The following is a 55,160-nucleotide window of genomic DNA, read 5'->3' on the forward strand; positions in this document are numbered from 1 at the left end:
TACCTGCCGGCGGTGGTCCTGGCCGAGCCGGTCGAGCGCAAGTTCCTCAAGGCGCTCAAGAGCAGCGGCATCGAGTCACTCACTTTCGCCGAGCAACTCGAGGAAGGGGTGCGCGAGGGGTGGATCACGGCCGACGAGCGCCGCCAGCTCGAAGAGCTGCGGGAGATGACGGTGGACGCGATCAGCGTCGACGATTTCGACCCGGCGGAGTTGCGTTCGGCGGGCTACCGGGAAGATGACCAACCGCAGCGCGACGTCGCCTGATCAACGGCTGGCGGGTGACGGCTCTTTGCCCTCGCCCGCCGGCCGGTCGCTGTCCTGTGCATCGGGCAATGCCCGCTGCGCACGCACCACGCTCCATGCGCCAGCCGTCATCCCCAGGGCAATGAAGAATCCGGTGGCGAACACCACGCTCGACCCGAAGATGGCCAGGCCCTTGTGCAGCCACACGAAGGTAAGGTCGCTCCCGCGGTAGATCGCGGTGTCGATCGCCGCCTTCGCCTTGTAGCGGGCTTCGCGGTCGACGCGGGTATACAAGGTTTCGCGTCCGGGCTTGGCCAGCGAGAACTCCCCTGCGCGAGTGGCCACCTGGACCATCGCCACGAGGATGGGAAGCGGCGACGCCGCGAGCATGCAGTAGCCGACCAGGATGGCCGCCGCCGGCACCAGCAGTGCCGGCGCCACGCCATGTCGCCGCAGCAGCCAGCGGGTGACGAACAGCTGCACCAGCAGGGTCAGCCCGTTCACCGCCCAGTCCACGGTGGCGTAGTAGCGCGTCCCTGCCTCCGGACCCGGATAGAACTCCCGGACGATCTGGGCCTGCTCGTTGTAGAGCAGCGTCCCGACCCCTACCCCGAAGAAGCCGGTGATCGCCAGCGCACGCAGCAGCGGCTGTTCCCATACAAGCTTCAGGCCCGCCAGCACCGAACCACCCATCGCCTCTTCGCCGCCATGCGCGCCCGCCTTGCGCTCGCGCCGCAACGCCCACGGGCGCAGTTTGACGATGCACAACAGGCACACTGCGAGGCACCCGGCGGAGACGAGCAACAGGTTGGCCAGCCCCAGCGGCCCTACCAGCACGCGGGTAATGCCCGGACCGACCAGTGCACCGATCGTGCCGCCCGCCCCGATATAGCCGTAGACCCGCTTGGCGTGCTCGTTGTCGAACACATCGGCCATGAAGCTCCAGAACACAGTCACGGCGAACAGGTTGAACACCGCGGTCCAGACGAAGAAGGCCGCGCCGCGACCGGGCATCGTCGTGTGGAACAGCCAGTAGAAGCCGGCAAGGCAGGCGATGAAGAACAGGTACACCGCCGGCAGGAACACCCGGCGCGGAAAGCGCGCGACCAGGGCGCCGTAGACGGGTTGCGCCAGCACCATGGCGACGAAGGTCATGCTGAAGAGCACCTGCAGGGTGTATTCGCCCAGGGCGAACCCCGCATCCCCGCTCCAGTCCACCAGCCAGCGCGGGAACACGGCCGCGGCGTCTCCCGACGCTCCCATCGCATCACGCACCGGGCGCAACACGTAGTAGCCGCACAGCAAACTGAAGAAATACAGCAACGCCCACCACAGTGGTGGCGAGGCCGCCAGCTCGGTACGCAGACGACGGAACCGTCCGGCAATGGCGATAGGACTCACGCGGAGGTCGGCATCGGTGGCAACGGACAATGCAACACGCCGCAGATGGTGCGCAGCAGCTCCGCCTCGGCGACATTGACCCGCCCGTCATGGCCGATCGAAGTCGTGACCGCTTCCACCAGCATCTGCTTGGCGATGGGATCCAGGCTGTCCAGCGGCATCCACGCGTCCTCCAGCGCAAGGACACCGCGCCGGGGTGGGTGGTAGCGCACGTGCTCATCGGGCAGCACGCTGCGCATTCCGGCGATGAACGCGTGTTGCGCCTGACGGGCATCGGCATGCCCGCTATGGGCGACAACGGCAAGCAGGGTCGCGATCGCGTCGCGCACCTGGGAAGGACGCTTCCGGCCGAACGACAAGTGCCGGGAAGGATCGAGCGACTCGCGCAACTGGACCGTCAACAGCCGGCCGAGGCAGTACTCGAACAGCGAAACGTCTCCATCCGCCAGCACGGCCGCGTTGACCGCATCCAGGAACGCCTCCAGTTGCGGCCGCGGGCGGCGACGCAGCACCGGGAAGCACAGGTTCGCCAGCGGAAGGCGAAGCATTGGATGGAGCGCCGCGAGGTGCTGGCGCCTGAGGTGTGCCGCTTCGAACGCGACTTCCTTCCCCAGCCGCACGCCGATGGCTGCGACCTGCTGTTCGGCGACGTCCTCGCGGTGGTCGACCAGCAATCCCAACAGCAACGGCATCACGCGTTCGCGGTCGATCGCGATTGCGCGCAACTCGGCGGGCAGCGCCGCCATGATGGTATCGGCGCTGAGGTAGTCGCCCGCGTCCGGATGGCCCACGTGCTCGGCGACCATCGGGCCGGTGAGGACGTGGTCGCCGGCAACGGCCGGCAAGGCGCCGACACTGTGCAGGCCGAGGTGCATGTCCTCTTCCAGGCCCCGGGGCGGGGCTTCCAGCCACCGCCGGGAGAGTGACTCCAGCCTGTCGCTCGAAAAGCCCGGCTCGAGCGCCTGGATGCGCTCCACCAAAGGCGGATGGGTGGCGAGCCAACGACCGAAGACCCCGTTGAAGGCGAGCCCCTCGCCGAACAGCATGTGGCTGACCTCCTCGGCGTCGGCGCGCTGGCTGAGGTGCGAACCGTCGGCGAGGCCTCCGATCTTCTTCAGCGCCCCTGCAAGACCCGCGGTCTGGCGGGTGAACTGCACGGCGCTGGCGTCGGCCAGCCGCTCCCGGCTACGGCTGACGCCTGCACGGATCATGCGTGCGAAGAACAGGCCGATGTAGCCGATCACCAGCGCGGCGATCGCCGCCACCAGGATCGGCGCGCCGGCGCCACCCCCGCGCCCCCGGCCGCGGCCACTGAACGCGCCGAACCGGAGCACCTTGCTGCCGATGAGCGAGATCATCGCGATCCCGAACAGCACCCCCACCAGCCGCAGGTTCAGTCGCATGTCGCCGTTGAGCACGTGGCTGAACTCGTGGGCGACGACGCCCTGGAGCTCGTCGCGGTTGAGGCGGTCCAGCGCCCCGCGCGTGACCGCGATGACAGCGTCGGAGGTGGAGTAGCCGGCGGCGAAGGCGTTGATGCCGGCATCGTGCTCGAGCACGAACAGCGCCGGCATCGGTACGCCCGACGCAATGGAGACTTCCTCCACGACGTTGCGCAGCCGCTTCAGGTCGAGGTCCTGCGGATCATCCGGTACCGGGGTACCGCCCAGTTGCAGCGCGACGGCCTCGCCTCCACCACCCAGCGTGGCCATCCGATAGAGCGAACCGAGCCCGACCACCGCTACCGTCGCCACGGCGGCGAAGATCAGCGCCTGCGGATCCGGCCCGACGACGAACCACACGGCAGCGTCCACCGCCAGCACCAGCCCAACCACGGCAAGGGCGAAGAGCAGGACCAGCCGGTTGGAAGCGCGGCGGGCGGCGGCCTGTTGTTCAAAGAAGTTCATCTACGCAGCACCTGCGGGATGCGCGAACACCGGAGCCGGCATCGACGCCGGCCCATGGGGTCGGTGGATCAGAACTGGACCTGTGGCGCCTGGCGCATCTCGGGCTGGTCGGCCGGAATCTCGAGCAGGGCCGCCGGTTCAAAGCCGAAGTTGCCCGCCACGAGGCTGGAGGGGAAGACCTCGCGCTTGTTGTTGTAGGCCATTACCGAGTCGTTGTACGCCTGCCGGGCGAACGCGACCTTGTTCTCGGTGCTAGTGAGCTCTTCGGTGAGCTGCATCATGTTCTGGTTGGCTTTCAGGTCCGGATAGGCTTCCGACACCATCAGCAACCGGCCGAGCGCCCCTTCGAGCATGCCCTCGCTCGCACCCAGCTGCTTCATCGCCGCCGGATCACCCGCGCGCCCCTTCGCCGCGGAGAGACCGGACATCGCCGCCGCGCGTGCGCTCATCACCGCCTCGAGCGTCTCCTTCTCGTGCGCCATGTAGCCCTTGGCTGTCTCCACCAGGTTGGGGATCAGCTCGAAGCGGCGCTGCAATTGCACGTCGATCTGGGCGAACGCATTCTTGTAGGCGTTTCGGGAAGTCACCAGGCCGTTGTAGATACCCACGCCCCAGAAGATGAACAGGGCCACTAAACCCAACAGAATCAGGAAGCTGAACGTCATTGTTCGCGAACCTCTGGATAACGGCGCTATGATCGGATACACGCAGCATACGCAGGGGCAGCGACCTATGAAAGACGACGTCAATCGGCGCTCGCGGGCCAAGGGGCGGCTGGCGGCACTCGCCCTCCTCCTTCCGCTCACGCTCGGATCCACCGCGCAGACGGTGCTGCACGTGGAGGAATCCGGGGTCGCTGCCGCAGGGCCGGAACAGATCGCTTCGCTGCCCGAGACCGTTGTCGACGGTGTTGCCGCGGACTTCGCACCGGCTCCCCTGCCGCCTGCCGGCCCACCGCTGCCGGCGGGCTTCGACGTTCGCATGTTCGAAGCCATGGCCCAGCAGGTGGTCGCCGACCAGCGCGTGCCTGGCCTGGCGATGGCCATCGTGCATGACGGCAAGGTGCTTAGCGCACGCGGTTATGGCATCACCGATGTAAGCGATGCCGAGCCGGTGGATTCCCATACCGTTTTCCGCCTCGCCTCCCTGTCAAAGGGCTTCGCCGGCACGATGGCCGGGCTGCTGGTCAACGAGGGGGCGCTGCGATGGGACAGCCGCCTCACCGACTACGTCCCCAACTTCCAATTGAGCCGCCCCGGCGCGGCACAGCAGGTGACCGTCGCCGACATCCTGAGCCACCGTGTCGGCCTGTCCCGGAACTACTACGACCGCGACCTCGAGCGCTACGTTGATTACCGCACGCTCAGCCGCAAGTTGGCCGATGCCCCGCTCACCTGTGATCCGGGTACCTGCTATGCCTACCAGAACGTCGCCTTCAGCCTGATCGGCGACATCGTGTTCGCGGCCACGGGCGACTTCTACAGCCAGGAAGTCCAGCGTCGCCTGCTCAAGCCGCTGGGCATGAACGACGCCAGCCTCGGGCTGGAAGGTATTGAATCCAGTGCGCGCTGGGCCAAGCCCCACGTGCGCGGTCGTGGCGGTTGGGTGTCGGTAATGCCCAAGCCCACGTATTACGAAGTAGCCCCGGCAGCAGGCGTCAACGCCAGTGCCAGCGACATGGCCCAGTGGCTGATCGCCCAGAGTGGCCATCGTCCGGACGTGATCCCGGCACCGCTGCTGGCCACCCTGCACCAGCCGCTCGTGGACACGCCCTACCAGACGCGTTCCTCGGCGTGGCGCAGGGCACGGCTGGGCTCGGCCGGCTATGGGCTCGGCTGGCGGGTGTATGACTACTCGGGGCATCGCGTGGTCTACCACGCCGGTGCGGTGCAGGGTTATCGCGGCATGATCGCCTTGCTGCCCGACAGCGACATCGGCATTGCGATGATGTGGAACGGCGAAAGCGCCCTGCCGGCCGGGCTGTTGCCGACGATGCTGGACCGCGCCCTCGACATCCCCTCGGACCTCACCGCCTGGATCGACATCGATTTCCAGCAGCCGACCTATTATGCCGAGCGTGATACACCCGCCGCCGGCAGCAACGCAGCCGCCGCGACGGCTGCGCCGCGGTAGCAACAAGTCCAGCGCACATAAAAAAGCTCCCTCCCGCCTGGGCTGCGGGAGGGAGCTGCTTGCGTGTTGCGGTATCGGGTAGCGCGGCCTAGATCATCGGCGCCGGGGTTGCCGGCATCGCAGTCGGAGCCGCCTGCTTCTTGGCCGAACGGCGCGATGCCTTCTTCGCGGCCGGCTTCTTGCTTGCGGCCTTCTTGGCTGCCGGCTTCTTCACCGCCGCCTTCTTGGCGGTCTTCTTGGCGGCAGGCTTGCGCGCCGTCGACTTCTTGGCAGCTGACTTGCGGGCGGTGGCCTTCTTGGCCGTCGCCTTCTTCGCAGTCTTCTTTGCGGCCTTCTTGGCTGCCGGCTTCTTGGCAGTTGCCTTCTTCGCGGTCTTCCGGGTCGCCGTCTTCTTGCTGGCGGACTTCTTGCTGGCGGACTTCTTGGCGGCCGACTTCTTGGCCGTCGCCTTCTTCGCGGTCTTCTTGGTCGCGGACTTCTTCACCGCCTTCTTGGCGGCCGGCTTCTTCACTGCCTTCTTGGCGGCGGGCTTCTTGGCCGCGGACTTCTTGGCGACCTTCTTGGCTGCCGGCTTCTTGGCGGCAACCTTCTTGGTCGCCTTCTTCGCGGCAGGCTTCTTTTTCGCAGCTTTCTTAGTGGCCATGTGATGGCTCCTCGTCAGTGGTCTATCGGGGTGTACAGCCCAGTACCAAGTGCGTCGCGGGGGGCGACCCCGCGACCAGCCGCCGGAGCAAGACGCTCCAGAACGGATGGGTGGAAACCCGACGCGCCGTCATGTCGAACCGCTACCGCGGACAAACAAAAACCCGATCCGCCGTTTGCGAACCGGGTTGCATGCATCGGGTTGTTCTGCGATCGCGTGGGGTACTCCGCCAGTGACGGGGAGGCCACCTCCACCTTGTCGACTGCAAGTGCGAAGGTTTGGCGTGTACGGCACGTTGTCGCGTTGGCTCTGCTCACTCGCTTCCGTTGGAAACGTCTGCTGGGCGAAACCTAATCACGGTTTTTACAGGTGTCAACAATTACCGAAGCTGCATGCGATGCCTGATCACCGGTCGTCCCGACATCGAGCAACGCATGTACTGCTGCCGATACGCGAACTCGCCTGCGATATGGACCCGATGGTTTTCTGAAGCCATCCCGCAAAGCCAAGCCGGGCGCGGGCTGCGGCATGCAGCGTCATGCCTGTGTTGGATCCAGCAACGAACGGCAGCGTTTCCGGCGACCCATACCGGATGGCTAAAATTTAGCCACGTCATCCTGGATGGCAGGTGTTTGGCCTTTGCCGCTTTTCGCGTTGCACAAACTGGTTTTGCGCCGATATGCGCAGCCCCCGAACAAAAAAAATCCGCGCCATGGGGCGCGGATTTCTTCACCGGGTTCGCGATCCGCGATACGGATGCGGCCGTGCGCGGCGCTGCGAACTCAGTGGTCGTCTTCCTCGAGCAACTCGGCATAGGCGTCGGGGTCGAGCAGGTCGTTGAGCTGCGAAGCGTCCTCGGCTTCGATCACGAAGATCCAGCCCTCGCCAAACGCATCCTCGTTGATCGTCTCCGGCTTGTCGCCGAGCGCATCGTTGATGGCGACAACGGTGCCGCTGACCGGTGCGTAGATGTCGGAAGCCGCCTTCACCGACTCGACCACCGCGCAGGCATTGCCGGCATCGACGTGGTCGCCGACGTTGGGCAGCTCGACATAGACGAGGTCGCCCAGCAGGCCCTGGGCGTGGTCGGAAATGCCGACCGTCACCTTGCCGTCGCCTTCGACGCGGGCCCACTCGTGGGACTTCATGAACTTCAGGTCGCCGGGAATCTCACTCATGGGGTGCTCCGCTGCTACGGGGTGGGTGGCTGGAAGGGGCATTAGTGTAACCACGCCGGGCCTGCCCCGGTCGAGCGTGGGGAAGGGTCATTCCAGTACGCCCGGCTGCACCTGGCCTTCGCGCACGAACGGGAACCTGACCACGCGCACCGGCACTTCCCGGCCACGGATGTCGACCCTTGCAACGCCTGCCTGCCCGAGCGCGAGCTCTCCGGCCGGAACGCGGGCCAGCGCGATCGCCTTGCCAAGGGTGGGCGAAAAGGTCCCCGAGAGGATTTCGCCCTCGCCGTGTTCGGTCAGCACCTTCTGCCCATGGCGGAGGACGCCGCGCTCATCCATCACCAGCCCGATCATCTGCCGCGGTGCGCCCGCTGCCTTCTGCTGTTCGATCACGTCCCGGCCGATGAACCCGCGCCCTTCGTCGAGAGCGACGGTCCATCCCAGCGCGGCTTCATACGGCGACACCTCCTCGTCCATGTCCTGGCCATAGAGGTTCAGTCCTGCTTCCAGGCGCAGGGTGTCGCGGGCGCCCAGGCCGGCCGGCCCAACGCCGGCTTCCAGCAGCGCATCCCAGAGCGGGACCGTGGCACCCCGGGGCACGACAATCTCGAAGCCGTCCTCGCCGGTGTAGCCGGTACGTGCGATGAAGACTTCGGTGCCGTTTGGCAAAGAGGCGGTGCGAGCCGCGAACCTGCCCAGCTTGCCGATGCGCTCGCGATCCTCCTCGCGCAGCAGGGAGACCACCTTCTCCCGCGCCGTCGGCCCTTGCACCGCGATCATCCCGAAGTCGTCGCGCTCGGTGACCTCCACCTCGAACGGCAGGGCCTGCTCGCGGATCCAGGCGAGGTCCTTCTCGCGGGTAGCGGCATTGACCACCAGCCGGAAGAAGGTCTCGTCCATGAAGTAGACGATCAGGTCATCGATCACGCCGCCACGCGGGTTGAGCATGCAGGTGTAGAGCGCCTTGCCGGGCTTGGAGAGCTTGTCGACCGAGTTGGCGACGAGCCTGCGCAGGAATTCGCGCACCCGCCCGCCGCGCAGGTCGACGACGGTCATGTGGCTGACGTCGAACATGCCGGCATCCTTCCGCACCATGTGGTGCTCGTCGATCTGCGATCCGTAGTGGATCGGCATGTCCCAGCCGCCGAAGTCGACCATCTTCGCGCCCAGGGCGCGGTGGCTTTCGTTGAGGATGGTCTTCTGCGTCATCAGGGTCGGCCCGGAAGGAGTTGGCCGGCCATTATCCCAGAGGGACGCGGCGCGTGTTGTTCGGCCCGTCGCTGGACCGCAGCCGCGGCATCATGCGCGCAACCCGGCTACTTGGTCAGGATCAGCTTGTCGTTGCGGGTGTGCCGCAGGCGGTAGGTCTCGCCTCCGTGCCGGATCAGCACCTCCCGGCACCCACGCAGCAGGGCGTCGCTGTCCAGCGGGAGGACCATGGGCGTGCGGTCCGGCGAGGTCGGGGCAGGTCGGCCGGAAAGCGGGCGGCGGAGGGTGAGCGGTGCGGACGTCATCATCTGGGCGGACATGTTCGCGAGCCTCTCTCGAAGGGAGAGTTGATGATAATGATTCTCATTACCTATGCAACCACGCTGACTTAGCCGACCGCCGCCCTCACCTGCTGCCATGCCGCATCATCCAGCCCGTCGGACAGCTCCACTGCCTTCAGGTTCTGGAGCAGTTGCTCCGGATGGCTGGCACCCAGGATGACGCTCGAGACGTGCGGGTTCCGCAGGCACCATGCGATGGCCAGTGGCGCGGGCGCAACGCCCAGGCGCCCGGCGGTGGCGGTGAAGCGCCGCACCCTCTCCAGCCGTTGTGCTTCCGCGTCCCCCAGCACCATGCGCTTCAGCCAGCCGTGGCCTTCGTGTCCCAGACGCGTCTGCTCGGGAATGCCGTCGTTGTACTTGCCCGTGAGCAACCCCGAGGACAACGGCGACCACGTGGTGGTACCCAGCCCGAACTCGGCATACAGCGGCGCGTACTCCAGCTCGACCCGCTCCCGATGCAGCAGGTTGTACTGCGGCTGCTCCATCGTCGGTGGGTGCAGGTGATGGTGGCGGGCAATCCTGTGCGCCTCCCTGATCTGCGTCGCCGACCACTCCGACGTGCCCCAGTACAGCACCTTGCCCTGTCGGACCAGGGCGTCCATCGCCCACACCGTTTCCTCGATGGGTGTATCGGGGTCGGGGCGATGACAGTAGTAGAGATCGAGATAGTCGACCCGGAGTCGCTGCAGCGCGCCATGGCAGGCATCGGTGACGTGCTTGCGCGAGAGCCCTTTCTGGGTCGGACGCGGGTCGCTGGCGGAGCCGAAGAAGACCTTGCTGGACACGCAGTAGCCATCGCGCGGCAGGCGCAGGTCGGCGATCACGTCACCCATCATGCTTTCCGCCTGGCCGTTGGCGTAGCCCTCGGCGTTGTCGAAGAAGTTGATGCCGTTGTCCCAGGCCGTGGCGATCAGATCGCGTGCGACCGACCGTCCCACCTGGCTGGCGAAAGTGACCCATGCGCCGAACGACAGCGCGGACAACTGAAGGCCGGACGAACCAAGGCGACGGTACTGCATGGATCGCTCCATTGACGGGGACGCAAGCAGTGTAAGCCGCCATGCAGTCGATGCAGGCGCGTCGGCCCCGGCCGCCGCTGCGCTACAATGGAGCGGTTCCTCCTCCGGGGAGTAGCCACCCGCGTCGCCTGGCGATGCGGGCCGTGCGTCAACATGCTTGGCCCCACCGGCCATGGCGTACGGCGGACCAGAGCGGTCCGAAGCAAGACCGAAGGCAGGCGTAGCGCGAATGACCCTGGCGCCGGGCGGCGATGCCGTGCCGGTCGCGGGGCCGGGCCGCGCGACGTCTGCTGCCTTCGCGCCTTGCCCGGCCCCGGACCGTTGATGGACGAACTTCCCCTGCAGGCCCTGTTGCTGTCGACCGGTACCGTGGCGGTCGCCGAGATCGGAGACAAGACCCAGCTGCTCGCCCTGCTCCTGGCCGCGCGGTTCCGCAAGCCCTGGCCGATCATGGCCGGCATCCTGGTGGCGACGCTGCTCAACCACGCGCTCGCCGCGTGGGTGGGCGCACTTGCGGCCCAATGGCTGCACCCGGAAACCATGCGATGGATCGTGGCGGCGAGTTTCCTGGCAGTCGCGACCTGGGCGTTGAAGCCCGACACGCTCGACGATACCGGCAGGTTGCCCGCTCGCGGCGCCTTCGTGGCCACGGCCATCGCCTTCTTCCTTGCCGAGATCGGTGACAAGACCCAGGTCGCTACGGTGCTGCTGTCCGCCAAGTACGCGCCCTTCTGGGAGGTGGTGGCGGGCACCACCGCCGGCATGATGCTGGCGAACGTCCCGGTCGTCCTTCTCGGCGCACGTTTCGCGGACCGGCTGCCATTGCACCTCGCGCGATACGTGGCCGCCGCGGTATTCGCCACGCTCGGCGCCTGGGTGGCCTGGCGCGGGCTCGCCTGACCGCGCGCGCGGCCGCGGGCGCGCCGACCTCCGGCTCCGCGCTATCCTCCGCCCCTGGGGACGGGGAGCGGGAGACCATGAGCAACCGCAGCATCGGCGAGGTCCTGGGTGCAGTGACCTCCCGGCCGGACGAGATCCTGCTGGAAATGGGCGCCGGCGGCGAGCTGCTGGTCGCTCGCCTGCGCGCGATCCTCGCCGCGCTGCTCCTGCTGCTCCCGCTGTTCAACGCCATCGGTGGCGGGTCCACCCGCGAAACCCTCAGCGGCCTGGCCGGCGCCATCCTCGTCAATGTGTTCTCGCAGGTCTGGCTGTACCTGGCGCACCGGCCCCGGCGCCATCGCTGGTTGCCGTTCGCGACCGCCGCCTTCGATGTCACCACCACCACCCTCGTCCTCGCACTGCTCGCCTCCCACCACCTGCCGGCGGGGCTCAACAGCATGGTGGTGTGGGCCTTCTACCTCGTCGCCATCGTGCTCACTTCGCTGCGCAGCGACGGCCGCACGACCCTGCTCGCCGGTGCACTCGCGTTGGTGGAGTACGGGGTATTGGTCGCCGCGGTTTTCATGACGGTGGACTCACCCGAGCAACTGATCTCCAGCGATTACGGCTCGGTAAACGTCGCGACCCAGGCCCAGCGGCTGGTGCTGCTGGCAATGGTGACGGCGGTGACCCTGATGGTGGTCTACCGCATGCAGAGGGTGGTCGAACTGTCCGGCACCGACGGACTGACCCGGCTCCCGAACCGCACCTGGTTGATGCACGGCATGCCACGCCTGCTCGAGGCGACGGGCCGCGACGGCGGCAGCGTGAGCGTGGCCCTGCTCGACGTCGACCATTTCCGCCGCATCAACGAGGACGCTGGCGAACATGCCGGCGACCGCGCATTGCTGCACGTGGTGGCGGTGCTGCGGGCCATGCTCGAGCCGGGCGAGTGGCTGGTGCGGCTGGGCGGCGAGGAATTCGCGCTGGTGATGCCGCAGCCTCTGGGCACAGCCTGGGAGCGCGTGGATGCGATGAGGCGGCTGCTCGAGCAACGCCCGTTCGATCCCGAGCGGGGGCATCCCGAACCGATGCGGCTGACCTTCAGTGCCGGCGTGGCGGCCAGCCCGCACGACGGCCACGACCTGTCGCACCTGCTCCGCCGCGCCGACCAGCGCCTGCGCACCGCCAAGCAGGAAGGTGGGAACAAGGTCATCGCCCGCGAAGGCTGACTTGGCTGAATGCGCGGGAAGTTGCCGGACGCGCCGGCCTGCCATACGCTGCGCGGTCGCACGGCTGGCGCCGAAGGGGATAGTAGATGGATGGTCTGGCACGGGTCGCCTTCGGCCTGTTTGGCTTGTCGGTGCTCATCGGCATCGCGTGGCTGTTCTCCAACCACAAGAAGGCCGTCGACTGGCGCCTCGTCATCACCGGCATCGCGCTGCAGATAGGTTTCGCCGCGGTGGTGCTGCTCGTTCCGGGCGGCCGCGACGTGTTCGACGCGCTGGGCAACGGCTTCGTGCGCCTGTTGTCGTTCGTCAATGCCGGGTCGGAGTTCATATTCGGCGGCCTGATGAACGTGGAGACCTACGGGTTCATCTTCGCGTTCCAGGTGCTGCCGACCATCATCTTCTTCGCCGCGTTGATGGGCGTGCTCTACCACCTGGGCGTCATGCAGCTGGTCGTGCGCGCCATGGCCTGGGCGATCATGAAGGTGATGCGCGTCTCCGGCGCCGAGACCACCAGCGTGTCCGCCAGCGTCTTCATCGGGCAGACCGAGGCGCCGCTGACCGTCCGCCGTATATCAGCAAGATGACCGAGTCCGAGCTGATCACGATGATGATCGGCGGCATGGCCCACATCGCCGGCGGCGTACTGGCCGCGTACGTCGGGATGCTCGGCGGCGGCGATCCGGTGCAGCAGGCGTTCTACGCCAAGCACCTGCTCGCGGCATCGATCATGGCGGCGCCTGCGACCATGGTGGTGGCCAAGCTCCTGGTTCCGGAAACCGGCACGCCGTTGACCCGCGGCACCATCAAGATGGAGGTCGAGAAGACCACCAGCAACGTCATCGATGCCGCCGCGGCGGGCGCGGGCGATGGCCTGAAGCTGGCGCTGAACATCGGCGCGATGCTGCTGGCCTTCATCGCACTGATCGCGCTGATCAACTGGCCGCTGACCTGGATCGGCGAGGTCACCGGGCTGTCGGCACTGCTGGGCAAGCCGACGGACATGGCGACGCTGCTGGGCTACGTGCTGTCGCCGGTGGCCTGGCTGATCGGCGTGCCCTGGCAGGATGCGAACACCATCGGCGGGCTGATCGGCGAGAAGATCGTGCTCAACGAGTTCGTCGCCTACCTGCACCTCGCGGAAATCGTGAACGGCAATGCCCCGGGCGTCACCCTCACCGACCAGGGCCGCCTGATCGCGACCTATGCCCTGTGCGGCTTCGCCAACTTCAGCTCGATCGCGATCCAGATCGGCGGCATCGGCGGTCTCGCGCCCGATCGCCGGCAGGACCTGGCACGTTTTGGACTTCGCGCCGTCCTCGGCGGGACCATCGCGACCCTGATGACCGCGACCATTGCCGGCGTGCTCACCTCCTTCGGCGCCTGATCGCGGAGATTGCGCATGGGCGTCGTCGTCATCGGTTCGTTCAACATCGACCATGTGTGGTCGCTGCCGGAGTTGCCGCGTCCTGGCGAGACCCGCTCCGGGACCTACCGCACCGGCCCCGGCGGCAAGGGCTTCAACCAGGCCACGGCAGCGGCACGTGCCGGCGCGGCGACCACCTTCATCTGCGCGCTGGGGAGTGATGCGGGCGGCACGCTGGCCCGCAGCCTGGCGACGGGAGATGGCATCGACCTGCGCGCCGAGACCGTCGACGCCCCGACCGGCACGGCCGGGATCTATGTGGACCATGGCGGGCTCAACAGCATCGTGATCGGCCCCGGCGCCAACGCACACTTGTCGCCACGACACATCCAGGCGCAGACGGATGCGCTCTCGACGGCCGGTGTCGTCCTGGCGCAGATGGAATCGCCGCTGGATGCGGTCGCGGCCGGTTTCACCGCGGCGAACGCTGCAGGGGCGCTGGCGATGCTCAACCCGGCGCCCGCCGATGCACTGGTGCCGGCGTCCCTGCTGGCCCGGTGCGACCTGATCACCCCCAATGAATCGGAATTCTGCGCACAGCTCGCGCGCCACTGCGGCGAACACGTAGAGGCCGACGGCCTCGCAGGCTTGGACGACGATCGCCTCCACGCACTGTGCCGCCGGCTCCTGCCGCACGGCACCGTGGTGATCACCCTGGGGGCGGCGGGCTGCTTCGCATCCCATGCCGATCCCGGCCGGCACGGCGACGACCTGCCGTTCCGCCGCGTCCCCGCATTCCCGGCACAAGCCATCGACACCACCGGCGCCGGCGATGCATTCAGCGGCGCCCTCGCCGCGTCGATTGCCGCGGGCGGAGCCCGCTTTTCCGATCATCTCGAATTCGCGTCCCGCTACGCCGGGAAGGCGACGGAAAAGCCGGGCGCCGCGGAAGCCATGCCCCGGCGCGAAGAACTCGCCGACTGAAGCCCTGCGGCGCCTCGTCTTCCGATCCTTCCGATGGGACTGGTGCAGCCGCGGCGCATGCAGCTGCGGCCTATGAAGTGAGATTGATTCGCATTAACATGCGCCGTCCCCGATCGACGGAATTCCCATGCACCGCCACGTTCCAGCCGTTGCCCTGACCGCTGTCCTCTTCAGCTCCGCCCTGCACGCACAGCAGGCCACGGACCTCGACAGGGTGGTGGTGTCCGAAAGCACCAGTCGGATCCCGAACTCCGAGGCGGCCTTGCCGAACACCATCACGGTGATCGACCAGGTGGAGCTCCAACAGCAACTGGCGGTTACCCAGGACCTGTCGCAGGTGCTTGCCAACCTGATCCCGGCGTTCTCTCCGCCCCGTCAGAAGATGACCAGTTCGGGCGAATCGGTACGCGGTCGCCAGTCGCTGTACATGGTCGACGGCGTGCCGCAGTCGACCCCGTTGCGTGACGGTGCGCGCGACGCCCACACCATCGACCCCGCGATGATCGAGCGGATCGAAGTGATCCACGGTGCGAACGCGCTGCAGGGTATCGGCGCCTCGGGCGGCATCATCAACATCATCACCAAGCGCGCCCCCCGCAAGCAGGGCGAAACCTTCCACGAGGTCATCCTCGGCGCCAGCACCGCGATGCCGGGCGAAGAAGACGGCACCGGCTACCGCGGCTCCTACCTGTTCGGGAGCAACGCCGGGGCGTGGGACTTCGTCGGCGGTCTGTCCTACGCGCAGGAAGGCCTGTACTACGACGCCGAGGGCAACTCGATCGCGCCCGAGCCGGTCCAGGGCGACCTGATGGACGCCAACAGCCGCAACATGTTCGCCAAGGCCGGCTGGGCGATCGACGACCAGCGCCGGCTCCAGCTGAGCGCCAACCACTATCGCCTCGAAGGCGAAGGCCACTACGCGGTGGTCGACGGCGACTACCGGCTGGGCATCCCGGCCAGCGCGACCCCCGGCGACCAGCCGCTGGAGCCACCGCAGAACGAGTCGAGTTCGGCAAGCCTCGATTACCGCGACAACGACCTCGCGGGCGGCCAGTTCCAGGGCCAACTGTTCTGGACCCGCTTCGAAGGCAGATACGGCAGCAACGCCTATGTCGACTTCTTCAATACCGGCAGCGACGAGATCTGGTACGACCAGTCGCAGATCAATGCCGAGAAGCTCGGCGGCAAGTTCACCTGGTCCCGTGGCTGGATCGCCGACCTTCCGCTGCGGCTGACCCTGGGCCTGGACCTGATCCGGGACACCACCGAGCAGCGCCAGCTCGCCAGCGGCCTGGGCTGGGTACCGCCGACCACCTACCAGAGCGTCTCGCCGCTGGTGCAGGCCGAGTATCGCCTCGGGCCGGTGCTGGTTACCGGTGGCGTGCGGCACGAGCGCGCCAAGCTCGACGTCGATGACTTCGTGACCCTGCCGCAGTACGGCACCCAGTTCGTCGAAGGCGGCAGCCCCGAATTCAGCGAAACCTTGCCGAACCTGGGGGTCGTCTGGGAGGCGGGGAGCGCGCTCAAGTTCTACGCCTCCTACGCAGAGGGCTACAGCGTTGCCGATATCGGCCGGGTACTGCGCGCGGTCGACGAGCCGGGACAGCGTGTCGAAACGCTGGTGTCGCTGACTCCGGTGATCGCCGACAACCGCGAGATCGGCCTCGACTACGACGACGGCCGCTGGCTGGTCCACCTGGCCGCTTACCGGTCCGATTCCGACTTCGGTTCGCGGCTGGCGTTCAACACTGCCACCGGCAGCTACGAGGTCAAGCGCGAGGCCACCGAGATCGAGGGTTTCGAGGGCAGCCTCGGCTTCCAGCTCAACGAGGCCGCGAGGCTGGGCGTCGCCTACGCCGAGGCTGACGGACGCTACGACAGCAATGCCGACGGCATCCTGGACAGCGACCTGCCCGGCGCGAACATCTCTCCCGACCGCGCGACCGCCTACTGGCAACACCAGTGGCTGCCGAACCTCTCCACCCGCGTGCAGGCCAGCCATTCGGACGACCGCGAGTTCAAAACGCGCGGCGTGGTCGACAGCCGCTTCAAGGGCTATACCACCTTCGATCTGCAGGCCACCGTCGGCCTGCCGGTGGGCACCCTGGCGCTCGGCATCGAAAACCTGTTCGACCGGCAATACATCCACTACAGCTCGCAGGTCCGACCGAGCGACGAGGATTACTTCGCCGGTCGTGGCCGGGTGTTCAGCGCGAGCTGGTCGCACCGGTTCTAGGCAAGGCCGATGGAAACGCGCGCCAGTCTCCCGGCCGGGCCTGTCACCCCCGGATTCGAAAGCCGGGTGAAGGCCACGTCGCGACGACGCGGCTTGCGCGCCGCGCTGTCCTGGCTGCACCTCTGGGTGGGGCTCGTGGCCGGGACGGTGTTCTCGCTGGTGGGCCTGTCGGGCAGCGTGCTGGTGTTCCATGACGACCTGCTGCAATGGCAGCACCCTGAACTGGGCGGCCACGAAGCCCGGGCCGATGGCGACGTGCTGGCCGGCATCCTGCGGCGCTGGACGCCCGAGGGCCTCGGCAGCCTGCACCTGCCCGAGCCAGGCGGCGTCCCTACCTGGCAGGGCTATTTCGGCGACGGGCGCCGCGGCTACTTCGATCCGGCGAGCGGCGAACTGCTCCTGATGCGCAGCGCCGACAACGACTGGCTGATGTGGCTGCACGAATTCCACGTCGAACTGCTGGGCGGTGCGCTCGGCGAGGAAGTGCTCGGAGTGGTCGGCTGGATCGCGGTCGGGCTGCTCCTGACCGGGTTGTACCTGTGGTGGCCGAAGGCCGGGCGGATGCTCACGCAACTGAAGATGCATCGCGGACCCCCGGTTCGACGCTGGCTGACGTGGCACCGCAGCAGCGGTGTCCTGTTGCTGCCGCTCCTGCTGCTGGCGACGCTGACCGGGGTCGGGATGATCTACCACGCCGGCTTCCGTGCAGCGCTCACCGGCGCCTTCGGCGGCGACGGGCCCCCGGCCGCCCCGCAGCGCATGGCCAGCGCCGATGCCCCGGTCGATTGGCCCCGGGTCCTGGATCTCGCCGGCACCGCACTGCCTGGCGGCCGCCTGACCCGCACCAGTGCACCCGCGCCAGGCAGCGACGTCGTCGCTTTCCGCGCGCGCAACGATGGCGAGTGGCATCCCAACGGCCGCAGCCTGGTCTACGTCGATCGCGCCGGCACCCGACTGCTGACGGCACACGACGCGACCGCCCAAAAGCCGGGCGCCCGGATGACCGAGGCGATCTATCCGCTGCACGTGGGATCGGTCGGCGGCGCCGCCTACAAATGGGCCACAGCCGGTGCAGGCCTGCTGCCGGCATTCCTGCTGGTGACCGGATTCCTGTTCTGGAGGCGTCGTCGCGGCAAGCGATGACCAGCCCCGGCGGGGCGCCCCCGGCTTCCGTAGAATGCCGCCATGCGCATCGGCCCCCACACCATCGAACCGCGCGTGGTGCTCGCCCCGATGGCGGGCGTCACCGACAAGCCGTTCCGGGTGCTCTGCAAGCGCCTGGGCGCCGGGCTCTGCGTATCGGAGATGACCACCTCGGATCCGCGCTTCTGGAATACCGCCAAGTCGCGCCACCGCATGGACCACGCCGGTGAGCCCGCTCCGATCAGCGTGCAGATCGCCGGCACCGTGCCATCGGTGATGGCGGAGGCGGCGCGGCACAACGTCACGCTGGGTGCCCAGATCATCGACATCAACATGGGTTGCCCGGCGAAGAAGGTCTGCAATGCGTGGGCCGGCTCGGCCCTGATGCGGGAGCCCGCGCTGGTGGCCCGGATCCTCGAGGCCGTGGTGGCCGCGGTCGACGTGCCGGTCACGCTCAAGATCCGCACCGGCTGGGCAGAGGGCCACCGCAACGCGCTGGAGATCGCCCGTATCGCCGAAGGCTGCGGGATCGCGGCATTGGCGGTGCATGGCCGCACGCGCGACCAGCAGTACAAGGGCGTGGCGGAATACGACACCATCGCCGAGGTCAAGGCGGCCCTGTCGATCCCGGTGATGGCCAATGGCGATATCGATTCCCCGCAGAAGGCGGCGGCGGTCCTGCAGTACACCGGCTGCGATGCCATCCTCGTCGGCCGCGCCGCGCAGGGCCGGCCCTGGATCTTCCGGGAGATCGCCCACTACCTCTCCACCGGGGAGCTCCTGCCCGAACCGCCGCTGGAAGAAGTGCGCGACATCCTGCTCGGGCACCTGGCGGGCCTGCACGCGTTCTACGGGGAAGAATCCGGCGTCCGCATCGCGCGCAAGCACCTGGGCTGGTACGCGAAGGACCGGCCGGAAAACGGCGCCTTCCGCGCCGTGGTGAACCGCGCGGAATCGGCCGGTGAACAGATGCTGCTGACGCGCCGCTACTTCGACGCGTTGATCGCGGGCGAACCGCCGGCGCTGTCGGCCGCTGCCTGAGCGGTCGGGCGCGCGGGCTCCGGCGTCCAGATCCGCCGCCACATCGCCGCCAACCGGTCGCTGGCCTCCCACGGCCACTCCATCTGGGTCGGGGCCACTTCCCGCCAGGCCGAGCCATCGTGCTCGGCCACCACGAAGCGGAACGAATAGTCCGGCTCCGCGCCCATCCTGAGGTCGCTCAGCACCAGCAGTCCATCGCGGCGTTCGGCTTTCATGAAGCCGCGGTTGAACCAGCGCAGGCGCCGCACCGCCGGATAGTCGAAGACCTCGCCGAGGGCCTGCACGTCGGAGGGATATTCACGGAACCGCATCGGCCCCTCGTCGGCCACCAGCGAGCGCTCGCCCTCGACGAAGCCCTCCGGCGTCATCGCCACCACCCGCCACAGCAGGATGTTGAACGGCATGGGGACGGAGAACCTCGGTGCGTCCTGCAGGTTCAACGCGGCCAGGGAGCGCTCCGCCTCCCGCTCCACCTGGAACTTCGCCAGCTGCGAAGCCCCCAGGTAGAGGGTGCTCGCCGCCAGCCCCGCCAGTAGTGCCTGCCTGCCCCAGCGCCGCTCGCGCGCCAACCAGGCGGCGACGCAACCCAGCAACAGCCAGACCGTGTAGAGCGGATCGATGATGAAGACGCTCGACCACATCACGGGCTTGGCCGAAAACGGCCACAGCAGCTGGGTGCCGTAGACGGTGAAGGCGTCCAGCAGGGGGTGTGTGAGCAGGGCGAGCTGGATCGCCCAGAACCAGCGCGCGGGGGACTCGGCGACCCGCTTGCCGCGGCTGCGGCACCACGCCCAGATCGCCCACGCAAGGAACGGCAGCACCAGCAGCGAATGGCTGACGCCCCGGTGCCAGGTCATGCGGTCGATCGGGTCGTCGGTCAACAGGCTGATGGGGATGACGTCGAGGTCGGGCAGCGTCCCCAACGCCGCCCCGGCGAGCAAGGCGGCGCGTCGATGGCCGGCGGGCGCGATGGCGGCGGCTACGGCGCCTCCAAGCAGTATCTGGGACAGGGAATCCATCGGCGCATGCTACCCGCGCCGCCACCACGTCGGCATGTGCTGCTTGTCCCGGAAAACGTCTTGACCGTGAACACACCCTGGCGGCTGCACAATCCGGCCTGCACGTTGCTGTATCATGCGTGCCCATCCTTTTATCCGAATGCAAGGATATAGCCTCGATGTCCAGCTATCTCTTCACCTCCGAATCCGTTTCCGAAGGCCACCCCGACAAGATCGCCGACCAGATCTCCGATGCCGTCCTGGACGCGATCCTGGCCCAGGACAAGCGGGCGCGGGTCGCCTGCGAGACCATGGTGAAGACCGGTGCGGCCATCGTCGCCGGTGAGATCACCACCAACGCGTGGGTCGATATCGAGGATCTCGCCCGCCGGGTGATCAACGACATCGGCTACAACCGTTCAGACGTCGGCTTCGACGGCCATACCTGCGCGATCATCAACATGATCGGCAAGCAGTCGCTCGACATCGCCGCCGGCGTCGATGGCAGCCTGAAGAAGCAGAAGAAGCCGGAGGAGCAAGGCGCCGGCGACCAGGGCCTGATGTTCGGCTACGCCTGCAACGAGGCGCCGGAGTTCATGCCTGCGCCCATCTACTACAGCCACCGGCTGGTCGAGCAGCAGGCGAAGATCCGCAAGAAGAAGAATTCGCCCCTGCCCTGGCTGCGCCCCGATGCGAAGTCGCAGGTCACCCTGCGCTACGACAGCGACAACCGCATCGTCGGCATCGACGCCGTCGTCCTGTCGACCCAGCACGATCCGGGCGTGAAGCAGAAGGACCTGGTCGAGGCGGTGCGCGAGCACATCCTGCGCCCGGTGCTGCCCAAGGGCTGGCTGGATTCGCTGCCCAAGAACAAGGTGCACATCAACCCGACCGGCATCTTCGTGGTCGGTGGACCCGTGGGCGACTGCGGCCTCACCGGTCGCAAGATCATCGTCGACACCTACGGCGGCATGGCCCGCCATGGTGGTGGTGCGTTCTCGGGCAAGGACCCGTCCAAGGTCGACCGCTCGGCCGCCTACGCCGCGCGGTACGTGGCCAAGAATGTCGTGGCCGCCGGCCTGGCCGACAAGTGCGAAGTGCAGCTCAGCTACGCCATCGGCGTGGCCGAGCCGACCTCCGTGTCCGTCACCACCTTCGGCACCGGCCGGCTGCCGGATGAAAAGATCGAGAAGCTGATCCGCAAGCACTTCGACCTGCGCCCGTACGGCATCGTCAAGATGCTCGACCTGATCCATCCGGTGTACCAGGCCACCGCGGCGTACGGGCACTTCGGGCGCAAGCCGAAGGAGATCAGCTACACCGATTCCGCCGGCGTGTCGCACCAGGCCACGGCTTTCTCCTGGGAGAAGGTCGATCGCGCGGACGAGCTGCGCAAGGCCGCCAAGCTGTAAACGGGGAACCCGGCAGCTCCGAACCTGCCCCGCTCCACCCCGAAGAAAAAGGGCCGCGATTGCGGCCCTTTTTTTGTTTGACCCCGTGCCTGCTATCGCTCCACCGGCGGCGCATTCTTCACGTGCGTGTCCAGCCAGGCATCCTCCTCGGCCAGCATGTGCAGGACCGATTCGCGGGCGCGGTAGCCATGCGACTCCCTGGGCAGCATCACCAGCCGCGCCGTCCCGCCCAGCCCCTTCATCGCCGCGTACATGCGCTCGCTCTGCATGGGATAGGTACCGGAGTTGTTGTCCTCCTCGCCGTGGATCATCAGCATCGGCTCGTTGATGCGGCCGGCATGGTTGAACGGCGACATCGCCAGGTAGGTGCCGGTGGCATCCCAGTAATTGCGCTCCTCCGCCTGGAAGCCGAACGGCGTCAGGGTGCGGTTGTAGGCACCGCTGCGCGCGATGCCCGCGCGGAACAGGTCGCTGTGGGCCAGCAGGTTGGCCGTCATGAATGCACCATACGAATGCCCGCCGATCGCGATCCGGTGCCGGTCGGCGACGCCGCGACGCACCACCTCTTCGACCGCCGCCTCGGCACTGGCAACGAGCTGCTCGATATAGGTGTCGTTGGGTTCTGCATCGCCCTCGCCGACGATGGGCATGCTCGGCCCGTCGAGTACCGCGTAGCCACGGGCGAGGAACCCGAGCGGTCCCCAATAGCTGATCGCGTTGAACCGGTGCGGCGAGCCGATGACCTGGCTGGCGGCATCGGCGGATTTGAACTCGCGCGGATAGGCCCACATCAGCATCGGCAGCGGCCCGTCGCGCTCGCGATCATAGCCGGCAGGCAGGTAGAGGTCGGCGGTGAGCTCGACACCGTCCGCACGGGTGTAGCGGATCTGCTCCTTGGTCACGTCGCGCAGCTGTGGCGTGGGGTGCTCGAAGGACGTCAATGCACGGACCGCCGAATCTCCCCCGGCGGCGAGGTCGCGCACATGGAAGTTCGGCACCTCGGTCGGGCTTTCCCGCGTGGTCAGCAGTCGCCGCCCTTCGTCATCCAGCATTGCGCGGACCGATTCGTAGGTCGGCGCCTGCGACTGGAACAGGCGGGTGGCTTCGCCGCTAGCGAGGTCGTACCGGTCCAGGAACGGACGATCGCCCTCCGGTGAAGCGCCGGCTCCGTCCAGATAGATGCCCTCGCCGTCAGGGGTGAAGATCAACCGGGATCGGCCGTTGGCATCCAGCGCCGTGACCGGCTGGCCCGGGTCGCTGTAGCGGTCCTCGTAGGAGCGGTCGAACACGATCTGCTGGCCTTCGCCGGGGCGATCAGGGGCGATGCGCCAGGTCCGCGTGCCGCGATCCTTCCACCACCGCTCGTCGATCAGCGCCAGGTCGCCGTTGCCCCAGGTGGCGCCGCGGTAGCGCATCGAGAGGTCGGCCAGCACCACCGGCTCATCCTTGAACGGCGCGGCGAGTGCGAACACGCGGTCGCGCACCTCGGTTTCGACCGAGGGATCACCGCCGTCCTGCGCCTCCGCCCATACCAGCGTGGCGGGTGCATCGCTCCGCCACGTCACCGAGCGCACGCCGGTGGGGACCGAGTCGTTGCCGACCGGCAGGCCCTCGACCAGCGGCAACCGCGCGAGCTCGTGGACCGGGCGGCCGCTGGTGTCGACGACTTCGATCCGGCGCGGGAAGCGATAGAACGGCACCAGGTAGGAGAAGGGCCTTTCCAGCGTCTGGACCAGCAGGTGCTTCCCGTCCGGTGCCGGCGAGGCACCGACGTGCAGGCCCGGCGACCCGAAGGTCCGCACGCTGCCTTGGACGCTCACCATCGCCAGTTGTGAACGCAGGTAGTGCTCGAACACCCTGGCGTCGGCTTCGCTGCCGAGTAGGTCCTGGTAGGTGCGGATCTGCTGGACGGCGCCGCCGCCGGTCTGCTGGATGTTCGGACCGGTGGGAACGCCCGCCGCCTCCATCGCCGCTGCGCCCTCCGGACGCAGTGTCACCAGCAGGCTGCGGCTGTCGGGCATCCAGGTGAATCCATCACCGGCGACCGCATTGAGCGGCATGTCGGTCAAACGCCGCGCAGTCGCCGCCTGCACGTCGACCAGCCACAACTGGACCTCCCCGGCGGCGTTGTCGACGTGGCTGAAGGCGATGTAGCGCTGGTCCGGCGACCAGTTCATCGACGCCAGCGCGAGGTTCGCCGGCAGCCCCTGGATCCGGCGCTCCCGCCCATTGGCGATGTCCTGCAGCCACAGATTGCTGCCGAACGAGAACGCGCTGCGCGACCAGGTCTGCGGGTGGATGCGCAGGCCCGCCAGCCGCAACTCCGGTTGTGCGACCACCTCGATGCCGGGAAGCGACGGGGTCTGCACCATCGCGAGGGTGTCACGGCGCGGGCTCAGCGATACCTGCGGCGGCCGCGGTGCATCCACCAGCGCCTGCAATGCGGGGACCGGCAGGTGGTAGCCGGATGCGTCCTCCAGCGGAACGGCAGGCTGCGCGGCGAGCTGCAAGGGCAGCATCGCGGCGACGATGGCGGTGGCGCAGGCGCGCCGGAACATCTGGTTCATTCGGTTCCCTCGGGACAGGTCGAGTGCCGGCCGCTCCGGCGCTGTCCACCCTCCCACGGGCCGCCCCTGCCATGCAGTGACGAAAGTCGGGGATGGCGCGAGTCGCCGGCATCGGCAAAAGCGCGTTGGCGGTTCAGGCGTGGCGCGGGCCGCCGGTTACAATATCCCGCTTCGCCGAGGGGCGCTGCGACCGCCATGATCAAGTGCGGCCAGGCTCGGCGCGGCTTCACGTACAACGGCGCCCGGTTGTTTCCACCGCCCCCGATGATGGCGGGCACATGACCGGAGCTTTGAAGATGAATGCTGTAGCCAAGACATTTTCCATGGACGGCGACTACAAGATCGCCGACATCTCGCTGGCCGACTACGGCCGCAAGGAAATCGACATCGCCGAGCACGAGATGCCGGGGCTGATGTCGATCCGCCGCAAGTACGCGTCCGATGCGCCGCTCAAGGGCGTTCGCGTGACCGGCTCGCTGCACATGACCATCCAGACCGCGGTGCTGATCGAGACGCTGAAGGACATCGGCGGCGACGTGCGCTGGGCCTCCTGCAACATCTTCTCGACCCAGGACCACGCCGCCGCGGCCATCGCTGCCACCGGCACCCCGGTGTTCGCCTGGAAGGGCGAGACGCTGGAGGAGTACTGGGACTGCACGCTGGAGGCGCTGAGCTTCCCCGACGGCAAGGGCGGCTATCTCGGCCCGCAGCTGGTGGTCGACGACGGCGGCGACGTGACCCTGTTGATCCACAAGGGCTACGAGCTGGAGCAGGGTGACGAGGCCTGGGTCAACAGCCCCTCTGGCAGCCACGAGGAGCAGGTGATCAAGAACCTGCTCAAGCGCGTGCACGCCGAGCGCCGCGGCTTCTGGACCACGGTCGTGCGCGACTGGAAGGGCGTCTCCGAGGAGACCACCACTGGCGTGCACCGCCTCTACCAGCTGGCCGAGCAGGGCAAGCTGCTGATCCCCGCCATCAACGTCAACGACTCGGTCACCAAGTCCAAGTTCGACAACCTGTACGGCTGCCGCGAGTCGCTGGCCGACGGCCTCAAGCGCGCGATGGACGTGATGCTGGCCGGCAAGGTCGTCGTGGTCTGTGGTTACGGCGACGTCGGCAAGGGCTGCGCCGCCTCCATGCGCGCCTACGGCGCCCGCGTGGTGGTCACCGAGATCGATCCCATCTGCGCGCTGCAGGCCGCGATGGAGGGCTTCGAGGTCAACACCATCGAGAGCACCCTGGGCCGCGGCGACATCTATGTCACCACCACCGGCAACAAGGACATCATCACCGTGCAGCACATGCAGGAGATGAAGGACCAGGCGATCGTCTGCAACATCGGCCACTTCGACAACGAGATCCAGGTCGATGCGCTGTACCAGCTGTCGGGCGTGGAGCGGACCAACATCAAGCCGCAGGTCGACAAGTTCACCTTCGCCAACGGCAACTCGATCTTCCTGCTCGCCGAGGGACGGCTGGTGAACCTGGGTTGCGCCACCGGCCACCCCAGCTTCGTGATGTCGAACTCGTTCGCCAACCAGACACTGGCCCAGATCGACCTGTGGGCCAACAAGGACAGCTACGGAAAGCAGGTGTACCTGTTGCCCAAGAAGCTCGACGAAGAGGTCGCGCGGCTGCACCTGGAGAAGATCGGCGTGAAGCTGACCACGCTGACGCAGGAACAGGCCGACTACCTCGGCGTCGCCGTGGAAGGTCCGTTCAAGCCGGATCACTACCGCTACTGACCGGGTGGACCCACTCGACCGAAAACGGGCGCCTCGGCGCCCGTTTTTTGTTGCAGCGTTGCATCGGGAGGCGATGGCGCATGGCACTGCCGGCCTCGTGTAGGAGCGGCTTCAGCCGCGATCCGCAGTTCGTCAGGGGCACCAACTCCACGATCGCGGCTGAAGCCGCTCCTACGCCCCGAAGGGAGCCCCCTTGGGGGACCAGAGCTGGGGCTTCTGGATGTATATTTCCATCCATCCCGATGAAGCGATATATTGCGGTCACCTTCATTGCTGCCGCGCGCCATGATCCCGATCAGTTTCGAGTTCTACCCGCCCAAGACCGATGACCAGCGCGCGCAGCTGGACCGCACCGCCACCCGGCTGCGGGAACGCGCTCCGGAATACGTCAGTGTCACCTTCGGTGCCGGTGGCTCGACGCTCAGCCATACGCCGCAGACCATCCAGCGCCTGCGCGGCACGCTCGAACTCGATGCCGCGCCCCACATCACCTGTATGGGCGGCTCGCGAGAGGAGATCCGCGGGCTGCTCAAGCTGTACCGGGCGATCGGTGCCCGACGCCTGGTCACACTCCGCGGGGACCTGCCGTCCGGCATGGTCAGCCCCGGCGACCTGCGCTATGCCAGCGAGCTGGTGGAGTTCATCCGCGCCGAAACCGGCGACCATTTCCACATCGAAGTGGCCGCGTACCCGGAAACGCACCCCCAGGCACGGGACGCGCGAATGGACCTGGAGCATTTCATCCGCAAGGTCCGTGCTGGCGCGGACGGTGCGATCACGCAGTACTTCTACAACGCGGACGCCTATTTCCGCTTCGTCGACGACCTGCGCAAGGCCGGCATCGACATCCCCGTCGTTCCCGGCGTCATGCCGATCTCGAACTTCAGCCAGATCCGCCGCTTCTCCGAGATGTGCGGCGCGGAAATCCCGCGATGGGTGGCCCAGCGGATGCTGTCGTACGTCGACGATGCGGAGAGCGTGCGCGCATTCGGCGCGGAGGTCGTGGCGGAACTGTGCCAGCGGCTGGTACAGGGCGGTGCACCCGGCCTGCACTTCTACACTTTGAACCTGGCGAAACCGACACTGAACGTCCTCTCCCGGTTGGAGTGAGTTCAGCGCGGGTTGCGGCGCGGTTCAGTCCCGGGGCCGTTTGGAAACAGGTTGTTGACGGCCCGCGGCGGACCATCCCCGCATCCCCCACCCCCGGTGTCCGTCATGTACAAGTCCGCCCTGCTTCCAGGCGCCGCTGCCGCGCTGCTGGCTGCCACCGCGTCGCCCCTGTCGGCTCCGGCACATGCGCAGGGCGGCGGTATCCAGCGCTGCGAGGCGCCTGATGGCACGGCCATCTATACCGACAAGGCCTGCGCGGCTTTCGGCGCTTCGAGCACGCCTCTTTCCAATGACCTGGTGCGCCGCATCTCCACTGGTGGCGAGCCGGGGATGGCCGGCGCGATGCGGGCACCTGTCCCCGGCTCGGCGCGACGTTCCGCCGCGGCCGGCTGCGCACGCTCGACCACCCAACTGGCGATGGACCTGGAAGGCGCCTGGTCGCTGGGGGATGTCAACAGGATCGCCGAGAGCTATCACTGGGCGGGCTTGGACAGCAACCGCGCCCACGCGATCATGGAACGCCTCGAAACCCTCTCCGACCTGCCGCTGTGGGAAGCCCACTTCCTCGACGCGCGCATCGGCGGTGCCGCGGTGATGGCGTCGGCCGGAGGCCCGGCGGATGGCGCACAGGCCGGGATCATGCAGCTGGTGCTGGGCGAGGGTGCGGGCAGCCGCATGCAGGACCTGACGGTGCGTCACTACCGGGGCTGCTACTTCGTGCAGTTCTAGCCGAGGACGCGGCGGGGTCAGCGGGATCCCGGGGCTTCACGCAACCTTCACGCAGCGGTAGGCTTGGGCGATGCCGATGCCACGCTCCCGTCCCCTGCTCCCGCTCTCGTTGGCGGTTGTACTGCTGACAACTCCGCACTTCGCCACTCCCGCGGGGGCAGAGGTGCGCAGGTGCGAAGCCGGCGACGGAACCGCCGTGTTCACCGATCAGCGATGTGCCGCGGTCGGCGCGACCGCAGCCGCGACCTCGACGGGTGGCACCGGTGCGCGCCTGCACCGAAGCGGATGCGCCCGGACCGTGCAGGACCTGATGTTTGAAGTTTCCTTGGCCATAGATGCGCGCGATGCCAACCACCTGGCGAGCGTTTACCACTGGGCCGGCATGTCGGGCCGGTCCGCCAATGCCGTGATGGACCGGCTCGGACGGCTGGTGCGGCGCCCGCTGGTGGACGTCGTGCCGGTCATGGCGCAACCGTTGGCGCGACATGCCGTGCTGGGGGACGAGCCGGCTCCCCGCTCGGGTCCCAGCGACGATCAGGATTCCGATGCCGCGGCACTGGCCGCCGGCGCCACCCGGTACGCATCCCATGGCGGGTTCGACCGACGTCCCCCGGTGGGACTGCGGATCGTCCAGACTACCGATGACGGCATCACCCCATCGGAAACCTCGTTCCAGTTGCACGAACACTTCGGCTGCGTCTGGCTGCGCGGCTGAGCGCCGGCCCCCCGCGCGCCGAGGCACAATGGACGCTCCCCGGCCTGGATGAAGCACGAATGCAGTATCCCGAATGGATCTGGCACAACGGCGCCATCAAGCGCTGGGAAGAAGCAACGACCCACGTGATGGCGCATGCGCTGCACTACGGCTCTTCGGTATTCGAGGGCATCCGCAGCTACGACACCCCGTCCGGACCCGCGATCTTCCGCCTGATCGACCACAACACCCGCATGTATGCCTCGGCGCGCATCTATGACATGCAGATGCCTTACGGGCTGGATGTCATCAACGCCGCCTGCCGGGAAGTGATCCGCCGAAACGGGCTGACGCAGGCGTACCTGCGCCCCTTCGCGTTCCGGGGCCTGGGCGGCTTCGGCCTCTCCGCCGATACGCCCGTGGAGATGTCGGTGGCGAGCTGGTTCATGGGCCCCTACTTGGGGCCGGGCGTGCTTGAAACCGGCATCGACGCCTGTGTCTCCAGCTGGCAACGCTGCGCGCCCAACACCATCCCGTCCGGCGCCAAGGCGGGCGGAAACTACCTGTCCGGCCAGCTGATCGCGCGGGAAGCCCGTCGCCTCGGATTCGGCGAAGGCATCGCTCTGGCCTCCACCGGGCTTCTGTCGGAGGGGGCCGGCGAAAATCTGTTCCTGGTGTTTGACGGTGCCCTGCACACGACGCCGGTCAGCGCCGCGTTGCTCAACGGCATCACCCGGCACACGATCATCACCCTAGCGCGGGAAGCCGGCATCGACGTGGTGGAGCGCGACCTGCCCCGCGAATATCTGTACCTGTGCGACGAGCTCTTCATGTGCGGCACTGCCGCCGAGATCACGCCGATCCGGTCTGTCGACGGCCGCCAGGTGGGCGCGGGCAAGCCCGGGCCGGTGACCCGCCGGATGCAGGAGCTGTTCTTCGGTCTGTTCGATGGCAGCACGCCGGACCGCCACGGGTGGCTGGAGTACGTGTAGGGCGCTATTCCGCCTCGGGGCCCGCAGGTCCGGAATCCGCTTCCGCGGAAACCACCCGGCCGAAGGTGAGCGTCGCCACCACGCCCTTCGGCTTCCCCGGCTGGACGCGCACATCCCAGTAGTACAACGCGCACAACCGACGCACGATGGACAGGCCGATGCCGCCGCCCTGCGAATGGCCGGCGTGCGTGCCGCGATAGCCGCGCTCGAACAGTTTGGCGGCATCTTCCGGGCTCAGGCCGGGGCCCGAATCGATCACTTCCACCGCATTGGGCAGCATCCGGACGATCACCTCGCCGGAGGTGGTGTACTTGACCGCGTTGCCGATCAGGTTGCCCAGCGCCACGGACACCGCCGCCTCCGGCGCATCAACCACAAGGTCGTCGCCACCTTCCAGCCGGAGTTCCAGCGGCTTGCCCGCGAGCTGGGTGCGGTGCACGTCCAGCAACTGCTCTGCAATCCTCGCCACGTTGGTATTCCCGTGCCCGCGCTCGTTGCGCGACAGCAGCAGCAACGCGCTGATCAGGTCGGTGCACTGCTGCTCGGCGCGCTGGATGCGTGACAGGCGGTTGCGGGTCTTCTCGTCCACGTCTGGTCGCGACAGCAGCAACTCCACCGCGCCGCGGATCACTGCCAGCGGCGTGCGCAGCTCGTGGCTGACGTCGGCGTTGAACTCCCGGTCGCGCTGCACCACCTCGGTCAATCGTTCCGCATAGTCATCCAGTGCTTCGGCGAGCTGGCCCACTTCATCGTCCGGGAAGTGCGTCGCGAGCGACTCCGGTTCCACGCTGCGACCGGATGCCTTCAGGCGCCGCGCAAGCTCGGAGACCGGGCTCATCACCCTCGAGGCCGCCCACCACCCCACGAACAGGGACAACAGCGTGAAAAGCACGACCGAGCCGTAGATCGCGCGATTGAACTGACGCTCGCCGCGAATCGCCTGCGTCATGTCGTAGGCAAGGAAGAACCACGCGCCGGGCGCCTTCCGCACCGCCAGCTTGTAGGAGAACGGATTGCCCTCCTCATCGGTGCCGGACACGTTGTGGATGCCGTCTGGCAGCTCATACCATTCAGGCCGGTTGATGCGGACCGAGTCGAAGCGGTCGGGCGTGTAGACGAAGGCGCGGATCTGGTCGACCGGGAATTGTGGATTCTCGGGGTCCAACTCGAACTGCCGTGCGTACTCGTCGATGTTGCGGCTCATCAGGTCGACGATCAGCTGCTCCTCGACCCGGTTCCTCGTCCAGTTGGTCGCAAACGCGAACAGGGCCGTCAGGCCAAAGCCCAACAACACGAAGGACAGGATGATGCGGCTTCGCAGTTGCCGCCGGTAACGCAGCCTGCGCCGGGGCCGGGGCCGGGGCCCGCCGGTGGACTCCGCTTCAGTTGGCCGCATCGAGCTCGGCGATCCGGTAGCCGATACCGTGGCGCGTGTGGATCAGCGGCTTGTCGAAAGGCTTGTCGACCACGGCCCGCAAGCCATGGATGTGCACGCGCAGCGAGTCGGAGTCGGGCAACTCCTCGCCCCACACGCGCGTCTCCAGCTCCTGGCGGGTGACCACCGCCGGGGACGCCTCCATCAGGGCCTGCAGGATCTTCAGCGCGGTCGGGTTGAGCTGCAGCAGCTTGCCCCTGCGCCGCACTTCCAGCGTGTCGAGGTTGTATTCCAGGTCGGCGGCGTTGAGCACCCGCGTCTGCACGCCCTTCCCGCGACGGGACAGTGCGTTGAGACGGACCTCGACCTCCTGCAGTGCGAACGGCTTGATCAGGTAGTCATCGGCACCCGAATCGAAACCGGCCAGCTTGTTGTCCAGCGAGTCGCGCGCGGTGAGCATCAGCACCGGGGTCTGCTTGCGCGCCTCGTTGCGCAGCTTGCGGCAGACTTCCAGGCCATCCAGCCCCGGCAGGTTGAGATCGAGCACGATGGCATCGAAGTCGTGCACCACGGCCAGGTGCAGGCCGGTGATGCCGTCGGCCGCGAAATCCACCGTGTGCCCGCGGTCCTCCAGGAAGTCCCCCAGGTTGGCGGCGATGTCCTGGTTGTCTTCGATGACGAGTATGCGCATTCGGATCTTCCTGTTGGGTGCGTGTTGGACCGGTGGCGCGAGTGGATTCTGCCAGAGCACGCCACGCACCAGCATGCCCCGACGGTACGTGATGGACCCGTCAGGCGTCGCCGTGCGCGTGGAACCACAAAAAACCCAGGCGCGAGCCACCGCGCCTGGGCCAAGGTGTTGCCCCGATACCGTAACCGCGGATGCCTCGTCGCCGGCTGGCGCCTGCGGCGGGAAACCCGGCAGAGCTGCGGTTTGTCGAAGGCTACCCCCGGCAGGATTAAACCCCTGTTAAGCCAGCGCGCCCGGGTCACGAACAGGCCATTATGTCTTTGCAATCAGTCGCTTGGATGACTCCTTGGACGCCGCCTTCTTCGAGACCCGGCGCTTGTGCCGCTCGGCCACGTACTCGACGATCGCCCCTGCCACGTCCACGCCACTGGCGTCCTCGATGCCCTCCAGCCCGGGCGATGCGTTCACTTCCAGCACCAGCGGACCTCGCCGCGAGCGGATCAGGTCGACGCCGGCCACCCCCAGCCCGAGCACCCGGGCGGCGCGGATCGCCGCGTCCTGCTCGGCCAGGGTCGCCTTCGCGCCTCGCGCGCTGCCACCCCGGTGCAGGTTGGACCTGAAATCCCCCTTGGGTGCCTGGCGCTTCATGGCCGCCACCACCTTGCCGCCCACCACGAAGCATCGCAGGTCGGCGCCCTTCGCCTCCGGGATGAACTCCTGCACCAGGAACTGCGCGTACAGGCCGCGCAGCGCCTCGATGACGCCGCGCGATGCCGACAGCTTCTCGGTGAGCATCACGCCGGCACCCTGGGTGCCCTCGTTGAGCTTGATCACGTGCGGCGGTGGCCCGAGCATCGACAGCAGGTCGGCGGTGTCGTCGGGGTTGTCGCCGAACACCGTCGCCGGCATGCCGATGCCCTGCGCCGCCAGCAACTGGTGGCTGCGCAGCTTGTCGCGCGCCCTGAGGATGGCGTCGGACGAGTTCGGGGTGAACGTGCCCATCAGCTCGAACTGGCGCAGCACCGCACTGCCGTAGCGGGTCACCGAAGCGCCGATGCGCGGGATGACCGCGTGGTAGCCGGAGATCGACTTGCCCTTGTAATGCATCGCGAAGCCGTCGCTGGCGATGCGCATGTAGCAGCGCAGCGGGTCGAGGGTCCGCACGGTGTGCCCCTGCTCGCGGGCGGCTTCCGCCAGCCTGCGGGTCGAGTACAGCTTGGTGTTGCGCGACAGGATCGCCAGCTTCATGTGTCTTGGGTCCAGGAGGGGTCGCCGGGGGCGTGTTCGGGGATGAGCGGCCAACCGTCCTGCGATGGGCGGCCATGGACGAAGGACAATGCGGGGTCGACGGTGAAGGCGCCGGCCATCGCGGTCCGCCCCAGCAACATCGGGAACAGCATGCCGCGCCGGTCTGTCAGGTTGATGTCGGCGTCGCGCTGTATGCCCGCCAGCGCCAGGGGGGTGCGGACGAAGGCGCGGCGGGTGCGGTGGCCACCGGAATCGGTTACGTCGCGTTCGTCGACCAGCGGGGCCGCGCATTCGATCACGCCGAATCCCGGTGCGCCCGGCGTCAGCCGGAATCCCACCCACGGCGCTCCGCCCTCGGTGAAACGCCACTGCACGTCGACGTGCAGCGCGGAGCTGCGCGCGCCGGTGTCCACCTTTGCCCGTACGGCGCGAATGCCCAGCCCGGGCAGCGCCACCCATTCGCGCCAGCCCAGCACCACCCGCGGGGTCACCGAATCAGATTGCCGGGTACTCATCCTTGCCTCGGACGTAAACGGTCGGGGCCTGCTCCGCCCGCGGCCGGCGCGAAGAAAAACGGCGGCCCCGTCGCTTCGGTCGGGGCCGCCGTGGATCAACATCTACGAAAACTGGAGCGGGTGATGGGAATCGAACCCACAACCTACTTTTCCTGCTCAATCAATGACTTACCAATCGATTGGGCCCAAAAAACGATACCTGAAACGATACCTGTGTTCAGCTGACAATCTAGCGCATGTCCGGGACTTTGGGCAACTGGCAAATTACCGGGCTCTGGTGCTGATGGAGCGCTTTACGGAGGCTTTGCATGTCGCCGTCCGTCTTGGGGTGGCCGAAGTCGCCTTGGCCAAGACTTGTGCCCATAGATACCTCGCTACTCTTCCGTTAGCAGCCTTATAACGTCCTCGTAGTTGGCATCAACCAGCCTGTGCAAGTCGTTGTGATAGAGCGCGTCTTCTCTTATGAGGTAATACCCACGGTTGAGGCTAAAGTAGCCTTCTAGTGGGGTTCCTTGCCTAGCCGCGACTTGTTTCAGATACGGAGCGCGCGTGAAAGTTGCAAGGAACTTGTCCCCTCGGTAGCCGCGTAGCGAATCGCGCTTCAGACATCCATCTCGCAGGGCGCAGAATTCTCCGCTCGTGGAGAACGGAACGCTGAAACGGGTCTTGATCTGTGCCCCCACGATGCATTCTCCGACGTGGCACCGCACGACTCTCCACACCATGGTCCCGTCCATCGTGTCGGAATATTTGTCGTAGCGAACGTCTACCAGCTCCGCAGTAGCGATGATGTCAGCGGAGCGGGCGGCGGCCGCTACTTCCTCTCCGGAGATGCCATGTTCAACAGGGGGAGAAGGCCGCGTGGATTGGCTACAAGCCACAACGCCTACCACTACCGCCACGAGGAGTGCCTGGCTCAAAGTGCGGCGCATAGATGCGTGCAATTCCATCTCTTCCGTCCTCCGTGAGTGTCGAAGATCTTCCTGATTAGTTGTTAGCCACTGGCGAAAGCCACTGGCACCGAACGGACATCAGAGTTGCAGACACGGCTCGTCAATTCCTACCCGGTCCACAAGATCTACATGCCGGTCCGCTACATTGAGCGGCATGTGGTCTCGACCTAATGGTGAAACAGGGATGCGCTGCTTTCATGCTGGCCTCTGGGTAGCAGTGGGTTGTTTGGCGTCTGCCTGCGGTGTGCAGCAAAACGACCCAATCATCGTCACGATCAAAGACCCGCCCCAAGGCGAGGTCGTGCACGGGACCGCGCTCCTCAAGAATGCGCAGTTGTCAGTTGTGGACGGGTGTTTGCGGATCATTCCGTCCACGGGTAGCGGGCCTGGCTATCTCGCAGTCTTTCCCTATGGCTTCTCCCTTCGTGAAGCCGAGGACGGTTTTGTGGTCATAGACGATCAAGGCAACGTCTGGGGTCGAACTACGGCGCCTAAAAACATTGGCGGAGGAGTGGGAGCTGCCCCAGCCGAAGTATTCACTCCCATGGGCCACTGCGAAGGCCCTCAATGGATAGTTGGACTGTAGTCCCGGCTCTCCATAAACGCTCTTAGATGCTCAAGGCGAGAGGCGCCCACCATTTGGATCGCAATGGTAATGCGATCCCTATTCAGAATTGAGACGCTTGCCCACTTGCGCTGAACGCAAATGCTGCTTGCATGGAAGTCATCTCAACAGCGCAAGGAGCGCCCATGCACCAGCAAGACCAGAGGCTTGAAATCGCAAGCCGTTTGCTTAGTGGCATCATCAGCCAGGATCGGAACCGGAGGCTGTCCGAGCGGCTCGATGATATCGAGCACTCACTTGAAGTAGCCGCCGAGTTGATCCGGCGATCCGTGGATGGCCAGAGCCCTCCGATGGCCGAGCACACGCTTGAACCTCGTCCCTCCACAAAGACTCGTGAGCGAGTGATCCAGCGTGACGCCATGCCCTTCGGTGATCGCCTCCAGGTCAAACGAGGAGGCAGCCCGAACCGACCGCCCAGGGGTCCTACCCTGCACTAGTGATTGCCAGCCTGTAGCACTACCCACCACGCGATGCCCCGGACTTCCGGGGCATCTTCGTGTCAGCCGGGCCTGACGACCTTGGGTGTATCCGCGCTGGGTTCCGCTGCTCCTTGCCCTTGGACCTCAATCGCTTTGGCCTCGGCGGGCTTCTCCTGGTCGCTTGGGACGGGGTAGCGGGTAAGCATGCGCCTGCTCAACGCCTCTAATTGCTCGGCAGAAGCCCTTGCCGCCGCTTCGTAGTCGCGCTGTGCCTCGGGCTCAGTCGCCATGCGGGCACGACGGTAGCCGTCTCGCCGTGACTGGACGGCACGCAGGCGCCGGGCGCGACGCTTGGACCACTCGGGGCGCGACCACATGGCTGGTCTCGGGTGCTCGCCCTCGAATTGCTCCAGTGCGAATTCCGCCTGGTGCAACAGATGCTTCGCTCGAGCCTCGGCCGCCATCCGCCGCTTGAACCGCAGGGCGTCGTGCTTGACGCGCTTGAGGTGCTTCACCAGCGAACTCATGTCCGCGCGAAACGAGGAGACGTGGACAAATCTCGCGAGCCGCTCTGCACCATGCGCCAGCAGTTGGGTGGTGGCTTTGAAGCTGGCATCGATGCCGGCCACGAAGTTCTCGCGCCAAAGGGCGATCGCCTCTGCCAAGGCAGTGCGAGTGGCCTGGTGCTTCTCCCCGGTGGTTGCCTTGGGCTTGGCAGAGCCGAGTCCACGCACTACGCGGATGTGGCCATCGCCTTGAACCGGCGCTAGGACCAGAGCGGCTCGATCGCGTTTGGCCTGCCCGTGGCTGTGGCCGGCACTTGTCGGCTGCAGCCTGCCCTCCCCTTCGAGCTGCGCCAGGGCCTCGTCCCACTGGGTTTCGTTGTCGATAGCGATTTCCTGGTTTGCCTTCGTCCGGTCGCAGTCCACGCCCTTCCGGTGCAGGGCCGTCGCATCTTTTCCCACGTGCTCAGTGGGCTCACGGGATAGAGACAAGGCGGCCGCCTCGTCGCCGTTCGCGGCAGCCTCGGCTGCCTGCGCTTTAAGGCTCCGGTGGTCGACCCGTGCCTGGACCTGTGCGGCGGCAAGGTGCTCATTGGTGGTCCGGGCGACCATCTCCCGGATCCACTCGACTTCTCCGCGGCCCGATGGCCCGCCGTCGAGCTCGCGGGTTTTGTCAGCAAGCCCTGCGTCGCCGACGCGTCTTGTCGTGGCCAGCAGGTGCGCGTGGTAGTTCAACCCATCTGGTGTCTGCGGCTCATGGATGCTCGCCTGGATCGCGAAGCGGTAACGCTCTACCAAGGCACGGGCGATGGCAGCCGTGAGATCGGACCGTTCTTCATCGGTCAGCTCATGGGGCAGCGCGATCTCGAACTCGCGCGCCACAGTGGCGTCCTTCCGCTTCTCAGAAGCTTCAGCGGCCGACCATAGCTCGCACGGATCGAAGGCCCAGTCGGGTGCTTCGTCCGGAGCGATGCAGCGCGTCTCGACCACGCCACCGCGCCTGCGGTAGTCGTGCTTGAGCCCGGTGCGCGTATCGATGATCAGCAGGCCGGCGCGGTAAGCGGCCGCTGCGGTGGATGCGTGCCCCTGCGAGCGGGAGAAGGTTTTGACTCGGGTGTGGTAGATCGCCATCGCATGTTCCTTTTGCCAGTGCTCCTTCCTTTATGAAGCGGATCGCGGAATTGGCAAGGCGATCGGCGTTGCAGTTTTGCTTTGCTGTTGGACGCGTAGCGTCGGGTCCAAGGGGGCTTGCCCCTTTGCGCACGCGTTGTCCGAAGGGCAATGCCTAAGTGCGCTCTTGCTCTGGTCTTTGAATCACGTTTTTGCGCGTTCTTCGGGTTTTTGAAGCGCAACATTTTTTCGCGATGGAGCGAACTTGACGGAACCGGTTTCTTTGCTTGACTCAGAAGAACCCCGCAGGAGAAACGACCATGAGCGGCACAACCCACTACCACGAGCGAATCCAGCGAGCCACACAGCAGCTCGCCCAGCTTCAAGCCCGGCAGCTACTTGCGAAGCAACGGGCAGCAGCTAGGGAGAAGCAAAAGGAGCGACGCCAGGAAGCGGTCCGGCGCCGGCAGGTTGCTGATCTCGTATTCCTGGCAGGAGCCGAAATCCTTGACGATGCCGAACTCGTCGGCGCTTTGCTCAGGTATCAGGAGGACCGGAACCACCCTGAGGTGCGCGAGGAGGCGCGGTCACGAGGAGCGGCCCGGATGGATACTCGGCACTAGTGGCCCTCGGATGAGCCGGCTCACTTGCTCGAGTTAATGCACACCGTGCACAGCGACCTGGCTCATCCAAGCAGCGAACTAGCAGAACTGGCACCGGTGGAATTCACCCCGCTCGAACTCGGCATGGGCCACGGCTCGCGCCTGGCGCTCATCGGCCACCGTGAACCATCCGCCGTCACGCCCCAATTCGCCCACTGGCTTGTATTGCGTCCCCACAGGTTTGGGGATGCGATTGCAGTCGTCAGCGTGGAGAGTTGCGCTTCGGAGAGGTCTATCGATGTTCAGCAGCATGGCGCCTCCTAGGCAGCTATACGGTGCTCATAGTAGGGGTGCTGCTTGTCATCTAGGATTGCATACAGCGCATCCAGGTTCCCTTGCTCGGGATTGAGCCAAGCGTCGATGTGCTCCGGCTTGATGTTGATGATGGTGCGGTCGTGGCCGGCTGCCGCGACCTCTTCTTCCGGCTCGTCGGTGATGGCTGCGAAGGACCACAGATCCGGTTCTTCCCCTTTAGGATCCGTCCACCGCGACCAAAGGCAGGCAATGAGCATCGGTTCGCCAGTGCGCGGCACAAACTCCAGAACAGCATTGCCGTCGGGTGTTTCGACGTTCTCGTAGAAGCGTTCGGCAACCATCAGGCCTTGAGTGCGCCCGAACTGGCTTTTCCAGAAGCCTTCGAGGTTATCCCTGCGAGCGTTGTAGGTCCCGGGGAACTTGCGGTCGTTGATCGCTGGCTTTCCCTGTGCTCGGCACTGATAGCGCATGGGCTTGACCACGCGCTTGCCATCTTCCCAGACCATCACAGGCGCATACATCCCGGGGTAGATCCGGCTGTCGCTTGGCTGATCGTCAACGCGCTGGAGGTTGCGCAATCGGCCCTTCATCTGCTCGATCTTGTTGCCTGCGATCCGTTGTTCTTCCAACGCCTTCTTCGTCTGCTTTGTCAAAAGACTACGAGTCGCGTCTGCCAGTCGCTTGGTCTGCTTGAACAGCTCGCGTTCCAAGTCGGAAATCTCCGCAGCATGGATGTCGCGCACCATTGCCGAAATCTGGGATTCAAGCTGGGACTGACCTCCGCGAAACGCGAGGTCCATGCTCTTGGGGGTCTTAAGCTTCTCGCCTTGGCGTCGGCGGACATACAGGTCATAGAAGACATCGATCGCAATCTCTGCGCCGTAGACCCGCACGTATCGGTGGTAGTCCGCCCAGACTTGCGCTGAGTAGCACATGAGCAATTCCAATCGTCGGTGTTGAGCCGAACCCTACAACTACCTGGCGACGCGTGCAGTCAGGGCTCATCAGCGACCGCCTGACAGCGATAGGCGTCAGGCGGTCTTGGGGCCGGCGGCACCCGTGTTTGTCCAGCATTTCGTCAATGCGCTGATGGACGAAGGTGCAATGCTCGCCGGCCCGATCTTCGATGTTGTCGGCTTCTCCGGCGAACGCTGACCAGAAGTCGCCTTCTTCGGCATGGTCCTCGATCAACTGGGGCAGCTTGGCCTCGAGCTCATCAAGTAGCGCAGTCAATGTGGCAAGCGCGGGCATAGGGTCGGTCTCCCGAGCTAGGCAAACGCCGCTTCAGCGCATGCCTTCACTTGCGGTCGCCTCGGTCGCCCTGCCCCGGCTTTGACTCGTTCTCCGCCTGCTTACGCACGTCTTGACTCAGCGATCGGCTCACGTCGTCGCTTTCCTTGAACTGTCCGTCTTCGTCACGACGGACATAGCGTTTGTCGCCCTTGTGCGGCTCGATCAGCTCTCGCTTGCTCGAAGTCATCTCGCTTCTCCTGGTGGGGGTAGTGCTGCACTGGATAACGCCGACCCGATGAAACCGGCGCGAAGCCGTGCGGGACGACCTTAGACCTGTTCAGGCAAATACTAATGGCGACAACCCCCGCAGCGTTCCTAAGCTATTGTCCCCAGAGGCTTCTCGCTGGGTGAGACTCCTCCCTTCGATGCTGCCCACCATGTCTGAAGCACACGCCCTTTATCGCCCCTCCTCCGGAGAGCCCCCAGGGTTCCTTGGGCCTGCATCCTCCCACCCGCTGCGTCTGCGCTTACCAATGCTGCCCTTCCGCGCGACGTGCGGGTTCCCATCGCCGGCTGAGGACTTTTACGGCCAAGGGGATGAGCTCGATCTCAACGAGCGTTGCATCGCCCGACCTGCGGCCACCTTTTTCGTCGAAGCGGATACCGGGACCTCAATGGTCGATTTCGGCATCCATCCGGGCGACACCCTGGTGGTGGATCGCTCGCTGACGGCCAATCACGGGGACATCGTCATGGTTCTTTGGGATGGTGGGTTCATGGTTAAGCAGTGGTGGCTCCATAGGGGCCAGCTACAGCTGCGCTCGGGCAACCCGGAGCATGCACCGATCGAAGTGGGGCCGGAAGACCAGGTAGAGGTATGGGGCGTGGTGACGTGGTCTTTCAGAAGGCAGTTCCGGCGGTGACGACCATCGCACTAGATCACCCTGTCCCGTCCGGGCTTGCGTGGGGGGCAACGTTTGCCTGTCATTCCGCAGCAAATCACGTGGCGCTCTACCCAGGCCTTTTCTTCAGGCGTCATGGATCGATCCTCCTGCTTTGCCTTGAACCACCTACAAGTAAGTGGGTCCAGCTTCGTCCACGGCGCATTCTTGCTCATCTCGTCCCCTCGTGTTCGGCCTAATCGACGGTAACGCTTTCTACTGCTCCGTGGAGCGGGTGTTCAACCCTGCCCTGCACGGCGAACCGGTCGCTGTCTTGAGTTCGAACGACGGGTGCGCGATCGCTCGATCCGCAGAGTGCAAGGCACTCGGGGTCAAGATGGGCCAGCCGATCCACGAGGTGTCCCCGGAAGTGCGACGGCGCCTCAAAATCCTGTCGGCCAACTTCGCCTTGTATGGCGATATGTCCGGACGGGTCGTCAGCGTTCTACGGGACTTGTTTCCGTCGGTGGAGGTCTATTCGATCGATGAGAGCTTTGTGGATATGACGCGTGTGCCCGATCGCTTGGAAGCCGGACGGGAAGCCCGCTCTCGAGTGCTGCAGTGGACCGGTATTCCAACCTGCGTGGGCATCGGTCCCACCAAGACGCTGGCCAAACTAGCAAACAAGCTAGCCAAGTCCACTCCGCAAGGCGTAGTTCAAGCGCTGCCAGAGTCTTCCGAAGTGGCAGCCTTCCCAGTTGAAGACGTGTGGGGCGTGGGAAGGAAATGGGCTAGTCGACTTGGCGCGGAAGGGATCCTGACTGCTGGGGATCTGGTCGAGGCAGATCCAGAGACCTTGCGCGCCCGGTATGGCGTGGTGCTGGCTCGCACGCAACGCGAGCTCCAAGGAGTGGTGTGCGCGGAACTGGAAGAGACGGAGCCCCAGCGCAAGCAGATTGTGGTGTCACGGTCCTTTGGCCGGGAAGTGGCCAGTCAAGAAGACTTGGCCCAAGCCGTGGCCACCTTCGCCGTGCGCGCGTGCGAGAAGCTTCGTGCCAGATCCCTGCAAGCCGGCGGTGTGTGGGTCTGGCTCCACACCAATCCCTTTAAGACCGGGGCCAAGCAATACCACCCGTCCAAGGCCATGCAACTGATCCACCCGTCGAGCGACACGCGTGAGGTATTGGCCGTGGCCCGTTCCCTCGTGCGCTCCATGTATCGCCAGGGCTACGCCTACAAGAAGGCCGGCGTGGGTCTGCTGGATCTATCGCACGGTGACGTGCATCAGGCTGATCTGTTTTCCGGCATGGACCCCAGATCAGCCAAGCTCATGGCAGTCATGGACCAGGCCAACCGCCGCTTCGGGAGAGGTTCGATGAGCCTGGCATCGGCTGCTCGACGGCCCGGTCAGTCTCCGAAGTGGGCGATGCGCCAGGAGAGCCTGTCGCCGGCTTACACCACGCGTTGGGATCAATTGTTGAAGGTGCGCTAGTCGGGCGCAGCCGCGTCAAGTAGGTTGGCAAGACCAGCAAAGTGGCGGTATAACGTTTCCGCCGGCTCGGCTAAAGCCCCGGTGTGTTGCCTGCATAGCCTTTAGGCGCCAGGTGCCCGTTCGTTCTCTACAAAGACGGCGGGACTTCCCTAGCAGATGCCAAAAGACGTCCTATGCCCAGCCACCGAACCCTCCGAGCCCATCGCATTCGTGCCTTCGAGGCCCAGCAGGGCCGCTGCTGCTACTGCGGCCTGCCGATGTGGCAGTCGTCTCCTGAAGAACTGAAGCATCACGGCCTCCGAGCCAGAACGATCGTCCCTCTTCGCTGCACTGCAGAGCACCTGCTGGCGAAGCAAGATGGGGGCAGCGACGCCGCCTACAACATCGCTGCCGCGTGCTGGCTGTGCAACTCGCGCCGGCACAAGCGCAAATCGCCCCCTGCCCCAGACGTCTACCGCGAAATCGTGCTTGGGCGTTTGGGCAAAGGGAAGTGGCATTCCAGCGCAGTGCTTGGCGCACTGGGCGCACCCTTCAATCGCAATAGGCGCCCCGGTCCCACGAGCGATAGCGCCAGGGGACAACGTCCTCCAGGTGGGTGATGCGCACCGGTGGAAGGGCGGCGAGGCCAGCTACGCTCGCCCTTAGTTTGTCAGCATGGACCTGCGGGACGAACAGCCATGGGCGGGCGGTCCAGTCCAGTGGTATCCCGCTGTCTCGCGCCAGTGCCCGCCTCATCCCCTCCCAGTGCTCATTCCATGCCCGCAGGCGCGCAAGAAGCGATGGCGCACGGGCTGCATAGGTGATTTCGCACAGGTAGACCGCTTGCTCCTTGAAGCTGACCGCAAGAGCATCGCAATACCAGTGGGGGCCGCTGGTGTCCGGATTGGCCCCCTCATTGAGCTGGATGCAGCACTGACTGTTGACGAACAGGGCGCGATCCGCGCGGAGGTAGTCCAGCACAACGCCTTCAAAGTGGTCCATTTGTCATCGCTCATGCAAAGGCCGGCCCCTAGGGGCCGGCCTGATCGTCGGGAACGCCTACTTCTTTTTCTTGCCCTTGTCGGGAGCCTGGCTCAACGCGGAGCCTGCAGCCGTTTTTGACTTTGCTCCGGTCCGGCCATCACGCATTACATCACTGGCGGCCTTCGCTGCTTTCGGTCCGGTCTTCTCGTTCTTCGCCATTGCGCTTCTCCTCGCCACCGAATGGTGGCGCCCCGAGCATAAGGCGCTCTGCGGGCCTAAAGCGAGCAGCAGCAGCCACGGCTAGCGGAGCTTCAGCAGCGGCCCTCAGTGCATGTTCTTCAGCCCCGCCCAGGTCTTGATCCGGGCATACCACTCGTCGCGCTCGTGCGAGTTGCGGTTGCTTCCCTTGAGCCGGCTTTCGGAGTGGCGGTCGAACCACACATGCCAGACCGGATGCTCCAGATCGTGGATCTGGAACTCGATGCGCTGGTGCACCCTCCCGCCCCTCACGCTCTCAAGCCCCGTTCGGATGGTGCTGATGTCCCCCGGCTCCAGGTAGCGCTGGCCACGTGCCGGATCTCGGATCCACAGCCTGCGATTGGTGGTGTCGAGCGCAATGTGGTCGTGCTCGAATGCCGTCTGGAATCCCGGATCAAGGTTCTTTTTGTAGCGGGCCATCTGCGCCGGCAGCACCCAAAGCAGGATGGCCGCCAGCGTGAAGAGCAGCGCGGCGAAGTAGAAAGTGACACCTTGCAGCTGCAGCAGGATCACCACCATCGCGGCGGTGGCGACCAGCTTCAGGATCATTTTGGTTCCCATGAGTCTCTCTTTGCTGCGGGCCGCTGGCCCGCGTAGTGGTGCATCCGGTTAGCGCTGACCCACAACCCGCCAGTGGCCATCCACTTCGTCAAAGACGAAGGTTCCGACCAAGTCGTCGGTCTGAGTTCGCCGGCCCATGGCAACCGTGAGCTTTCCAGTCACCGAGCACGCATAACCCGGACTGGCCTCCTCGCACTTCCCCACCTCGAGATCCTCGAAGACCGGATCCGCACCGCCCGCTTCCTCCACATACCGACCCAGCGCATCTTCGACATCGGCGTTGCCAGGGCCGGCCGCGCACGCGGACAACAACACTGCCGCCGTGGCGGCCATCAAGATCTTCTTCATAGGGTTCCTCACTGGATCAGGTTGCAGTGGCCGGCTGCCGGCTCGGCATTGCCGGGCTGCAGCTCGAGGTTGGAGACAGTGCCGCTGGCGTCGACCAGGAACACCAGTTCGCTTGGCGAGGCCGAGGAGTCGTGGGAGCGCTCGACGAGGTAGGCCAGGGCCACCTGATCATCGATGGCGTAGACCTTTCCGTAGCGGACCAAGCCGGCGTGCTCCGGCGGAAGCGCGATGAGCTCACCGTTCAAGGTGATGGCTGTGGTGAAGCCCGGGCCTTCGGTCTGCCCGATGACGCCGATCGCGGTCGGGATCGTGTCCGGCCCCTCGGCCTCGCCATGGGCATGGCTCCAGGAGAAAGCCACTCCTTCTTGTGCGCGCTCCTTGATCTGGCACGACAGCGACTGGCCGGCTTGCGCGGTGCCCACCATCAGAAGTCCAGCCACCAGCACGGTGATCTTTCGTTTCATCCTTACCCCCTCTCTCTATTTGCGTTCACCGCAAATGACGGGGTAACCTTACGCAGGCAAACTTCGCGGAGTCAACGTCTCGTGTCTCCCGGATGCCCGCAGCCCTTCCCACCCCCAGCGCCTTGGGTCGCCGCCTCCGGGCTGCGCGTTTGGCGAAGGAGTGGACGCAGGCCCAGCTCGGCCAGCGCTTGCTGGGGCTGGACGAGGACGACCCAGGCACCGCCGCGCCCAGGATCAGCCGCTACGAGCGTGGCATGCACACGCCTGACCTAGACACCATTGAGCGCTTGGCCAAGCTGTTGGATTTGCCGGCGGCCTACTTCGTCGCGTCGTCAGACACGGTTGCGGAAGCCATTTTGGTCATCTCGCAGCTGCCCCCGCGCAAGCAAAAAGAAGCGCTGGCGCTCCTGAAAGAACTCCAAGGCAGCGATAAGTCGCGCTAAAAAGTGAAGCCCCCAACCGGGGGCTTCTGTCGCTGAGGCGCTTGGTGGCGGTGGTATCCCTGCCGCCAGCCCCCTTCCAGGTGCCGGCCGTCTTGTGTCGGCCTGACATGGTCCTTTCTGATTTCGCTCTAAGCGGGTGCGATGGCTTCGGCGACAAATGCAGCTTCGCTCACGCGCCCCAGCTTAGAAGTAGGGTCCTCACGGAACGGGTTGTAGGAAATCTCCTCTGGTGGGGCGCATACCCACCAGAGGAGCTGGGTCGTTAGACCCAGCCTCGAGCGGCGAGGCTCGTGAAGCCTTCGCTGCTCACCACGAAGTGGTCCAGCAGCCGGATTTCGACGAGTGCCAGTGCCTGCTTCAGGCGGGCCGTCACCGCCCGGTCGGCCGCGGAGGGCTCAAGGTTGCCCGAAGGGTGGTTGTGGAAGGCCACGATGGCCGATGCGTTGATCAGCAGTGCGCGCCGGACGACCTCGCGGGGATGCACCTCGGTGCCGTCGATCGTGCCGTAGAAGAGATCATCCACCGCCAGGATCTTGTGGCGGTTGTCGAGGAACAGGCATCCAAAGACTTCGCGGGCGTGGTGGCCGCAGTGGGCACGGAGGTAGTGTCCTGCTTCACTAGGCTCTGCGACCTTGCCTAGGCGCTTCAGGCGGCGCAGGTGGATGGCTTCGGCGGCGGCGAGGATCTGGTCTTCTTCGGTCTTGCTGGTCTTGGTTCGCATGGTTCCGTCTCCCAAGGCGACATGCCTCGTGGGAGCCAGTCAGCGACCCGTCGGCCTGGCTGACACCCGTAAGCGAGCACCGCGACAGCGGCGCGCAGCGTGGGTCGAAACGAAGTGGAGAAGGGCTTGCCCCTTGTCTGACTGGCAGGGGCGCTAGGGTCCCAATCAAGAGGCCCAAGCCGTGGGAGTGCCGTGCGAGCTACCGGGATTCCGCTGGACCTACAGCACAGGTCAGCGCTGCTGCCCTCGCCTGTCTACCTCCAATAGAGTGCCGAGGCTGACAAACGGTCGAGACTCGTGGAACAACTCGGCGGACCATTGCTCATAGCGGCGCACGCGATGGGGGCCGTCTACCTCCTGGCCAACACCGCAGATCGCAGGCCCTGCTTCCGTGAGCATCAGTGTCGACGTAAGAAGTGCATCGGTTGTCGGGGTTTCGTCCTCGACCAGGGGGAACCAGCCAAACGCCGGCACAATCGCAATCACCGCAGACATACCTGCCGCGATTTCATGCACCCAGCCAGCACGCTCGCCGCTCAGCATCAAGAAGCCTTGGGTGGCTTCTCGATAGGTCACGCGCAGCGCCCAGCCGCCCCGGAACTTGAAAAGCTGCCCAGGCAGGACGTCCATGGGGGATATCTCAGCGAATGCATGAGCTGGCAACTTCATTTGACCTCCTGATGTTCATGTGTCGCCGTCGCAACAACTAGCGATCGGTGGCCTTCCACCTACGCCTCAGCAGAGCTACGAGATCTTCTGCAATGCGCTGCGTGTCCATTGCCAAGGCCGCGCGAGGTGCATGGGCCGGCTGGAGCATCACTGGCCGCTCGCGCTCCTCCTCGCGACCGAGCGAGTCGAATGAACCACCATTCGGGCTGGCGGCTTGCTCAGCGCGGGTTCTCCAACCCATTCCACCCTGCCCTGTCACGGCCGCGCACAGGGCGACGTGGGTGATGCGTTGAGTTGAGTCAATGTGCTCCAGCAGCCAGCCACCGAATGCCAGCCCGGCAGGCAGCCGATCGGCGACCTCCTCCTCAATCACCGCTGAGAAGCCGGCGCCATGCGATTCGGTAAGTGGCAACAGAAGCTGGATATCCCCTGTTGGCCACAAAACGACTTCCGCACGCGTGCCGCCTCTGGCCTCTTGGAACACCACCAACGCATCAGAACGGAGTTGACTGTCGGCGCCATGGCGAGTGTCAAAGATCGGACGGGGTCCGAACATGGTCTGCTGCTGGATGGCTTGACGGAGCGATGGGCCTTCAAGCTCAGTTGGCCGAAGAATGCTGGCTTCAGGACCGGCAGCAACTACCAAGTGCAAGGCGTTGTCGGAAGAGTAGTGTCCTCGAGAAGGCTTCGGCATGAGCGCTTTGGCCCTGCGTGCGAGTGCTTCGGGATCCAAAGGGGCTGCGGCGTGCGCCAAGACATGTCGATGAAGCGCGCGGGTCACGTTCCTGTGTAGATCTTCCGCCGTTGAAAAGTTGTCTCGAAAGAACCCGCCTTCCCATGACCCGGTCTCAGCGATGAGATCCGCTTGGTCCGCCTCGACCTCCCCGTCTTGAACGAAGACAAGGATGGGCTTGCTGCCACGCGCCTCCCGATACTCTTCGTGGGTTGCCGAAAGCCCGGACGGCTGCCTGGCTCCATACCGCGCTCCCAGCACCAGCACCACCAAATCTGCACTGCGCACGGCCTGCAGGCAAGCCACTTGTGGGGAACTGGCCTTGGCGCCGAAATCCTCGGCAATGATTGGCTCATGCCCCAAGTTATCGATCGCAAGCTTGGCAGCCGCCCGCTCGTCCTCCATGCCGGTGATCAGGGAACTGATAAAGACCTTCATGCGTCGTTCCTAAAGGAGCCCCGAAAGCAGTCTACGGCTCCTAGCAGCAATCACGGACAGGACCCGCTACCAGCCAAGGCGATACTGAGGCATTGTCTAGCCAACGCCCGCAGATGGGTCCACTTCCGATGTCACGTAGCAATGAAGCTCACGCTCCGGCTTGCCACTGACGAAGAACGCGAGTTCTGTGAGGCTCTTAGCCGCAACAACATGCATGGATACCTCGCCAAAAGAGGTATCGCTTGGGACTCGACTCGCTTCCATGTGAGCTGGAAGGACTTTGAGAACCGTATGATTGTGGCGGGGGCCGACGTAGTCGGCCTTATGAGACTCCTGCCTGAGCAAGATGCCTTGGGCCTCAGGGATCTCCAGGTGCTTCCCCAGCACCAAGTCATGGGGATCGGCACTTGGGCTGTGCATCAGGCTCAACTGGCTGCTACCCATCGAGCGTTCAAGCGGCTACAGCTCCGCGTCTACGAGGAAAACCCAGCTAGAGCCTTCTACGCTCGTATGGGGTTCCGTGAAGTGTCGGTAGTCGGCGGCAGGGTCCATATGGTTTGGGCAGTGCCTCTTGGCGCACTTAAAACAAGGCTCTGTTCGCGTTGCGTGTTGGTGCGGTAGCCTAAATAAGAAAAAGGGCCCGGTTAAGGGCCCTTTTAAATTCAAGCAGTTTAGATCTACTGATCTAGCTTTTAAGTAGCCTTTTTGGCTTTGCAGCCAGTGGCTGGCGAAGGCCAACAAGCCAGGTCTCCATCAAAGCATCAGCCATCTTCCGGATCTCATCGACGATCACGCCACGCTTTATGGCGTCCGCCTCCTTATGGGCGACTTCTACCTTGTCGGCAAGGTCCAGATGATCCTGGTCTGTTTGGTCAAAGCGAGGCAGCCGCATGTGCTTGAAGATGTTGCCGACCTGGATGGCCACGTTGTGGCTCTCAACGAACTCAGCAACCGTTGTCGAGTTAAGGATGCCGCAGAGGTAATGCGCTTCGGCTTTGTTATCCAGTGCCACAAAGAAGATCTTGTGATCCGGAACGTAGGGGCGTTTGCCAATCAAGGGGACATTGGCGCTACCGGCAACGGCGGCACTGAACTTCCCGGACATTTCCGCCCAGATGACTTTCCATGGCTTGAAGGAAAATTCGCCAACATTGTAAATGGCGTAATACGGAGCGCCCATTGACGACATTCGACCTCGGTATGTGGAGCGCCGTTCTAGTAGCTCATTGCCCTTTTTATTGAAGTGGTTGAGATAGGCCCTGGTGTTCTTCAAAGACTGGAACTCAATCGCTGCCTTCTCAAAGTCTGCTTTCTTGATCCCCTTGTTAGGGACGATAGCAAACAGTTCATCGGCGGGCTGTAAGTAGCACGGCTGGAAATCAGCGGCGCCCTTGATCAGGGGATGGAGCCAGTTGGGCTCGATCCAAGCTCGGCGAGCAGGGCCAATGTCAGTCCTGCCAGCTTCTGACCTGGATTCGATCTGGACAAGCTTATCGGTCTTGTTCTCGTCTAACACCTTGACGAAGTAGATGCCGTTTAGGTCAACCGTAATGCCCTTGCGACCCTCAACCCAAGTCGTCTCTTCGACCTGCGCCATTGGTTGCAATAGGGCAAACCTCCCTGTGGGTAAGATTGCCCACGGAGAGCCGCCGCCTGAAATAGGGTCTGCATCCATAGCAATGCGAACCGTGAGGCTCAGAACCTTCTCGAGCGACAACGCAGGATTGATAGACCGGCTTTCACGCTTTTTGCGGCCATGCTTGTCTAGCTCTTGCTTCTCTTTTGCATCCCAAAGTCGATACGGGACGGGATATTTGGGCGGCCGTGTCGTCTTCTCGAATACAGCAACAGCAGTCTTGTTGGCAGCATCCGGAAAGGGCTTTAATGCCTTCATGTCATCGACGCTCACAGGCACGAGGTTGCCGCTGTCATTGATGCGGAAATTGCGAAATCCGGAAGATGACGGGTTTTGGAATACGGACTGGGTGATCACGAACGCCAACTTGCCGCCTTCCTTCAGCCACTTGTCGCCCGCGGTGTAAGTGATCATCGCGGAAATATCTAACTCGTTGCCGCCGTGATGCTTGGTCTTGGAGAAGATGTCATATCCATTACAGACGTCCTTGACGCGATCACGATAAGCCTCCGGAAGACTGGACCATCGGACCCACGGTGGATTGCCAACGATTGCGTCGAATTTCCCAGCAGTGGCAGACCAGAAGAAGTTGCGAACAATCCGAAACCAGATGCCATTCCAGTTTTTGCGGTGAAGATTGAGCACTTGATCGTAGGTTTCGTGCAGCGGGAGCGCCCAGTCTTTTCCTTCCTCTTCTGAGACAAGGTCCGATGTAAGCAGCAAGGCCTGGACCGTATGGAATTCTTGGTCTAGCTCAACTTGTTCGCCCATGGCTTCAAGCACGGCATCCAAGCGCTCACGATTGAACGCCAAGGGAGCCGGGAGCTTGATCTTCAAGTTGGCCTGGTTACTTCCAATCTCGTAAGGAACCATCTTTTGACCTTCAACCGGATCGGGAGCAGGTGAATAGATGGCGTCCGCGAGTAAGACGGGGATCTCAATCGTGGTGCCTGGTGCTTCTTTCAGTAGATCGGCAATCTCCATGAGAAAATTGACGCGTGCGGTCTGGACCGCCAGCGGGTTTAGATCGAACCCCCACACTTCACTACATAGCGCCTTGATAGTTTCCTCTGCGCCAAGCCCGTTGGCCTTGGCTTCCTTTTTCTTGTGCCTCAATAAGGCAATGAGGAAGGCTCCCGACCCGCAGGTTGGATCAAGATAGCGCTTGCCCAGCCAAGGCCCGTCTTTGACTTGATCAACGGTGAAGTCAACCAGCCAATCAGGGGTGTAGAACTCACCCAGGCTCTTGCGCAAGGTTTCTGGCACCAGGTCTTGATAGAAGTCGCGGAGGGTGTCGCGCTGGCGGTCTAAATGATCGGTGCGATACAGCGCCAACTTGCCAAGCAAGGCCTTGAGCGACTGCACAAGATCCGCTTGATACCGCTTGTCTTTGCCCGCTTCCAGATACCAACTGAAAATTGCCTCCTCAACGAACCCGTTGATGTTTGACCCACTGAAAAGGCGTCCACCCTCGATATCTGTTTCGAGCTTTTGGAGCAACTGGTCTGGCGTAAGCAGCGCGCACATCGCTTCTGCCGGCGCTTTCTCCGCAGTCAAGTTGTGAGCAGATACAATTTCTGCAGCAAGCAATTTGATCAACAGCGAATTGTAGGAATGGATGACGAACAGTCGGCCAGACAAGCTTTGTTTGGCGGGGCCAATCCATGCAAAGTTGAGCACCTTATCGATGGCTGCTTTTTGATCAGCGGTAAGGTCTGCCACTTGGCCGTAGAGGCTCTTCCACTCCTCGTAAAGCATCTTGATCTTGGAGCTTTCTGGATCATTCAATGCAGCGGAGAGCGCATCAGAGAACACCTGCATAACGCCGGTCGCCACCTGCGAGCCGTGGCCAAAGTCCCGGATCAGGTTGGAAGATTCAACTGCCGGCCTTGTGCTATCGAGGCAAGCATTTATCACCAAGCCAACCGATTCAACCGAGAAAGGAAGAAGGTGGCCAGAATGGATAGTCCCGTCCCGCACCTGGGTGAAACAAAGGTGCTCACCGTCAATGGCGATGCCAATGAAGTCTGCCTGGGGGAGACCCTGCTGCTCGGCTAATGACTTGATGTAGGGCAGCAGGCGCTTATCCGTTGCTTCTGTAAACTTGGCGCTCTTATCGCTGCCCCTGAAGAGACCAGGCCCCTTGAACTCAATGACGACATTGTTGTAGCTGCTGTCGCGTCTCTGCCGCTCGGCCTCGAAATCAAAGCCGGTGGCCTGCTCCAAAGCACTAATCCAGGCGACGCGGACTTCTTCTTCCCCCTGCCATAGCTTGCGCCTCTTGCGATCAATCGCCTTGAAGGCTTGCAAGACGACGGCAGGATCGGCTACAGGTGGGACAACAGGTTTTGCAGCCATTGGGCGACTCCGGAAAGTTAACTCTCCTTTTTCTACCCTAAAAATGGCCAGTGTCAATGGCCAGGTTAGTCGCCCAGTGCTCCGGTCAAGAACTTCTTCGGCGTAGGACGAGTTTTCGGCACATCGAGATAGCGATGCCAGCCCAGGTAGTTCGGCAGGTTCTTGGTGGCCACACCGCGAAACCGGAACATCCAGCCAGCGACTGTCGTAAGCATTGACATTTTGGATGTGGTAGACCTCGCCCTTGCCCTTCTTCTTGGGGTTGGCGGGCACGCAACGCAGTTCGATGCCTGCGGCCTTGGAAAGCGTGCGGTAGGCGCTGGCGTTGTCAGAACAGAGCACCGCATCCGCGGTCAGCGCAGGCACCAGCACCACGCCGATATCCCGCCCCGTGCGTGAGGGCAACACTTGGGTCAGGGTCTTGCCGGTGGAGCGATCACGAGCCACCAGAACGGGGATCTACTCTCGCGACAACCCGCGCTGGCTCGCAGGTTCTCCCGGGCTCTTGGACTTGCGGGGCATGCCCTTCTTCCGGCCCTTAACGCTCTCTCGGAAGAACGTTTCATCCGCTTCCACGATGCCGGACAAGTCGACCGGGTTCATTTCGCTCATGGCTTCCAGGACCGATGCCGCCAGCGAAACGCGGTAGCAACGGTTACGCCCGATGCTTCTGCTGTCTCCCGCACGGTCATGCCCGCGACCATGTATTTGGCATCCCTCCTTCCATCGGCAATATGACCGCGGAAAAGTGCGAGTTCCGATGCCTAAGAGGTCCGGCGGAATGTCGCTGCGAAACCAGACGCCCATCACAAATCAGAGATGTTCTTTAAACCGATTTTCCCCGATGCCTAGACGTCTGAAAAATGACTAATAAACACTATGGTATGTTATCCAGACATACGAGCGCTGCAGCCGACATTTTCTTTTTACAACAATAGCTTGCCCACTGGTCGCAGCCACAATTCACAAGTCGATTACGACCACATTTAATCACCTACAACCCAACGCCTAAGGCAACAATATCCCTGCCTTTGGCAGTCATTTTTGCTGTTGACGGTTTTTCGGGCTGGCCTATCACAGTTGTAGTTGCCCGCCACGAGAAACCAGATGAACCTGAAACCTGACAGCAAGTTGGACACCTACATCGACCAGCCCTTCGGATCGCTGCGCATGCGCCGGGTTCGTATCGGTCGGATTGAATTCGAGGATATCGAGATCGCAGGGCGGGAAGCGGCGATCAACCTGCAGGAGCTCTTCCACACCGCAGTTGAGCGAACCGGGCGCCGGCGGGTCGGCAAGGACGGCACGCGCTACCCCGAGCCGCTGCCAATGGGAGCGCCCGCCAGGCTCCTCTCAGTCGAGGTCTCCGACTACCTTTCGGACATGGTCCGCCGCAATCTTCAGCCGCACACGGTCAAGGCGGCGGGACGCACCCTGCAGATCCTCACGATGGCCTGTGGCGACATCCCGGTGTCGAGGATCGACCACAAGCACATCTACACCCTGTGGGATCTTCTGCGCTGGGCACCACCGAACCTCACTTCCGATGACGCCTACCGCGGCATGTCAGTGGAGTCGATCATCATGCTTGGCCAGAAGGCACGAGTGGTCAGCCCGGCGCACTCAACGTTCGAGCTGCATCGCCGGTTCCTGACCACTTTCTTCACCCGCCTGGTGAAGGCACGTGCCATCGCCTTCTCGCCCATGGATGCATTCGGCGAGTCAAAGAAGGACTTGGTGGAGGACCCGAACAAGCCTGAGCGGCTCTTCAGCGATGAGGACCTGCAACGCATCTTCAACCCAGACATCTTTGTGCCCTGGGCGATCAAGTTCCCGCACCGCTGGTGGGGACCGATCTTGGGCTTGTATACCGGCGCCCGCATCAATGAAGTCGCGCAGCTGAAGGTCGCCGACATCCTGCAGGAGCGGGGCGTGTGGTGCCTGGCTATCCGAAAGACGATGGACGAGGACCTAGTGGGTAGCAGTGGACCCAAGAGCCGACAGCGCCTGAAGGGCAAGTCATCGGTGCGGCGGATCCCCATCCCCCAGCCGGTGCTCGACGCCGGACTGCTGGACTTCCTGGCTGACATGCAGGCGTTCGGGCACCCTCGCCTGTTCCCGCATCTATCGGCCGGGGTGAACCGGACGACGGGTGAGACCAATGCGCGCTACAGCCAAGGTCTGCTCAACCAGTTCGGAAGCTACCTCAAAGAGCTGGGATTTCCGAAGGGCGTGGCCTTCCATGCTTTCCGCCACACCTTGTCCACCGAGCTCGACAACCAGGGCGTGCCTGCGGAGGAGATCGCTTTGATCACGGGGCACTCAGTGATCAAGCGGGTTCCGGTGCTGCAAGACAACTACTACCACCGCAAGCCCGATGCTGTGCGGGTGAGGCAGGCGAACGCGCTTGCGCTATACAGGCCAGCGGTCGAGCTGCCGGTGTATCGGCGCGGACAGTTCGCCAGTCGCTTGTCGCCTGACGCAAAGGTGTATCCGTAGCAACGGGCGGGGAGTAGGCCCGCCAGAATTCTATTACGGTGCGGCAGATAGCCGACATGCGTTATTTGCCCAAACGCCGCGTTATCACTAACCCTCAAGCCCGCCGACTGCCAACCCAGATTACTCTCCCACCTCTAACCCAGAAGTGAGAGCGGCATCCGACGTTCCTCCAAACTGAGGGATGCAAAGTCGGCTTACGGCGGCTTCCGCGCAAGTCCCAACGTGGCTTCACGTCTCGGGACAGTGTCAACTCGATGACCTCACCACAGCCGCATGGACATAGCATAGCGGCGGACCACTCCATCCCTTCATCCATCATGCGAACGAGCGTCTTCTTTTCGATCAATGCAGGCAGCTCATCCCCGTTGACCTCAACAATCTTAAGGTCATAGCGCCACCAACCGGTGATCCATATGCAAGCGCGGCGCAAAGCAGTCAGGATGTGCATCGGAGATCCTCGAGTGCTGGTAAGCCCAGCAACGGCGAGCCCAAGCCTGTGGCGTAGTCTGAAGAACGAACTGCTACAAACGTGTCTTCCGACAGAACCGTGAGTTCGCCATCCACGAGGTCAAACTCAATGCGCGCATACTGTTGGCTTGGTTCGGACCGATACGGATATGCCCTAGCCACAAATTCCTGCACGGCAAAGCTCGCAGCAATCATGTTGACGGTGATGACCGAAGGTGCCTGTTCCTGCGTGCCTGGCATGTAACCCTCCCCGACCTGCCCCGCATGTGCCTCCGGATCGACCTCGCGCAGATACTCAGCGGCTAGGAGAGCGGGGGTATAGACCCCGCGATCAGACAGTGTTGAGCCCAAAGGTTGGACGTAGTCCACTCGTCCGCAGATGTTAGAAATAATCGCCCCCCTTGGCGGGTGGCGGACCGGTATAAGCACTCCCACATCAAATAGAGGCTGGATTGCGCAAGTTGCCAGCCGATCCGCCAAATGGCGGCCGTCATAGCTATCAACGCAGCCAAAAAGAATGTCCGCTTGGGCCGCCAGTTCTATTGCCTCGGTGTCGCCAAGGCGTTTCGCGCACGCAACGACTTCGGTGTCGGGATGGCTCAATGCGGCGGAAGCCTTGAACACCTCGACCTTGGCACGTCCATCGCGTGCATCCTGCAGTGTGGTGTTCAGAATTCTATTGAGGTTGCGGTGCTCAACTTTGTCATGATCGATCACGATCAACTTGCCGACGCCCAACCGCAAAAGCTGTTCGGCCACGATACTCCCGGTGCCGGAAATTCCTATCACAGCAATCGATAGCTTCTTCAGTTCGTCACGCATCTCCTCGGTGAACGCCATGGGGCGCGGACCGCTACTTGTCTGATCTCCCCAGAAAAACCGGATGTCGTCGCCGTAGACTGCGACCAAGTCGACGGGGCACGAAGTGTTGGCGCGGTCATAGAGTCGCGCTCGCATCGCGCCGTCAGGCGTCATGACGGCGCTGCCGTGCCACAGACCTTCTCCCGCATCGGGACGTCCAAACGGGAAGAGGTAAGGCATTACGCCTTGATCGGCTTCGTCATCCGTGTCCGAGAACCCTAAGTAGCCACCAGGATGCGAATGCACAAGGATCAGCGAAAGGCCTTCGATCTCTGCTCGCTCCTGCCATACGTCCAGAACATCCGCCGGCCAAGTAATGCGAATTGAGCTTCGCGCGCAATCCTCATGGGGGACTAGGGCCACCTCGCGCACAAGCAACTTGAGATGCCCGCCCTGCACCCGGGTGCACGCCAAGACGGCGGCGGCTTCCTTGCCGTCGCCAGGAAACAGATGTTCGAACAGGCGGACGTGATCCGCCCCAGCCATTACCAATGTGCTAGCTCGGTTCATGCACCCACCTCACGGCCGATCGAATGCTCGATCAAGGCAAAGTGGCTTGCGAGATTGTCCACGCCCGGG

The 55,160-nt window shown here is 64.5% G+C and carries 52 protein-coding genes, 2 pseudogenes and 1 riboswitch (2 of these 55 only partly in view); of the genes and pseudogenes, 21 read left to right on the forward strand and 33 right to left on the reverse strand.

The features are described from left to right. Positions 1 to 264: the 3' end of an acyl-CoA dehydrogenase gene (locus tag B5D37_RS10465; protein ID WP_078758684.1), read on the forward strand. The gene continues 2,205 nt to the left of window position 1, outside the view; the window shows 264 of its 2,469 coding nt (coding positions 2,206-2,469); its start codon lies off the left edge, out of view; it ends in the stop codon at positions 262 to 264. On the opposite strand, the gene B5D37_RS10470 is transcribed toward B5D37_RS10465, so the two are convergent. The 3 genes from B5D37_RS10470 to B5D37_RS10480 all read right to left on the reverse strand — a co-directional run bounded on the left by B5D37_RS10470 (position 265) and on the right by B5D37_RS10480 (position 4,216). After that, positions 265 to 1,644: an NTP/NDP exchange transporter gene (locus B5D37_RS10470; RefSeq protein WP_234987818.1), complete on the reverse strand. Its 1,380-nt coding sequence runs from the start codon at positions 1,642 to 1,644 to the stop codon at positions 265 to 267. Then, on the reverse strand, positions 1,641 to 3,551 hold the full coding sequence (locus tag B5D37_RS10475) for a M48 family metallopeptidase (RefSeq protein ID WP_078758685.1): 1,911 nt from the start codon (positions 3,549 to 3,551) through the stop codon (positions 1,641 to 1,643). The genes B5D37_RS10470 and B5D37_RS10475 overlap by 4 nt, the downstream gene beginning before the upstream one ends. Before the next feature lie 68 nt (positions 3,552 to 3,619). Then, positions 3,620 to 4,216 carry a LemA family protein gene (locus B5D37_RS10480; protein ID WP_078758686.1) on the reverse strand — a complete coding sequence of 199 codons (597 nt, stop codon included), beginning with the start codon at positions 4,214 to 4,216 and terminating at the stop codon, positions 3,620 to 3,622. A gap of 67 nt (positions 4,217 to 4,283) precedes the next feature. Between B5D37_RS10480 and B5D37_RS10485 the strand changes: the two genes are divergently transcribed. Beyond that, positions 4,284 to 5,684: a serine hydrolase domain-containing protein gene (locus B5D37_RS10485; protein WP_078758687.1), complete on the forward strand. Its 1,401-nt coding sequence runs from the start codon at positions 4,284 to 4,286 to the stop codon at positions 5,682 to 5,684. Between the two features lie 88 nt (positions 5,685 to 5,772). Here B5D37_RS10485 and B5D37_RS10490 read toward each other — a convergent pair whose 3' ends face one another. From B5D37_RS10490 to B5D37_RS10510, 5 genes are all read right to left on the reverse strand, one after another. Then, a complete protein-coding gene (locus B5D37_RS10490; protein ID WP_078758688.1) occupies positions 5,773 to 6,327 on the reverse strand; it encodes a histone H1-like repetitive region-containing protein in 555 nt (184 codons plus the stop codon). 782 nt (positions 6,328 to 7,109) lie between these two features. After that, positions 7,110 to 7,505, reverse strand: a complete 396-nt coding sequence (gene gcvH / locus B5D37_RS10495) for a glycine cleavage system protein GcvH (RefSeq protein ID WP_078758689.1) — start codon at positions 7,503 to 7,505, stop codon at positions 7,110 to 7,112. Between the two features lie 87 nt (positions 7,506 to 7,592). Next, on the reverse strand, positions 7,593 to 8,714 hold the full coding sequence (gene gcvT / locus B5D37_RS10500) for a glycine cleavage system aminomethyltransferase GcvT (protein WP_078758690.1): 1,122 nt from the start codon (positions 8,712 to 8,714) through the stop codon (positions 7,593 to 7,595). A gap of 107 nt (positions 8,715 to 8,821) precedes the next feature. After that, positions 8,822 to 9,019, reverse strand: coding sequence for a hemin uptake protein HemP (locus tag B5D37_RS10505; RefSeq protein ID WP_078758729.1), 198 nt, complete (start codon positions 9,017 to 9,019; stop codon positions 8,822 to 8,824). 83 nt (positions 9,020 to 9,102) lie between these two features. Further along, positions 9,103 to 10,074, reverse strand: coding sequence for a potassium channel beta subunit family protein (locus B5D37_RS10510; RefSeq protein ID WP_078758730.1), 972 nt, complete (start codon positions 10,072 to 10,074; stop codon positions 9,103 to 9,105). 324 nt (positions 10,075 to 10,398) lie between these two features. Here B5D37_RS10510 and B5D37_RS10515 point away from each other — a divergent pair, with 324 nt between their 5' ends. The 7 genes and pseudogenes from B5D37_RS10515 to dusB all read left to right on the forward strand — a co-directional run bounded on the left by B5D37_RS10515 (position 10,399) and on the right by dusB (position 18,952). Further along, positions 10,399 to 10,974 (forward strand): TMEM165/GDT1 family protein, encoded by a 576-nt coding sequence (locus tag B5D37_RS10515; protein ID WP_234987819.1) that lies wholly within the window; start codon positions 10,399 to 10,401, stop codon positions 10,972 to 10,974. 77 nt (positions 10,975 to 11,051) lie between these two features. After that, positions 11,052 to 12,185 carry a GGDEF domain-containing protein gene (locus B5D37_RS10520; RefSeq protein WP_078758691.1) on the forward strand — a complete coding sequence of 378 codons (1,134 nt, stop codon included), beginning with the start codon at positions 11,052 to 11,054 and terminating at the stop codon, positions 12,183 to 12,185. Between the two features lie 86 nt (positions 12,186 to 12,271). Next, positions 12,272 to 13,569, forward strand: a pseudogene (locus B5D37_RS10525) (NupC/NupG family nucleoside CNT transporter). Between the two features lie 9 nt (positions 13,570 to 13,578). Beyond that, the gene (locus B5D37_RS10530) at positions 13,579 to 14,532 is read left to right on the forward strand and encodes a ribokinase (protein ID WP_200809231.1); all 954 of its coding nucleotides are present in this window, start codon (positions 13,579 to 13,581) and stop codon (positions 14,530 to 14,532) included. Between the two features lie 127 nt (positions 14,533 to 14,659). Continuing rightward, the gene (locus B5D37_RS10535; protein ID WP_078758693.1) at positions 14,660 to 16,768 is read left to right on the forward strand and encodes a TonB-dependent receptor; all 2,109 of its coding nucleotides are present in this window, start codon (positions 14,660 to 14,662) and stop codon (positions 16,766 to 16,768) included. 9 nt (positions 16,769 to 16,777) lie between these two features. Next, entirely contained in the window at positions 16,778 to 17,911 is a 1,134-nt protein-coding gene (locus tag B5D37_RS10540) for a PepSY-associated TM helix domain-containing protein (RefSeq protein WP_078758694.1), read from the forward strand. A gap of 42 nt (positions 17,912 to 17,953) precedes the next feature. Then, positions 17,954 to 18,952 (forward strand): tRNA dihydrouridine synthase DusB, encoded by a 999-nt coding sequence (gene dusB / locus B5D37_RS10545; RefSeq protein WP_078758695.1) that lies wholly within the window; start codon positions 17,954 to 17,956, stop codon positions 18,950 to 18,952. On the opposite strand, the gene B5D37_RS10550 is transcribed toward dusB, so the two are convergent. Further along, entirely contained in the window at positions 18,898 to 19,971 is a 1,074-nt protein-coding gene (locus B5D37_RS10550; RefSeq protein ID WP_078758696.1) for a metal-dependent hydrolase, read from the reverse strand. The two genes, dusB and B5D37_RS10550, sit on opposite strands and share 55 nt — an antisense overlap. A gap of 158 nt (positions 19,972 to 20,129) precedes the next feature. Here B5D37_RS10550 and metK point away from each other — a divergent pair, with 158 nt between their 5' ends. Beyond that, positions 20,130 to 21,362, forward strand: a complete 1,233-nt coding sequence (metK, locus tag B5D37_RS10555; RefSeq protein ID WP_078758697.1) for a methionine adenosyltransferase — start codon at positions 20,130 to 20,132, stop codon at positions 21,360 to 21,362. 92 nt (positions 21,363 to 21,454) lie between these two features. On the opposite strand, the gene B5D37_RS10560 is transcribed toward metK, so the two are convergent. After that, positions 21,455 to 23,929 carry a S9 family peptidase gene (locus tag B5D37_RS10560; RefSeq protein WP_078758698.1) on the reverse strand — a complete coding sequence of 825 codons (2,475 nt, stop codon included), beginning with the start codon at positions 23,927 to 23,929 and terminating at the stop codon, positions 21,455 to 21,457. A 170-nt stretch (positions 23,930 to 24,099) separates the two neighbouring features. Continuing rightward, a riboswitch (S-adenosyl-L-homocysteine riboswitch) is annotated at positions 24,100 to 24,180 on the forward strand. Between the two features lie 45 nt (positions 24,181 to 24,225). Between B5D37_RS10560 and ahcY the strand changes: the two genes are divergently transcribed. The 5 genes from ahcY (at position 24,226) to B5D37_RS10585 (ending at position 29,199) form a co-directional block, all read left to right on the forward strand. After that, positions 24,226 to 25,674: an adenosylhomocysteinase gene (ahcY, locus tag B5D37_RS10565; protein WP_078758732.1), complete on the forward strand. Its 1,449-nt coding sequence runs from the start codon at positions 24,226 to 24,228 to the stop codon at positions 25,672 to 25,674. A 285-nt stretch (positions 25,675 to 25,959) separates the two neighbouring features. Next, a complete protein-coding gene (gene metF, locus B5D37_RS10570) occupies positions 25,960 to 26,784 on the forward strand; it encodes a methylenetetrahydrofolate reductase [NAD(P)H] (protein WP_078758699.1) in 825 nt (274 codons plus the stop codon). A gap of 105 nt (positions 26,785 to 26,889) precedes the next feature. After that, positions 26,890 to 27,513, forward strand: coding sequence for a hypothetical protein (locus B5D37_RS10575; protein ID WP_078758700.1), 624 nt, complete (start codon positions 26,890 to 26,892; stop codon positions 27,511 to 27,513). A 310-nt stretch (positions 27,514 to 27,823) separates the two neighbouring features. Next, positions 27,824 to 28,228, forward strand: coding sequence for a hypothetical protein (locus tag B5D37_RS10580; protein WP_143814263.1), 405 nt, complete (start codon positions 27,824 to 27,826; stop codon positions 28,226 to 28,228). Positions 28,229 to 28,287: 59 nt separating this feature from the next. Then, positions 28,288 to 29,199, forward strand: coding sequence for a branched-chain amino acid transaminase (locus B5D37_RS10585; protein WP_078758702.1), 912 nt, complete (start codon positions 28,288 to 28,290; stop codon positions 29,197 to 29,199). A 4-nt stretch (positions 29,200 to 29,203) separates the two neighbouring features. On the opposite strand, the gene B5D37_RS10590 is transcribed toward B5D37_RS10585, so the two are convergent. From B5D37_RS10590 to B5D37_RS10615, 6 genes are all read right to left on the reverse strand, one after another. Further along, positions 29,204 to 30,595, reverse strand: a complete 1,392-nt coding sequence (locus tag B5D37_RS10590; RefSeq protein ID WP_078758703.1) for a sensor histidine kinase — start codon at positions 30,593 to 30,595, stop codon at positions 29,204 to 29,206. After that, positions 30,582 to 31,265, reverse strand: coding sequence for a response regulator transcription factor (locus B5D37_RS10595; protein WP_078758733.1), 684 nt, complete (start codon positions 31,263 to 31,265; stop codon positions 30,582 to 30,584). The genes B5D37_RS10590 and B5D37_RS10595 overlap by 14 nt, the downstream gene beginning before the upstream one ends. Before the next feature lie 312 nt (positions 31,266 to 31,577). After that, on the reverse strand, positions 31,578 to 32,513 hold the full coding sequence (gene rimK, locus B5D37_RS10600; protein WP_078758704.1) for a 30S ribosomal protein S6--L-glutamate ligase: 936 nt from the start codon (positions 32,511 to 32,513) through the stop codon (positions 31,578 to 31,580). Beyond that, positions 32,510 to 33,028 carry an ATP-dependent zinc protease family protein gene (locus tag B5D37_RS10605; RefSeq protein ID WP_078758705.1) on the reverse strand — a complete coding sequence of 173 codons (519 nt, stop codon included), beginning with the start codon at positions 33,026 to 33,028 and terminating at the stop codon, positions 32,510 to 32,512. The genes rimK and B5D37_RS10605 overlap by 4 nt, the downstream gene beginning before the upstream one ends. A gap of 374 nt (positions 33,029 to 33,402) precedes the next feature. After that, positions 33,403 to 33,978, reverse strand: a complete 576-nt coding sequence (locus B5D37_RS10610; protein WP_143814264.1) for a hypothetical protein — start codon at positions 33,976 to 33,978, stop codon at positions 33,403 to 33,405. Between the two features lie 1,127 nt (positions 33,979 to 35,105). After that, positions 35,106 to 36,659, reverse strand: coding sequence for a MobA/MobL family protein (locus B5D37_RS10615; RefSeq protein ID WP_078758707.1), 1,554 nt, complete (start codon positions 36,657 to 36,659; stop codon positions 35,106 to 35,108). A gap of 299 nt (positions 36,660 to 36,958) precedes the next feature. Between B5D37_RS10615 and traD the strand changes: the two genes are divergently transcribed. Continuing rightward, positions 36,959 to 37,261 (forward strand): conjugal transfer protein TraD, encoded by a 303-nt coding sequence (gene traD, locus B5D37_RS10620; RefSeq protein ID WP_078758708.1) that lies wholly within the window; start codon positions 36,959 to 36,961, stop codon positions 37,259 to 37,261. A 78-nt stretch (positions 37,262 to 37,339) separates the two neighbouring features. Here the strand turns inward: traD and B5D37_RS14695 are convergent, their stop codons facing one another. From B5D37_RS14695 to B5D37_RS10630, 3 genes are all read right to left on the reverse strand, one after another. After that, on the reverse strand, positions 37,340 to 37,552 hold the full coding sequence (locus tag B5D37_RS14695; RefSeq protein WP_143814265.1) for a hypothetical protein: 213 nt from the start codon (positions 37,550 to 37,552) through the stop codon (positions 37,340 to 37,342). Between the two features lie 8 nt (positions 37,553 to 37,560). Beyond that, positions 37,561 to 38,490 (reverse strand): SOS response-associated peptidase family protein, encoded by a 930-nt coding sequence (locus B5D37_RS10625; RefSeq protein WP_078758709.1) that lies wholly within the window; start codon positions 38,488 to 38,490, stop codon positions 37,561 to 37,563. 362 nt (positions 38,491 to 38,852) lie between these two features. Beyond that, complete coding sequence (locus tag B5D37_RS10630) at positions 38,853 to 39,035, reverse strand: hypothetical protein (RefSeq protein WP_078758710.1); 183 nt, start codon at positions 39,033 to 39,035, stop codon at positions 38,853 to 38,855. 286 nt (positions 39,036 to 39,321) lie between these two features. On the opposite strand from B5D37_RS10630, the gene B5D37_RS10635 reads away from it, so the two are divergent. Then, positions 39,322 to 39,711: a LexA family protein gene (locus B5D37_RS10635; RefSeq protein WP_234987821.1), complete on the forward strand. Its 390-nt coding sequence runs from the start codon at positions 39,322 to 39,324 to the stop codon at positions 39,709 to 39,711. A gap of 205 nt (positions 39,712 to 39,916) precedes the next feature. After that, positions 39,917 to 41,161, forward strand: a complete 1,245-nt coding sequence (locus B5D37_RS10640; RefSeq protein ID WP_078758711.1) for a Y-family DNA polymerase — start codon at positions 39,917 to 39,919, stop codon at positions 41,159 to 41,161. 531 nt (positions 41,162 to 41,692) lie between these two features. Here the strand turns inward: B5D37_RS10640 and B5D37_RS10650 are convergent. From B5D37_RS10650 to B5D37_RS10665, 5 genes are all read right to left on the reverse strand, one after another. After that, positions 41,693 to 42,142: a hypothetical protein gene (locus tag B5D37_RS10650; protein ID WP_078758712.1), complete on the reverse strand. Its 450-nt coding sequence runs from the start codon at positions 42,140 to 42,142 to the stop codon at positions 41,693 to 41,695. A gap of 57 nt (positions 42,143 to 42,199) precedes the next feature. Then, a complete protein-coding gene (locus B5D37_RS14945) occupies positions 42,200 to 42,343 on the reverse strand; it encodes a hypothetical protein (protein ID WP_200809232.1) in 144 nt (47 codons plus the stop codon). A gap of 105 nt (positions 42,344 to 42,448) precedes the next feature. Then, entirely contained in the window at positions 42,449 to 42,943 is a 495-nt protein-coding gene (locus B5D37_RS10655; protein ID WP_143814266.1) for a hypothetical protein, read from the reverse strand. Between the two features lie 48 nt (positions 42,944 to 42,991). Beyond that, positions 42,992 to 43,291 (reverse strand): lipoprotein, encoded by a 300-nt coding sequence (locus B5D37_RS10660; protein WP_078758714.1) that lies wholly within the window; start codon positions 43,289 to 43,291, stop codon positions 42,992 to 42,994. Positions 43,292 to 43,299: 8 nt separating this feature from the next. Next, the gene (locus tag B5D37_RS10665) at positions 43,300 to 43,755 is read right to left on the reverse strand and encodes a hypothetical protein (RefSeq protein ID WP_078758715.1); all 456 of its coding nucleotides are present in this window, start codon (positions 43,753 to 43,755) and stop codon (positions 43,300 to 43,302) included. 92 nt (positions 43,756 to 43,847) lie between these two features. On the opposite strand from B5D37_RS10665, the gene B5D37_RS10670 reads away from it, so the two are divergent. Next, positions 43,848 to 44,198 carry a helix-turn-helix domain-containing protein gene (locus B5D37_RS10670; protein WP_078758716.1) on the forward strand — a complete coding sequence of 117 codons (351 nt, stop codon included), beginning with the start codon at positions 43,848 to 43,850 and terminating at the stop codon, positions 44,196 to 44,198. A gap of 262 nt (positions 44,199 to 44,460) precedes the next feature. Here the strand turns inward: B5D37_RS10670 and B5D37_RS10675 are convergent, their stop codons facing one another. From B5D37_RS10675 to B5D37_RS10685, 3 genes are all read right to left on the reverse strand, one after another. Then, on the reverse strand, positions 44,461 to 44,919 hold the full coding sequence (locus B5D37_RS10675; RefSeq protein WP_078758717.1) for a JAB domain-containing protein: 459 nt from the start codon (positions 44,917 to 44,919) through the stop codon (positions 44,461 to 44,463). A gap of 231 nt (positions 44,920 to 45,150) precedes the next feature. Continuing rightward, entirely contained in the window at positions 45,151 to 45,588 is a 438-nt protein-coding gene (locus B5D37_RS10680) for a hypothetical protein (RefSeq protein ID WP_078758718.1), read from the reverse strand. Between the two features lie 37 nt (positions 45,589 to 45,625). Continuing rightward, the gene (locus B5D37_RS10685; protein ID WP_078758719.1) at positions 45,626 to 46,759 is read right to left on the reverse strand and encodes a DUF4062 domain-containing protein; all 1,134 of its coding nucleotides are present in this window, start codon (positions 46,757 to 46,759) and stop codon (positions 45,626 to 45,628) included. 210 nt (positions 46,760 to 46,969) lie between these two features. Here B5D37_RS10685 and B5D37_RS15260 point away from each other — a divergent pair, with 210 nt between their 5' ends. Continuing rightward, positions 46,970 to 47,380: a GNAT family N-acetyltransferase gene (locus tag B5D37_RS15260; RefSeq protein ID WP_425478053.1), complete on the forward strand. Its 411-nt coding sequence runs from the start codon at positions 46,970 to 46,972 to the stop codon at positions 47,378 to 47,380. Between the two features lie 64 nt (positions 47,381 to 47,444). Here the strand turns inward: B5D37_RS15260 and B5D37_RS10695 are convergent, their stop codons facing one another. The 3 genes and pseudogenes from B5D37_RS10695 to B5D37_RS15270 all read right to left on the reverse strand — a co-directional run bounded on the left by B5D37_RS10695 (position 47,445) and on the right by B5D37_RS15270 (position 51,457). Next, the gene (locus B5D37_RS10695) at positions 47,445 to 50,753 is read right to left on the reverse strand and encodes an Eco57I restriction-modification methylase domain-containing protein (protein WP_078758720.1); all 3,309 of its coding nucleotides are present in this window, start codon (positions 50,751 to 50,753) and stop codon (positions 47,445 to 47,447) included. A 65-nt stretch (positions 50,754 to 50,818) separates the two neighbouring features. Further along, positions 50,819 to 50,987 (reverse strand): annotated as a pseudogene (locus tag B5D37_RS15265) (IS1595 family transposase); the annotation flags it as partial. Between the two features lie 374 nt (positions 50,988 to 51,361). Then, a complete protein-coding gene (locus tag B5D37_RS15270; protein WP_425478051.1) occupies positions 51,362 to 51,457 on the reverse strand; it encodes a helix-turn-helix domain-containing protein in 96 nt (31 codons plus the stop codon). A 403-nt stretch (positions 51,458 to 51,860) separates the two neighbouring features. Here B5D37_RS15270 and B5D37_RS10700 point away from each other — a divergent pair, with 403 nt between their 5' ends. Continuing rightward, a complete protein-coding gene (locus tag B5D37_RS10700; protein WP_078758721.1) occupies positions 51,861 to 53,252 on the forward strand; it encodes a site-specific integrase in 1,392 nt (463 codons plus the stop codon). Positions 53,253 to 53,346: 94 nt separating this feature from the next. Here the strand turns inward: B5D37_RS10700 and B5D37_RS15275 are convergent, their stop codons facing one another. The 3 genes in view from B5D37_RS15275 to B5D37_RS10715 are tightly spaced (each overlapping or abutting the next) and all read right to left on the reverse strand, a layout consistent with a single transcriptional unit that may run on beyond the window. Further along, the gene (locus B5D37_RS15275; RefSeq protein ID WP_425478052.1) at positions 53,347 to 53,700 is read right to left on the reverse strand and encodes a ubiquitination-like system serine protease family protein; all 354 of its coding nucleotides are present in this window, start codon (positions 53,698 to 53,700) and stop codon (positions 53,347 to 53,349) included. Then, on the reverse strand, positions 53,688 to 55,091 hold the full coding sequence (locus B5D37_RS10710) for a ThiF family adenylyltransferase (protein WP_078758722.1): 1,404 nt from the start codon (positions 55,089 to 55,091) through the stop codon (positions 53,688 to 53,690). The genes B5D37_RS15275 and B5D37_RS10710 overlap by 13 nt, the downstream gene beginning before the upstream one ends. Next, on the reverse strand, positions 55,088 to 55,160 hold the 3' portion of the coding sequence (locus B5D37_RS10715) for a multiubiquitin domain-containing protein (protein ID WP_078758723.1). Its footprint extends 1,019 nt past the window's final position; 73 of the gene's 1,092 nt are visible here — the last part of the coding sequence; its start codon lies off the right edge, out of view; it ends in the stop codon at positions 55,088 to 55,090. Before B5D37_RS10715 ends, B5D37_RS10710 begins: the two co-directional genes overlap by 4 nt.

It is taken from the genome of Lysobacter spongiicola DSM 21749 (genome assembly GCF_900167055.1).
In the GTDB taxonomy this organism is placed as follows: Bacteria; Pseudomonadota; Gammaproteobacteria; order Xanthomonadales; family Xanthomonadaceae; genus Novilysobacter; species Novilysobacter spongiicola.

What these genes read in the sequence shown, in the direction of transcription:
- B5D37_RS10475 (WP_078758685.1), bottom strand. Translation starts at nt 3,551, where the DNA reads ATGAACTTCTTTGAACAACAGGCCGCCGCCCGCCGCGCTTCCAACCGG.
- B5D37_RS10480 (WP_078758686.1), bottom strand. Translation starts at nt 4,216, where the DNA reads ATGACGTTCAGCTTCCTGATTCTGTTGGGTTTAGTGGCCCTGTTCATC.
- B5D37_RS10485 (WP_078758687.1), top strand. Translation starts at nt 4,284, where the DNA reads ATGAAAGACGACGTCAATCGGCGCTCGCGGGCCAAGGGGCGGCTGGCG.
- B5D37_RS10490 (WP_078758688.1), bottom strand. Translation starts at nt 6,327, where the DNA reads ATGGCCACTAAGAAAGCTGCGAAAAAGAAGCCTGCCGCGAAGAAGGCG.
- gcvH (WP_078758689.1), bottom strand. Translation starts at nt 7,505, where the DNA reads ATGAGTGAGATTCCCGGCGACCTGAAGTTCATGAAGTCCCACGAGTGG.
- gcvT (WP_078758690.1), bottom strand. Translation starts at nt 8,714, where the DNA reads ATGACGCAGAAGACCATCCTCAACGAAAGCCACCGCGCCCTGGGCGCG.
- B5D37_RS10505 (WP_078758729.1), bottom strand. Translation starts at nt 9,019, where the DNA reads ATGACGTCCGCACCGCTCACCCTCCGCCGCCCGCTTTCCGGCCGACCT.
- B5D37_RS10510 (WP_078758730.1), bottom strand. Translation starts at nt 10,074, where the DNA reads ATGCAGTACCGTCGCCTTGGTTCGTCCGGCCTTCAGTTGTCCGCGCTG.
- B5D37_RS10515 (WP_234987819.1), top strand. Translation starts at nt 10,399, where the DNA reads ATGGACGAACTTCCCCTGCAGGCCCTGTTGCTGTCGACCGGTACCGTG.
- B5D37_RS10520 (WP_078758691.1), top strand. Translation starts at nt 11,052, where the DNA reads ATGAGCAACCGCAGCATCGGCGAGGTCCTGGGTGCAGTGACCTCCCGG.
- B5D37_RS10535 (WP_078758693.1), top strand. Translation starts at nt 14,660, where the DNA reads ATGCACCGCCACGTTCCAGCCGTTGCCCTGACCGCTGTCCTCTTCAGC.
- B5D37_RS10540 (WP_078758694.1), top strand. Translation starts at nt 16,778, where the DNA reads ATGGAAACGCGCGCCAGTCTCCCGGCCGGGCCTGTCACCCCCGGATTC.
- dusB (WP_078758695.1), top strand. Translation starts at nt 17,954, where the DNA reads ATGCGCATCGGCCCCCACACCATCGAACCGCGCGTGGTGCTCGCCCCG.
- B5D37_RS10550 (WP_078758696.1), bottom strand. Translation starts at nt 19,971, where the DNA reads ATGGATTCCCTGTCCCAGATACTGCTTGGAGGCGCCGTAGCCGCCGCC.
- metK (WP_078758697.1), top strand. Translation starts at nt 20,130, where the DNA reads ATGTCCAGCTATCTCTTCACCTCCGAATCCGTTTCCGAAGGCCACCCC.
- B5D37_RS10560 (WP_078758698.1), bottom strand. Translation starts at nt 23,929, where the DNA reads ATGAACCAGATGTTCCGGCGCGCCTGCGCCACCGCCATCGTCGCCGCG.
- ahcY (WP_078758732.1), top strand. Translation starts at nt 24,226, where the DNA reads ATGAATGCTGTAGCCAAGACATTTTCCATGGACGGCGACTACAAGATC.
- metF (WP_078758699.1), top strand. Translation starts at nt 25,960, where the DNA reads ATGATCCCGATCAGTTTCGAGTTCTACCCGCCCAAGACCGATGACCAG.
- B5D37_RS10575 (WP_078758700.1), top strand. Translation starts at nt 26,890, where the DNA reads ATGTACAAGTCCGCCCTGCTTCCAGGCGCCGCTGCCGCGCTGCTGGCT.
- B5D37_RS10580 (WP_143814263.1), top strand. Translation starts at nt 27,824, where the DNA reads ATGTTTGAAGTTTCCTTGGCCATAGATGCGCGCGATGCCAACCACCTG.
- B5D37_RS10585 (WP_078758702.1), top strand. Translation starts at nt 28,288, where the DNA reads ATGCAGTATCCCGAATGGATCTGGCACAACGGCGCCATCAAGCGCTGG.
- B5D37_RS10590 (WP_078758703.1), bottom strand. Translation starts at nt 30,595, where the DNA reads ATGCGGCCAACTGAAGCGGAGTCCACCGGCGGGCCCCGGCCCCGGCCC.
- B5D37_RS10595 (WP_078758733.1), bottom strand. Translation starts at nt 31,265, where the DNA reads ATGCGCATACTCGTCATCGAAGACAACCAGGACATCGCCGCCAACCTG.
- rimK (WP_078758704.1), bottom strand. Translation starts at nt 32,513, where the DNA reads ATGAAGCTGGCGATCCTGTCGCGCAACACCAAGCTGTACTCGACCCGC.
- B5D37_RS10605 (WP_078758705.1), bottom strand. Translation starts at nt 33,028, where the DNA reads ATGAGTACCCGGCAATCTGATTCGGTGACCCCGCGGGTGGTGCTGGGC.
- B5D37_RS10610 (WP_143814264.1), bottom strand. Translation starts at nt 33,978, where the DNA reads ATGGAATTGCACGCATCTATGCGCCGCACTTTGAGCCAGGCACTCCTC.
- B5D37_RS10615 (WP_078758707.1), bottom strand. Translation starts at nt 36,659, where the DNA reads ATGGCGATCTACCACACCCGAGTCAAAACCTTCTCCCGCTCGCAGGGG.
- traD (WP_078758708.1), top strand. Translation starts at nt 36,959, where the DNA reads ATGAGCGGCACAACCCACTACCACGAGCGAATCCAGCGAGCCACACAG.
- B5D37_RS14695 (WP_143814265.1), bottom strand. Translation starts at nt 37,552, where the DNA reads ATGCTGCTGAACATCGATAGACCTCTCCGAAGCGCAACTCTCCACGCT.
- B5D37_RS10625 (WP_078758709.1), bottom strand. Translation starts at nt 38,490, where the DNA reads ATGTGCTACTCAGCGCAAGTCTGGGCGGACTACCACCGATACGTGCGG.
- B5D37_RS10630 (WP_078758710.1), bottom strand. Translation starts at nt 39,035, where the DNA reads ATGACTTCGAGCAAGCGAGAGCTGATCGAGCCGCACAAGGGCGACAAA.
- B5D37_RS10635 (WP_234987821.1), top strand. Translation starts at nt 39,322, where the DNA reads ATGCTGCCCTTCCGCGCGACGTGCGGGTTCCCATCGCCGGCTGAGGAC.
- B5D37_RS10650 (WP_078758712.1), bottom strand. Translation starts at nt 42,142, where the DNA reads ATGGACCACTTTGAAGGCGTTGTGCTGGACTACCTCCGCGCGGATCGC.
- B5D37_RS14945 (WP_200809232.1), bottom strand. Translation starts at nt 42,343, where the DNA reads ATGGCGAAGAACGAGAAGACCGGACCGAAAGCAGCGAAGGCCGCCAGT.
- B5D37_RS10655 (WP_143814266.1), bottom strand. Translation starts at nt 42,943, where the DNA reads ATGGGAACCAAAATGATCCTGAAGCTGGTCGCCACCGCCGCGATGGTG.
- B5D37_RS10660 (WP_078758714.1), bottom strand. Translation starts at nt 43,291, where the DNA reads ATGAAGAAGATCTTGATGGCCGCCACGGCGGCAGTGTTGTTGTCCGCG.
- B5D37_RS10665 (WP_078758715.1), bottom strand. Translation starts at nt 43,755, where the DNA reads ATGAAACGAAAGATCACCGTGCTGGTGGCTGGACTTCTGATGGTGGGC.
- B5D37_RS10670 (WP_078758716.1), top strand. Translation starts at nt 43,848, where the DNA reads ATGCCCGCAGCCCTTCCCACCCCCAGCGCCTTGGGTCGCCGCCTCCGG.
- B5D37_RS10675 (WP_078758717.1), bottom strand. Translation starts at nt 44,919, where the DNA reads ATGCGAACCAAGACCAGCAAGACCGAAGAAGACCAGATCCTCGCCGCC.
- B5D37_RS10680 (WP_078758718.1), bottom strand. Translation starts at nt 45,588, where the DNA reads ATGAAGTTGCCAGCTCATGCATTCGCTGAGATATCCCCCATGGACGTC.
- B5D37_RS10685 (WP_078758719.1), bottom strand. Translation starts at nt 46,759, where the DNA reads ATGAAGGTCTTTATCAGTTCCCTGATCACCGGCATGGAGGACGAGCGG.
- B5D37_RS15260 (WP_425478053.1), top strand. Translation starts at nt 46,970, where the DNA reads ATGCATGGATACCTCGCCAAAAGAGGTATCGCTTGGGACTCGACTCGC.
- B5D37_RS10695 (WP_078758720.1), bottom strand. Translation starts at nt 50,753, where the DNA reads ATGGCTGCAAAACCTGTTGTCCCACCTGTAGCCGATCCTGCCGTCGTC.
- B5D37_RS15270 (WP_425478051.1), bottom strand. Translation starts at nt 51,457, where the DNA reads ATGGTCGCGGGCATGACCGTGCGGGAGACAGCAGAAGCATCGGGCGTA.
- B5D37_RS10700 (WP_078758721.1), top strand. Translation starts at nt 51,861, where the DNA reads ATGAACCTGAAACCTGACAGCAAGTTGGACACCTACATCGACCAGCCC.
- B5D37_RS15275 (WP_425478052.1), bottom strand. Translation starts at nt 53,700, where the DNA reads ATGCACATCCTGACTGCTTTGCGCCGCGCTTGCATATGGATCACCGGT.
- B5D37_RS10710 (WP_078758722.1), bottom strand. Translation starts at nt 55,091, where the DNA reads ATGAACCGAGCTAGCACATTGGTAATGGCTGGGGCGGATCACGTCCGC.